The sequence below is a fragment of the Pseudomonas sp. BRG-100 genome, assembly GCF_000737955.1.
Lineage (GTDB): Bacteria > Pseudomonadota > Gammaproteobacteria > Pseudomonadales > Pseudomonadaceae > Aquipseudomonas > Aquipseudomonas synxantha_A.
Window position 1 is genome coordinate 3,944,312 of the sequence record NZ_JPRX01000001.1, and the last position, 40,817, is coordinate 3,985,128.

At 55.4% G+C, this 40,817-nt stretch carries 48 protein-coding genes, 4 tRNA genes and 1 rRNA gene; 52 read left to right on the forward strand and 1 reads right to left on the reverse strand.

Going from position 1 to position 40,817, the window contains the following annotated elements:
- The first annotated feature begins 74 nt into the window (after nucleotides 1-74).
- From rrf to bfr, 50 genes are all read left to right on the forward strand, one after another.
- Nucleotides 75-190 (forward strand): 5S ribosomal RNA (gene rrf / locus JH25_RS09910).
- 166 nt (nucleotides 191-356) lie between these two features.
- Nucleotides 357-1,316: a bifunctional biotin--[acetyl-CoA-carboxylase] ligase/biotin operon repressor BirA gene (gene birA, locus JH25_RS09905; RefSeq protein WP_032879211.1), complete on the forward strand. Its 960-nt coding sequence runs from the start codon at nucleotides 357-359 to the stop codon at nucleotides 1,314-1,316.
- A complete protein-coding gene (locus JH25_RS09900) occupies nucleotides 1,306-2,055 on the forward strand; it encodes a pantothenate kinase (protein ID WP_032879212.1) in 750 nt (249 codons plus the stop codon). Before birA ends, JH25_RS09900 begins: the two co-directional genes overlap by 11 nt.
- A gap of 7 nt (nucleotides 2,056-2,062) precedes the next feature.
- Nucleotides 2,063-2,509: a hypothetical protein gene (locus JH25_RS09895; RefSeq protein ID WP_005791992.1), complete on the forward strand. Its 447-nt coding sequence runs from the start codon at nucleotides 2,063-2,065 to the stop codon at nucleotides 2,507-2,509.
- 142 nt (nucleotides 2,510-2,651) lie between these two features.
- Nucleotides 2,652-2,736: transfer RNA gene (locus JH25_RS09890), tRNA-Tyr, on the forward strand.
- Nucleotides 2,737-2,760: 24 nt separating this feature from the next.
- A tRNA-Gly gene (locus JH25_RS09885) sits at nucleotides 2,761-2,834 on the forward strand.
- A 26-nt stretch (nucleotides 2,835-2,860) separates the two neighbouring features.
- Nucleotides 2,861-2,936: transfer RNA gene (locus tag JH25_RS09880), tRNA-Thr, on the forward strand.
- A gap of 163 nt (nucleotides 2,937-3,099) precedes the next feature.
- Nucleotides 3,100-3,175 (forward strand) — tRNA-Trp (locus JH25_RS09875).
- A 45-nt stretch (nucleotides 3,176-3,220) separates the two neighbouring features.
- A complete protein-coding gene (gene secE, locus JH25_RS09870) occupies nucleotides 3,221-3,589 on the forward strand; it encodes a preprotein translocase subunit SecE (protein WP_005791990.1) in 369 nt (122 codons plus the stop codon).
- A gap of 9 nt (nucleotides 3,590-3,598) precedes the next feature.
- Nucleotides 3,599-4,132 carry a transcription termination/antitermination protein NusG gene (nusG, locus tag JH25_RS09865; protein WP_003176436.1) on the forward strand — a complete coding sequence of 178 codons (534 nt, stop codon included), beginning with the start codon at nucleotides 3,599-3,601 and terminating at the stop codon, nucleotides 4,130-4,132.
- A 117-nt stretch (nucleotides 4,133-4,249) separates the two neighbouring features.
- Entirely contained in the window at nucleotides 4,250-4,681 is a 432-nt protein-coding gene (rplK, locus tag JH25_RS09860) for a 50S ribosomal protein L11 (protein ID WP_003176435.1), read from the forward strand.
- Nucleotides 4,681-5,376 (forward strand): 50S ribosomal protein L1, encoded by a 696-nt coding sequence (gene rplA, locus JH25_RS09855; protein ID WP_003176434.1) that lies wholly within the window; start codon nucleotides 4,681-4,683, stop codon nucleotides 5,374-5,376. Before rplK ends, rplA begins: the two co-directional genes overlap by 1 nt.
- A gap of 199 nt (nucleotides 5,377-5,575) precedes the next feature.
- On the forward strand, nucleotides 5,576-6,076 hold the full coding sequence (gene rplJ / locus JH25_RS09850) for a 50S ribosomal protein L10 (protein ID WP_003232405.1): 501 nt from the start codon (nucleotides 5,576-5,578) through the stop codon (nucleotides 6,074-6,076).
- A gap of 78 nt (nucleotides 6,077-6,154) precedes the next feature.
- On the forward strand, nucleotides 6,155-6,520 hold the full coding sequence (gene rplL, locus JH25_RS09845; RefSeq protein ID WP_005791984.1) for a 50S ribosomal protein L7/L12: 366 nt from the start codon (nucleotides 6,155-6,157) through the stop codon (nucleotides 6,518-6,520).
- 219 nt (nucleotides 6,521-6,739) lie between these two features.
- Entirely contained in the window at nucleotides 6,740-10,813 is a 4,074-nt protein-coding gene (gene rpoB / locus JH25_RS09840) for a DNA-directed RNA polymerase subunit beta (RefSeq protein WP_019819139.1), read from the forward strand.
- Between the two features lie 64 nt (nucleotides 10,814-10,877).
- A complete protein-coding gene (gene rpoC / locus JH25_RS09835) occupies nucleotides 10,878-15,077 on the forward strand; it encodes a DNA-directed RNA polymerase subunit beta' (RefSeq protein ID WP_005791982.1) in 4,200 nt (1,399 codons plus the stop codon).
- A gap of 216 nt (nucleotides 15,078-15,293) precedes the next feature.
- Nucleotides 15,294-15,665: a 30S ribosomal protein S12 gene (gene rpsL, locus JH25_RS09830; RefSeq protein WP_002555494.1), complete on the forward strand. Its 372-nt coding sequence runs from the start codon at nucleotides 15,294-15,296 to the stop codon at nucleotides 15,663-15,665.
- A 118-nt stretch (nucleotides 15,666-15,783) separates the two neighbouring features.
- Nucleotides 15,784-16,254 carry a 30S ribosomal protein S7 gene (rpsG, locus tag JH25_RS09825; RefSeq protein WP_002555493.1) on the forward strand — a complete coding sequence of 157 codons (471 nt, stop codon included), beginning with the start codon at nucleotides 15,784-15,786 and terminating at the stop codon, nucleotides 16,252-16,254.
- Between the two features lie 30 nt (nucleotides 16,255-16,284).
- Nucleotides 16,285-18,390: an elongation factor G gene (fusA, locus tag JH25_RS09820; protein ID WP_005791981.1), complete on the forward strand. Its 2,106-nt coding sequence runs from the start codon at nucleotides 16,285-16,287 to the stop codon at nucleotides 18,388-18,390.
- A gap of 30 nt (nucleotides 18,391-18,420) precedes the next feature.
- Nucleotides 18,421-19,614, forward strand: a complete 1,194-nt coding sequence (gene tuf / locus JH25_RS09815; RefSeq protein ID WP_005791980.1) for an elongation factor Tu — start codon at nucleotides 18,421-18,423, stop codon at nucleotides 19,612-19,614.
- Nucleotides 19,615-19,771: 157 nt separating this feature from the next.
- A complete protein-coding gene (gene rpsJ, locus JH25_RS09810) occupies nucleotides 19,772-20,083 on the forward strand; it encodes a 30S ribosomal protein S10 (RefSeq protein WP_003186070.1) in 312 nt (103 codons plus the stop codon).
- An 81-nt stretch (nucleotides 20,084-20,164) separates the two neighbouring features.
- Nucleotides 20,165-20,800: a 50S ribosomal protein L3 gene (gene rplC, locus JH25_RS09805; protein ID WP_003194649.1), complete on the forward strand. Its 636-nt coding sequence runs from the start codon at nucleotides 20,165-20,167 to the stop codon at nucleotides 20,798-20,800.
- Nucleotides 20,801-20,812: 12 nt separating this feature from the next.
- Complete coding sequence (gene rplD / locus JH25_RS09800; protein WP_003176424.1) at nucleotides 20,813-21,415, forward strand: 50S ribosomal protein L4; 603 nt, start codon at nucleotides 20,813-20,815, stop codon at nucleotides 21,413-21,415.
- Nucleotides 21,412-21,711 (forward strand): 50S ribosomal protein L23, encoded by a 300-nt coding sequence (gene rplW, locus JH25_RS09795; protein ID WP_002555488.1) that lies wholly within the window; start codon nucleotides 21,412-21,414, stop codon nucleotides 21,709-21,711. Before rplD ends, rplW begins: the two co-directional genes overlap by 4 nt.
- Before the next feature lie 14 nt (nucleotides 21,712-21,725).
- Nucleotides 21,726-22,550: a 50S ribosomal protein L2 gene (rplB, locus tag JH25_RS09790; RefSeq protein WP_003186055.1), complete on the forward strand. Its 825-nt coding sequence runs from the start codon at nucleotides 21,726-21,728 to the stop codon at nucleotides 22,548-22,550.
- A 16-nt stretch (nucleotides 22,551-22,566) separates the two neighbouring features.
- Nucleotides 22,567-22,842, forward strand: a complete 276-nt coding sequence (gene rpsS, locus JH25_RS09785) for a 30S ribosomal protein S19 (RefSeq protein WP_002555486.1) — start codon at nucleotides 22,567-22,569, stop codon at nucleotides 22,840-22,842.
- 11 nt (nucleotides 22,843-22,853) lie between these two features.
- Nucleotides 22,854-23,186: a 50S ribosomal protein L22 gene (rplV, locus tag JH25_RS09780; RefSeq protein WP_003103908.1), complete on the forward strand. Its 333-nt coding sequence runs from the start codon at nucleotides 22,854-22,856 to the stop codon at nucleotides 23,184-23,186.
- A 13-nt stretch (nucleotides 23,187-23,199) separates the two neighbouring features.
- A complete protein-coding gene (gene rpsC, locus JH25_RS09775; protein WP_003176422.1) occupies nucleotides 23,200-23,886 on the forward strand; it encodes a 30S ribosomal protein S3 in 687 nt (228 codons plus the stop codon).
- Between the two features lie 12 nt (nucleotides 23,887-23,898).
- Nucleotides 23,899-24,312 (forward strand): 50S ribosomal protein L16, encoded by a 414-nt coding sequence (gene rplP, locus JH25_RS09770; protein WP_003176421.1) that lies wholly within the window; start codon nucleotides 23,899-23,901, stop codon nucleotides 24,310-24,312.
- On the forward strand, nucleotides 24,312-24,503 hold the full coding sequence (gene rpmC / locus JH25_RS09765) for a 50S ribosomal protein L29 (protein ID WP_002555481.1): 192 nt from the start codon (nucleotides 24,312-24,314) through the stop codon (nucleotides 24,501-24,503). Before rplP ends, rpmC begins: the two co-directional genes overlap by 1 nt.
- A gap of 2 nt (nucleotides 24,504-24,505) precedes the next feature.
- The gene (gene rpsQ / locus JH25_RS09760; protein ID WP_003176419.1) at nucleotides 24,506-24,772 is read left to right on the forward strand and encodes a 30S ribosomal protein S17; all 267 of its coding nucleotides are present in this window, start codon (nucleotides 24,506-24,508) and stop codon (nucleotides 24,770-24,772) included.
- A 23-nt stretch (nucleotides 24,773-24,795) separates the two neighbouring features.
- Nucleotides 24,796-25,164, forward strand: a complete 369-nt coding sequence (rplN, locus tag JH25_RS09755; RefSeq protein WP_002555479.1) for a 50S ribosomal protein L14 — start codon at nucleotides 24,796-24,798, stop codon at nucleotides 25,162-25,164.
- Nucleotides 25,165-25,175: 11 nt separating this feature from the next.
- Nucleotides 25,176-25,490 (forward strand): 50S ribosomal protein L24, encoded by a 315-nt coding sequence (rplX, locus tag JH25_RS09750; RefSeq protein ID WP_003176416.1) that lies wholly within the window; start codon nucleotides 25,176-25,178, stop codon nucleotides 25,488-25,490.
- 22 nt (nucleotides 25,491-25,512) lie between these two features.
- Complete coding sequence (rplE, locus tag JH25_RS09745) at nucleotides 25,513-26,052, forward strand: 50S ribosomal protein L5 (protein ID WP_003194642.1); 540 nt, start codon at nucleotides 25,513-25,515, stop codon at nucleotides 26,050-26,052.
- Nucleotides 26,053-26,065: 13 nt separating this feature from the next.
- Nucleotides 26,066-26,371, forward strand: coding sequence for a 30S ribosomal protein S14 (gene rpsN, locus JH25_RS09740; protein ID WP_003176414.1), 306 nt, complete (start codon nucleotides 26,066-26,068; stop codon nucleotides 26,369-26,371).
- Between the two features lie 208 nt (nucleotides 26,372-26,579).
- Nucleotides 26,580-26,972 carry a 30S ribosomal protein S8 gene (rpsH, locus tag JH25_RS09735; RefSeq protein WP_003176413.1) on the forward strand — a complete coding sequence of 131 codons (393 nt, stop codon included), beginning with the start codon at nucleotides 26,580-26,582 and terminating at the stop codon, nucleotides 26,970-26,972.
- Nucleotides 26,973-26,984: 12 nt separating this feature from the next.
- The gene (rplF, locus tag JH25_RS09730) at nucleotides 26,985-27,518 is read left to right on the forward strand and encodes a 50S ribosomal protein L6 (RefSeq protein WP_003194640.1); all 534 of its coding nucleotides are present in this window, start codon (nucleotides 26,985-26,987) and stop codon (nucleotides 27,516-27,518) included.
- 10 nt (nucleotides 27,519-27,528) lie between these two features.
- The gene (rplR, locus tag JH25_RS09725; RefSeq protein WP_003186037.1) at nucleotides 27,529-27,879 is read left to right on the forward strand and encodes a 50S ribosomal protein L18; all 351 of its coding nucleotides are present in this window, start codon (nucleotides 27,529-27,531) and stop codon (nucleotides 27,877-27,879) included.
- A gap of 3 nt (nucleotides 27,880-27,882) precedes the next feature.
- The gene (gene rpsE / locus JH25_RS09720; protein ID WP_003176409.1) at nucleotides 27,883-28,383 is read left to right on the forward strand and encodes a 30S ribosomal protein S5; all 501 of its coding nucleotides are present in this window, start codon (nucleotides 27,883-27,885) and stop codon (nucleotides 28,381-28,383) included.
- A 2-nt stretch (nucleotides 28,384-28,385) separates the two neighbouring features.
- Nucleotides 28,386-28,562, forward strand: a complete 177-nt coding sequence (gene rpmD / locus JH25_RS09715; protein WP_003176408.1) for a 50S ribosomal protein L30 — start codon at nucleotides 28,386-28,388, stop codon at nucleotides 28,560-28,562.
- Nucleotides 28,563-28,565: 3 nt separating this feature from the next.
- Nucleotides 28,566-29,003 (forward strand): 50S ribosomal protein L15, encoded by a 438-nt coding sequence (rplO, locus tag JH25_RS09710; protein WP_003176407.1) that lies wholly within the window; start codon nucleotides 28,566-28,568, stop codon nucleotides 29,001-29,003.
- Nucleotides 29,004-30,332: a preprotein translocase subunit SecY gene (gene secY / locus JH25_RS09705; RefSeq protein WP_003194637.1), complete on the forward strand. Its 1,329-nt coding sequence runs from the start codon at nucleotides 29,004-29,006 to the stop codon at nucleotides 30,330-30,332. It abuts the gene before it with no gap.
- 28 nt (nucleotides 30,333-30,360) lie between these two features.
- Complete coding sequence (gene rpmJ / locus JH25_RS28190; protein WP_002555468.1) at nucleotides 30,361-30,477, forward strand: 50S ribosomal protein L36; 117 nt, start codon at nucleotides 30,361-30,363, stop codon at nucleotides 30,475-30,477.
- Between the two features lie 129 nt (nucleotides 30,478-30,606).
- Complete coding sequence (gene rpsM, locus JH25_RS09700; RefSeq protein WP_003194635.1) at nucleotides 30,607-30,963, forward strand: 30S ribosomal protein S13; 357 nt, start codon at nucleotides 30,607-30,609, stop codon at nucleotides 30,961-30,963.
- A gap of 30 nt (nucleotides 30,964-30,993) precedes the next feature.
- Nucleotides 30,994-31,383 (forward strand): 30S ribosomal protein S11, encoded by a 390-nt coding sequence (rpsK, locus tag JH25_RS09695; protein WP_002555466.1) that lies wholly within the window; start codon nucleotides 30,994-30,996, stop codon nucleotides 31,381-31,383.
- 18 nt (nucleotides 31,384-31,401) lie between these two features.
- The gene (gene rpsD, locus JH25_RS09690; protein ID WP_003176404.1) at nucleotides 31,402-32,022 is read left to right on the forward strand and encodes a 30S ribosomal protein S4; all 621 of its coding nucleotides are present in this window, start codon (nucleotides 31,402-31,404) and stop codon (nucleotides 32,020-32,022) included.
- Between the two features lie 22 nt (nucleotides 32,023-32,044).
- The gene (locus tag JH25_RS09685; protein ID WP_003176403.1) at nucleotides 32,045-33,046 is read left to right on the forward strand and encodes a DNA-directed RNA polymerase subunit alpha; all 1,002 of its coding nucleotides are present in this window, start codon (nucleotides 32,045-32,047) and stop codon (nucleotides 33,044-33,046) included.
- Nucleotides 33,047-33,087: 41 nt separating this feature from the next.
- Nucleotides 33,088-33,474 carry a 50S ribosomal protein L17 gene (rplQ, locus tag JH25_RS09680; RefSeq protein ID WP_003176402.1) on the forward strand — a complete coding sequence of 129 codons (387 nt, stop codon included), beginning with the start codon at nucleotides 33,088-33,090 and terminating at the stop codon, nucleotides 33,472-33,474.
- A gap of 237 nt (nucleotides 33,475-33,711) precedes the next feature.
- Nucleotides 33,712-35,160, forward strand: coding sequence for a catalase (locus JH25_RS09675; RefSeq protein WP_005791910.1), 1,449 nt, complete (start codon nucleotides 33,712-33,714; stop codon nucleotides 35,158-35,160).
- 155 nt (nucleotides 35,161-35,315) lie between these two features.
- On the forward strand, nucleotides 35,316-35,780 hold the full coding sequence (gene bfr, locus JH25_RS09670; RefSeq protein WP_032879213.1) for a bacterioferritin: 465 nt from the start codon (nucleotides 35,316-35,318) through the stop codon (nucleotides 35,778-35,780).
- Nucleotides 35,781-35,846: 66 nt separating this feature from the next.
- Here the strand turns inward: bfr and uvrA are convergent, their stop codons facing one another.
- Nucleotides 35,847-38,681 (reverse strand): excinuclease ABC subunit UvrA, encoded by a 2,835-nt coding sequence (gene uvrA / locus JH25_RS09665; RefSeq protein WP_032879214.1) that lies wholly within the window; start codon nucleotides 38,679-38,681, stop codon nucleotides 35,847-35,849.
- A gap of 178 nt (nucleotides 38,682-38,859) precedes the next feature.
- On the opposite strand from uvrA, the gene JH25_RS09660 reads away from it, so the two are divergent.
- Together JH25_RS09660 and JH25_RS09655 are read left to right on the forward strand one after the other, a co-directional pair.
- On the forward strand, nucleotides 38,860-40,254 hold the full coding sequence (locus JH25_RS09660) for an MFS transporter (protein WP_005791905.1): 1,395 nt from the start codon (nucleotides 38,860-38,862) through the stop codon (nucleotides 40,252-40,254).
- A 9-nt stretch (nucleotides 40,255-40,263) separates the two neighbouring features.
- Nucleotides 40,264-40,779, forward strand: coding sequence for a single-stranded DNA-binding protein (locus tag JH25_RS09655; protein WP_005791904.1), 516 nt, complete (start codon nucleotides 40,264-40,266; stop codon nucleotides 40,777-40,779).
- Nucleotides 40,780-40,817: the final 38 nt, after the last annotated feature.

Here is a 40,817-nt window from a genome sequence, read left to right on the forward strand (position 1 = left end):
AAAAACACCGAAAACTGTCACATACCCAATTTGCTGAAGCGAGACCAACTGGTCACGACTCAGTACCCGAATTTCTTGACGACCATAGAGCATTGGAACCACCTGATCCCATCCCGAACTCAGCAGTGAAACGATGCATCGCCGATGGTAGTGTGGGGTTTCCCCATGTGAGAGTAGGTCATCGTCAAGATTAAATTCCAGAACCCCTGTTTGCTAACGCAGACAGGGGTTTTGTTTTGGGCGGTCGAAAAAACTAAAAAACCATCGCTCATGTCCTGAGTGCAAACGCCCTGCGTTTCTATGCAATGACCTTACGCATGGCTATTATGCGTGCCTCATTGTGAGGCGATATTTGCATGCTGATGTTGTTGAAACTACTGAAAGACGGTCGATTCCATTCTGGAGAAGCGCTTGGCGCCGCCCTGGGCGTCAGTCGCAGCGCTGTGTGGAAGCAGCTTCAGCATCTTGAGGCAGAGTTAGGGCTGCCCATTCATAAGGTCCGAGGTCGTGGGTATCAATTGGCTGCGCCGTTGGTGTTCTTGAGTGCAGAGCAAATTTCCCTGAATGCGGCCTCTTTAACCTGGCCAGTTCATATTTTCGATTCCATCGACTCCACTAACGCCGAAGCTTTGCGTCTCGTTGACTCAGGGTGCGCAGCCCCCTTTGTCGTACTGTCGGAGCAGCAGACGGCTGGTAGGGGAAGGCGTGGTCGAAAATGGGTCAGTCCGTTTGCGCAAAATGTCTACTACAGCCTCGTGCTGCGCATTGAAGGTGGTCTGCGACAGTTGGAGGGGTTGAGTCTCGTAGTTGGCTTAGCCGTTATGCAGGCGTTGCGTGAGACCGGTGTACAGGGCGCGGCTTTGAAATGGCCAAACGACGTCTTGGTCGGGAGCAAGAAAATTTCTGGCATCTTGCTGGAGCTGGTGGGGGATCCTGCGGATATCTGTCACGTTGTCCTAGGGATAGGCATCAATGTGAATATGCAGAAAGCCGATGATGTGGATCAGCAATGGACTTCAATTCAGCTCGAGACCGGTTCTGCTATTGATCGCAACCAATTGGTGGCGCGTCTGGGGATGCAGTTGCAAGGCTATCTGGATCGACATAAGACTGCCGGTTTTGCCGGGCTGCAAGATGAGTGGGAGCGGCATCACTTGTGGCAGGGCAAGCCTGTGTCTCTCGTTGCTGGTGTTACCCAGATTGATGGGGTGGTGTTGGGCGTGGATCATCAGGGCGCGTTGCGCTTGAATGTCGATGGCGTCGAGAAAATATACAGCGGTGGTGAGTTAAGCCTGAGGTTGCGTGATGATTCTTGAGCTCGACTGTGGGAACAGCTTCATAAAGTGGCGCGTGCTTGAGGCGAGTGATGCAAGTGTCTCCGCCGAAGGCGTGGTGGGTTCGGATGATGCGTTGATTGAGAGCCTGATAGCGCTTCCTGGCCTTCTGCTCACGCGTTGTCGGTTAGTGAGTGTTCGAGCGCTTGAGGAAACCGACAAGCTGGTAGAGGCGTTGGTGAAGGCATTTGGCGTTACCGTTTCCTGTGCGGGTTCCGCGCGACAAATGGCCGGTGTGCACAATGGCTACGAAGAGTTCGAGCGGCTTGGGCTGGATCGTTGGTTGGCGATGCTGGGTGCATATAAGTTAGCGTCCGGCGCATGCGTAGTGCTCGATTTTGGTACGGCGGCGACCGCAGACTTTATTGATGTTGATGGTGAGCACTTGGGTGGGTTTATTTGCCCGGGCTTGCCACTTATGCGCAATCAGTTGCGAACCCATACGCGCAAGATACGTTATGACGATGCCGCGGCTGAGAGAGCTCTTGAGCGTCTCTCTCCTGGGCGGACGACCGTAGAGGCTGTCGAGCGCGGTTGTACGCTTATGCTAAGAGGGTTCGTGTTGACCCAGCTTGAATTGGCGAGAAGCTATTGGGGCGAGGATTTCACTGTCTTCCTGACGGGGGGGGATGCCGACCTGGTCAGGGATGCTGCACCTCAGGCTTGTTTGGTCCCGGACCTTGTGTTTGTTGGTTTGGCAATGGCGTGTCCTTTGTCTTGAGGTGATTATGCGCTGGCTGTTTTTGCTTTTACTTGTCCTCAATGTTTTCTACTACGTCTGGCATCAGCAAGAAGCTCCATTGCGTGCCAAGGACGTCACACCATTGAGTCTCTATCGTGGAACGCAGCAAGATATTCGGCTCCTGAGTGAGTCTGCCGACACGGTGGCGCGGCGTGATCGAGCAAGGGGGGCTGATGCACAAAGCACCTGTCTGTACATTGGTGGTTTCTCGGATCGTCACCAGGCGCTCTCTCTCGAGCAGCGGCTGACAAGCTTGGACATAAGGGTCAGGCTTCAATTGTTGAGCGCGCCTGAAGCCTCGGGTTACTGGTTGCGAGTAGCCCCTGAGAGTAGGCGCTTGGCTGACGATCTGCCCTTTGAAAGCCTTGCTAATGAATTCAATGAGTTAAAACATAAAATAATGCTGTGCGAAGGCATTGCAACTCTCGAATAGTTTGCATAGAATGGCGCCCGCTTCGCAGTGAAGACCTTTAAGGGCTTCAAGGTGAAACGAAGGTCAACGCAGCTAACCTCATATTTTTAATGAGAAAATGCTTGACAGAAGGCCGGCGTGATGTAGAATGCCGGCTCGCTTAGGAGGGGTTCCCGAGCGGCCAAAGGGATCAGACTGTAAATCTGACGTCTACGACTTCGAAGGTTCGAATCCTTCCCCCTCCACCATTTTTAGCGTGAGCTGCAAGCTCCGCGGGTATAGTTTAGTGGTAGAACCTCAGCCTTCCAAGCTGATGATGCGGGTTCGATTCCCGCTACCCGCTCCAAGTTTGCAGGTTGTGCAAGGTGTTTTGCTCTTGTAGCTCAGTTGGTAGAGCACACCCTTGGTAAGGGTGAGGTCAGCGGTTCAAATCCGCTCAAGAGCTCCATATAACAAGGCAGATATGAAAATATCTGCCTTTGTTTTAACAGCTGCCTCGGCTTGTATCGTGTTATGTCTGGCTGTGATTGTCAGGTGATTTCAAGTCTGTTGGGGTTGGTTGTTGTAAAGTCTTTTTCAGGCCTGCATAATGGTCGGCCTGATTTTGTTTTAGGTCAGTAGCTCAATTGGCAGAGCGACGGTCTCCAAAACCGTAGGTTGGGGGTTCGATTCCCTCCTGACCTGCCAGATTCACGTGGTGTGTCTGGCTTTCTTTTCACAGGATCTTCATAGATGACTCCTAAGGCTGAAGCTCAAAGCTCTCGTTTCGATCTGTTCAAGTGGCTCGCTGTAGTCGCCTTGGTGGTCGTAGGCGTTGTTGGCAATCAGTACTATTCTGCTTCGCCGATCCTGTACCGTGTCCTCGCATTGCTCGCCCTCGCTGCTGTAGCTGCCTTTGTAGGCCTGCAGACTGCTAAAGGCAAGTCTTTCGCGGTCCTGGTAAAGGAAGCTCGCACCGAAATTCGTAAAGTCGTTTGGCCGACTCGCCAAGAAACCACGCAGACCACATTGATTGTTGTGGCTGTTGTTCTGGTTATGGCGTTGCTGTTGTGGGGGCTCGATTCCCTGCTCGGCTGGCTTGTTTCCTTGATTGTTGGCTAAGGGTGTCCCGTGGCTAAGCGTTGGTACGTTGTGCATGCTTACTCGGGTTACGAGAAGCATGTTATGCGCTCTTTGCTGGAGCGCGTAAAGCTGGCAGGCATGGAAGATGGCTTCGGCGAAATTCTGGTTCCCACTGAAGAAGTGGTTGAAATGCGGAATGGCCAGAAGCGCAAGAGTGAGCGCAAGTTCTTCCCTGGCTACGTGCTGGTACAGATGGACATGAATGAAGGTACTTGGCACTTGGTCAAGGACACTCCTCGTGTCATGGGTTTCATTGGCGGTACTGCTGATAAGCCTGCTCCGATCACTGACAAGGAGGCAGAAGCAATTCTGCGTCGTGTTGCTGACGGTAGCGACAAGCCCAAGCCGAAGACATTGTTCGAGCCGGGTGAGGTTGTTCGTGTTACAGATGGTCCTTTCGCTGATTTCAATGGCACCGTCGAAGAAGTTAACTACGAAAAGAGCCGGATCCAAGTGGCAGTGCTCATTTTCGGTCGCTCTACTCCGGTAGAGTTGGAGTTCAGCCAGGTCGAGAAGGTCTAGCTGAAAAAGCATCCCAACCCCGCAGCCTTAGGCTGTGGGGTTTTGTCGTCACTGGGATAAACGCGCAAGTAACCGGGGAGCCTTTCTAGGCGTTTGAACCCGTAATTGGAGTGCCTCATGGCCAAGAAGATTACCGCTTACATCAAGCTGCAAGTGAAGGCCGCTCAGGCCAACCCTAGCCCACCCGTCGGTCCAGCTCTGGGTCAGCACGGCGTGAACATCATGGAATTCTGCAAGGCCTTCAACGCCCGTACTCAGGGTCTTGAGCCAGGTCTGCCGACTCCAGTGATCATCACTGTATACAGCGACCGTAGCTTTACTTTCGAAACCAAGTCGACCCCGGCTTCGGTTTTGTTGAAGAAAGCTGCTGGTCTGACTAGCGGTTCCGCTCGTCCGAACACCGTTAAGGTTGGCACCGTAACTCGTGCTCAGCTGGAAGAAATCGCGAAAACCAAAAACGCGGATCTGACTGCAGCTGATATGGATGCAGCCGTGCGTACCATCGCCGGTTCTGCTCGTAGCATGGGCCTTAACGTGGAGGGTGTGTAATGGCTAAGCTGACCAAGCGCCAAAAGGCTATCGCCGGCAAAATCGAAGCAGGCAAGTCCTACAACTTCGTAGACGCTGCTGCTCTGCTGACCGAGCTGTCGACTGTCAAGTTCAGCGAGTCTGTTGACGTTGCTGTGAACCTGGGTGTTGACCCGCGTAAATCCGACCAGGTCGTTCGTAGCGCTACTGTGCTGCCACACGGTACTGGCAAGACTGTACGTGTTGCTGTCTTCACTCAGGGCCCGGCGGCTGAAGCTGCTCTGGCTGCCGGCGCTGATCGCGTTGGTATGGACGATCTGGCTGCCGAAATGAAAGGCGGCGATCTGAACTATGACGTCGTTATTGCTTCCCCGGATGCAATGCGCGTTGTAGGTCAGTTGGGTCAGATCCTGGGTCCACGTGGCCTGATGCCTAACCCTAAAGTCGGTACCGTAACGCCAGACGTAGCTACTGCGGTTAAAAACGCCAAGGCTGGTCAGGTTCGTTATCGCACCGACAAAAACGGCATCATTCACACCTCCGTTGGCAAGGTCGGCTTCGACGCCGTCAAGCTGAAGGAAAACGTTGAAGCCCTGATCGCTGATCTGAAGCGTATCAAGCCAGCTTCCTCGAAAGGCATCTACGTCAAGCGCGTTACCCTGAGCACCACTATGGGCCCAGGTCTGGTCATCGACCAAGGCTCGCTGGACGTATAAGACACAAATTGGCGCAAGCGATTGCGCCAATTGAAAGATTGGGGTCCCTGCCTGGCGGGGGCTATCCAAGACCGTAGGCGACGCAAGTCTTAAACCAACAAGCCTACGCAGATGGTGCTCCCGGTTCCTTACCGAATCAGACACCAAAACGACATCCGGCCTCGGCCAGATGAAACGGTAACAAGCAGGAGTTAAACCCGTGGCAATTAATCTCGAAGACAAGAAGGCCATCGTCGCTGAAGTCAACGAGGCTGCCAAAGCTGCTCTGTCCGCTGTCGTGGCTGATGCCCGTGGTGTGACAGTAGGCGCTATGACCGGACTCCGTAAAGAGGCTCGTGAAGCTGGCGTATACGTACGTGTTGTACGTAACACCCTGCTCAAGCGCGCTGTTGCTGACACTGAATACAGTGTTCTCAACGACGTGTTCACTGGCCCGACTCTGATCGCGTTCTCCAAGGACCATCCAGGCGCTGCTGCCCGTTTGTTCAAAGAGTTCGCCAAGAGTCAGGATAAGTTCGAGATCAAGGCAGCTGCGTTCGAGGGCAAGTTCCTCGCAGCTAACCAAATCGACGTACTGGCAACACTGCCGACCCGCGACGAAGCCATTTCGCAGCTGATGAGCGTGATTCAAGGCGCTACCAGCAAGCTGGCTCGTACTCTGGCTGCAGTTCGCGAGCAAAAAGAAGCTGCCGCAGCCTAAGGCTGAGCAACTTCTCTCGCGTATTTTTGTTTATTTCGATGGCCGCGTAGGCCGTCCCCCAATTCAGGAAATACAGCAATGTCTATCTCCCAAGACGATATCCTCAACGCCGTAGCTGAAATGTCGGTTCTGCAGGTTGTTGAGCTGATCAAAGCTTTCGAAGAAAAATTCGGCGTTTCCGCTGCCGCTGCTTCCGCTGGCCCAGCTGCTGCTGCTGCCGTTGTTGAAGAGCAAACCGAATTCAACGTCATGCTGACCGAAGCTGGCGAGAAGAAAGTAAACGTGATCAAGGCAGTACGTGAACTGACCGGTCTGGGCCTGAAAGAAGCCAAGGCTGTAGTTGACGGCGCTCCTGCCATGGTTCTGGAAGCTGTTGCCAAAGACGCAGCTGACAAAGCCAAAGCTACTCTGGAAGAAGCAGGCGCTAAAGTCGAGCTGAAGTAAGCATCGACCTTGCGTCTCCAGCCCAAGCGTTAAGCTGAAGGCTGATGGCTGGTGGCTCTTGCCACCGGCCTTTTTCCGTTCTTGGCTGTCGACTCGGTCGCCGCCATTAACGCGCTGTAGCCACCCGAAGCGGTGGTGCAAACCATGGGGTTTGCAAGATTTTCTGGCTGCTCCCGTCGGAGGGGCCAAACAAGCAGGTGACCAAGCTGGGGAACGCTGATGGCTTACTCATATACTGAGAAAAAACGTATCCGCAAGGACTTTAGCAAGTTGCCGGACGTCATGGATGTCCCGTACCTTCTGGCTATCCAGCTGGATTCGTATCGTGAATTCTTGCAGGCGGGAGCGACCAAAGATCAGTTCCGCGACGTGGGCCTGCATGCGGCCTTCAAATCCGTTTTCCCGATCATCAGCTACTCCGGCAATGCTGCGCTGGAGTACGTCGGTTATCGCCTGGGCGAACCGGCATTTGATGTCAAAGAATGCGTGTTGCGTGGCGTTACGTACGCCGTACCTTTGCGGGTAAAAGTCCGTCTGATCATTTTCGACAAAGAATCGTCGAACAAAGCGATCAAGGACATCAAAGAGCAAGAAGTCTACATGGGCGAAATCCCATTGATGACTGAAAACGGTACCTTCGTTATCAACGGTACCGAGCGTGTAATCGTTTCCCAGCTGCACCGTTCCCCGGGCGTGTTCTTCGACCACGACCGCGGCAAGACGCACAGCTCCGGCAAACTCCTGTACTCCGCGCGGATCATTCCGTACCGCGGTTCGTGGTTGGACTTCGAGTTCGACCCGAAAGACTGCGTGTTCGTGCGTATCGACCGTCGTCGCAAGCTGCCGGCCTCGGTACTGCTGCGTGCGCTCGGCTATACTACTGAGCAAGTGCTGGACGCTTTCTATACCACCAACGTATTCAGCCTGAAGGATGAAACCCTCAAGCTGGAGCTGATCGCTTCGCGTCTGCGTGGTGAAATTGCTGTCCTGGACATCCAGGATGAGAAAGGCAAGGTCATCGTTGAGGCTGGCCGTCGTATCACTGCGCGCCACATCAACCAGATCGAAAAGGCTGGTATCAAAGAGCTGGAAGTGCCTCTGGACTACGTTCTGGGTCGCACGACCGCCAAGGTCATCGTTCACCCGGCTACAGGCGAAATCCTGGCTGAGTGCAATACCGAGCTGAACACCGAGATCCTGGCGAAAATCGCCAAGGCCCAGGTTGTTCGCATCGAGACCCTGTACACCAACGACATCGACTGCGGTCCGTTCATCTCCGACACTCTGAAGATCGACTCCACCAGCAACCAATTGGAAGCGCTGGTCGAGATCTATCGCATGATGCGTCCTGGTGAGCCACCAACCAAAGACGCTGCCGAAACCCTGTTCAACAACCTGTTCTTCAGCCCTGAGCGCTATGACCTGTCTGCGGTCGGCCGGATGAAGTTCAACCGTCGTATCGGTCGTACCGAGATCGAAGGTTCGGGCGTGCTGTGCAAGGAAGACATCGTCGCGGTACTGAAGACGCTGGTCGACATCCGTAACGGCAAAGGCATCGTCGATGACATCGACCACCTGGGTAACCGTCGTGTTCGCTGCGTAGGCGAAATGGCCGAGAACCAGTTCCGCGTTGGCCTGGTGCGTGTTGAGCGTGCGGTCAAAGAGCGTCTGTCGATGGCTGAAAGCGAAGGCCTGATGCCGCAAGACCTGATCAACGCCAAGCCAGTGGCTGCGGCGGTGAAAGAGTTCTTCGGTTCCAGCCAGCTTTCCCAGTTCATGGACCAGAACAACCCGCTGTCCGAGATCACCCACAAGCGCCGTGTATCCGCACTGGGCCCGGGCGGTCTGACCCGTGAGCGTGCTGGCTTCGAAGTTCGTGACGTACACCCGACGCACTACGGTCGTGTTTGCCCGATCGAAACGCCGGAAGGTCCGAACATCGGTCTGATCAACTCCCTGGCCGCTTATGCGCGTACCAACCAGTATGGCTTCCTCGAGAGCCCGTACCGTGTGGTGAAAGACGCTCTGGTCACCGACGAGATCGTGTTCCTGTCCGCCATCGAAGAAGCTGATCACGTGATCGCTCAGGCTTCGGCCACGATGAACGACAAGAAAGTCCTGATCGACGAGCTGGTAGCTGTTCGTCACTTGAACGAGTTCACCGTCAAGGCGCCGGAAGACGTCACCTTGATGGACGTTTCTCCGAAGCAGGTAGTTTCGGTTGCAGCGTCGCTGATCCCGTTCCTGGAGCACGATGACGCCAACCGTGCATTGATGGGTTCCAACATGCAGCGTCAAGCTGTACCGACCCTGCGTGCTGACAAGCCGCTGGTAGGTACCGGCATGGAGCGTAACGTAGCCCGTGACTCCGGCGTTTGCGTCGTGGCTCGTCGTGGCGGCGTTATCGACTCTGTTGATGCCAGCCGTATCGTGGTTCGTGTTGCCGATGACGAAGTAGAAACTGGCGAAGCCGGTGTCGACATCTACAACCTGACCAAATACACCCGCTCGAACCAGAACACATGCATCAACCAGCGTCCGCTGGTGAGCAAGGGTGATCGCGTTCAGCGTAGCGACATCATGGCCGATGGCCCGTCCACCGATATGGGTGAACTGGCTCTGGGTCAGAACATGCGCATCGCGTTCATGGCATGGAACGGCTTCAACTTCGAAGACTCCATCTGCCTGTCCGAGCGTGTGGTTCAAGAAGACCGCTTCACCACGATCCACATTCAGGAACTGACCTGTGTGGCACGTGACACCAAGCTTGGGCCTGAGGAAATCACTGCAGACATCCCGAACGTGGGTGAAGCTGCACTGAACAAGCTGGACGAAGCCGGTATCGTTTACGTAGGTGCTGAAGTTGGCGCAGGCGACATCCTGGTGGGTAAGGTCACTCCGAAAGGCGAGACCCAACTGACTCCGGAAGAGAAGCTGCTGCGTGCCATCTTCGGTGAAAAAGCCAGCGACGTTAAAGACACCTCCCTGCGTGTACCTACCGGTACCAAAGGTACTGTCATCGACGTACAAGTCTTCACCCGTGACGGCGTTGAGCGTGATGCTCGTGCACTGTCCATCGAGAAGACCCAGCTCGACGAGATCCGTAAGGATCTGAACGAAGAGTTCCGTATCGTTGAAGGCGCGACCTTCGAACGTCTGCGCTCCGCTCTGGTAGGCCACAAGGCCGAAGGCGGCGCAGGTCTGAAGAAAGGTCAGGACATCACCGACGAAATTCTCGACGGTCTTGAGCACGGCCAGTGGTTCAAACTGCGCATGGCTGAAGACGCTCTGAACGAGCAGCTCGAGAAGGCCCAGGCCTACATCGTTGATCGCCGCCGTCTGCTGGACGACAAGTTCGAAGACAAGAAGCGCAAACTGCAGCAGGGCGATGACCTGGCTCCAGGCGTGCTGAAAATCGTCAAGGTTTACCTGGCAATCCGTCGCCGCATCCAGCCGGGCGACAAGATGGCCGGTCGTCACGGTAACAAAGGTGTGGTCTCCGTGATCATGCCGGTTGAAGACATGCCGCACGATGCCAATGGCACCCCGGTCGACGTCGTCCTCAACCCGTTGGGCGTACCTTCGCGTATGAACGTTGGTCAGATCCTTGAAACCCACCTGGGCCTCGCGGCCAAAGGTCTGGGCGAGAAGATCAACCGTATGATCGAAGAGCAGCGCAAGGTCGCAGACCTGCGTAAGTTCCTGCACGAGATCTACAACGAGATCGGCGGTCGCAACGAAGAGCTGGATACCTTCTCCGACCAGGAAATCCTGGATCTGGCGAAGAACCTGCGCGGCGGCGTTCCAATGGCTACCCCGGTGTTCGACGGTGCCAAGGAAAGCGAAATCAAGGCCATGCTGAAACTGGCAGACCTGCCGGAAAGCGGCCAGATGCAGCTGTTCGACGGTCGTACCGGCAACAAGTTCGAGCGCCCGGTTACTGTTGGCTACATGTACATGCTGAAGCTGAACCACTTGGTAGACGACAAGATGCACGCTCGTTCTACTGGTTCGTACAGCCTGGTTACCCAGCAGCCGCTGGGTGGTAAGGCTCAGTTCGGTGGTCAGCGTTTCGGGGAGATGGAGGTCTGGGCACTGGAAGCATACGGTGCTGCATACACTCTGCAAGAAATGCTCACAGTGAAGTCGGACGATGTGAACGGTCGTACCAAGATGTACAAAAACATCGTGGACGGCGATCACCGTATGGAGCCGGGCATGCCCGAGTCCTTCAACGTGTTGATCAAAGAAATTCGTTCCCTCGGCATCGATATCGATCTGGAAACCGAATAACACGTGACGCGAATCGAGAGCGTGGCCGTTTGGTCCGCTCTCTGCTCCGCCAGGAGGAAAGGCCTTGAAAGACCTACTGAATTTGCTGAAAAACCAGGGTCAAGTCGAAGAGTTCGACGCCATCCGTATTGGATTGGCATCGCCTGAGATGATCCGTTCGTGGTCGTTCGGTGAAGTTAAAAAGCCGGAAACCATCAACTACCGTACGTTCAAACCTGAGCGTGACGGCCTGTTCTGCGCCAAGATCTTTGGCCCGGTAAAGGATTACGAGTGCCTGTGCGGTAAGTACAAGCGCTTGAAGCACCGTGGTGTGATCTGCGAGAAGTGCGGCGTTGAAGTCGCACTGGCCAAGGTTCGTCGTGAGCGTATGGCGCACATCGAACTGGCTTCGCCGGTTGCCCACATCTGGTTCCTGAAATCGCTGCCGTCCCGTATCGGCTTGCTGATGGACATGACTCTGCGTGATATCGAACGCGTTCTCTACTTCGAGAGCTATGTCGTTATCGATCCAGGCATGACCACCCTTGAAAAAGGTCAGCTGCTGAACGACGAGCAGTACTTCGAAGCGCTGGAAGAGTTCGGTGATGATTTCGATGCCCGTATGGGTGCCGAAGCTGTCCGCGAGCTGCTGCACGCTATCGACCTGGAGCACGAGATTGGCCGTCTGCGCGAAGAAATTCCGCAAACCAACTCCGAAACCAAGATCAAGAAGCTGTCCAAGCGTCTGAAGTTGATGGAAGCCTTCCAGGGTTCCGGCAACTTGCCAGAGTGGATGGTGCTGACCGTTCTGCCGGTTCTGCCGCCAGACCTGCGTCCGCTGGTACCGTTGGACGGTGGTCGTTTCGCGACGTCCGACCTCAACGACCTGTATCGCCGCGTGATCAACCGTAACAACCGCTTGAAGCGCCTGCTTGACCTGTCCGCTCCGGACATCATCGTGCGCAACGAAAAGCGTATGTTGCAGGAAGCTGTCGATGCCTTGCTCGACAACGGTCGTCGTGGCCGCGCTATCACCGGTTCCAACAAGCGTCCTCTGAAATCCTTGGCTGACATGATCAAGGGTAAGCAAGGTCGTTTCCGTCAGAACTTGCTCGGTAAGCGTGTTGACTACTCCGGTCGTTCGGTAATTACCGTAGGCCCGACCCTGCGTCTGCACCAGTGCGGTCTGCCCAAGAAGATGGCACTTGAGCTGTTCAAGCCATTCATCTTCGGCAAGCTGGAAATGCGCGGTCTCGCGACCACCATCAAAGCGGCCAAGAAAATGGTCGAGCGCGAACTGCCAGAGGTTTGGGACGTTCTCGCCGAGGTGATCCGCGAACACCCGGTTCTCCTCAACCGTGCACCGACCCTTCACCGTCTGGGTATCCAGGCGTTTGAACCAGTACTGATCGAAGGTAAGGCTATTCAGCTGCACCCTCTGGTCTGTGCCGCGTACAACGCCGACTTCGACGGCGACCAAATGGCCGTGCACGTACCGCTGACACTGGAAGCCCAGTTGGAAGCGCGCGCGTTGATGATGTCGACCAATAACATTCTGTCGCCAGCCAACGGTGAGCCAATCATCGTTCCGTCGCAGGACGTTGTATTGGGTCTGTACTACATGACCCGTGAAGCGATCAATGCCAAGGGCGAAGGTCGTGTGTTCGCTGACCTGCAGGAAGTTGACCGTGTGTTCCGTGCCGGCGAAGCCGCACTGCACGCCAAGGTCAAAGTGCGGATCAACGAAACCGTCAATGACCGTGACGGCGGCAGCGTGAGCAACACCCGTATCGTCGACACCACTGTCGGCCGTGCGCTGTTGTACCAGGTTGTGCCAAAAGGTCTGTCGTACGATGTCGTCAACCTGCCGATGAAGAAGAAGGCGATCTCCAAGCTGATCAACCAGTGCTACCGCGTGGTTGGTTTGAAAGAGACCGTTATCTTCGCTGACCAGTTGATGTACACAGGTTTCGCTTACTCCACTATCTCCGGCGTTTCCATCGGCGTTAACGACTTCGTTATCCCGGATGAAAAAGCTCGCATCATCAGTGCCGCCACTGACGAAGTGAAAGAGATCGAGAGCCAGTACGCCTCCGGCCTGGTAACCCAGGGCGAGAAGTACAACAAGGTGATCGACCTTTGGTCCAAGGCGAACGACGAAGTTTCCAAGGCGATGATGGCCAACCTCTCGAAAGAGAAAGTCATCGACCGTCACGGCGACGAAGTTGACCAGGAATCCTTCAACTCGATGTACATGATGGCCGACTCGGGCGCACGGGGTTCTGCTGCGCAGATCCGTCAGCTCGCCGGTATGCGTGGCCTGATGGCCAAGCCGGATGGCTCCATCATCGAAACGCCGATCACTGCGAACTTCCGTGAAGGTTTGAGCGTACTTCAGTACTTCATCTCCACTCACGGTGCTCGTAAGGGTCTTGCGGATACCGCGTTGAAAACCGCTAACTCCGGTTACCTGACTCGCCGTCTGGTAGACGTTGCACAAGATCTGGTTGTAACCGAGATCGATTGCGGCACCGAGCACGGCCTGCTGATGACTCCGCACATTGAAGGCGGTGACGTTGTAGAGCCGCTGGGTGAGCGCGTATTGGGTCGTGTAATTGCCCGTGACGTGTTCAAGCCAGGTACCGAGGAAGTTATCGTTCCTGCTGGCACCCTGGTTGACGAAAAGTGGGTCGAGTTCATCGAACTCAACAGCATCGACGAAGTGATCGTTCGCTCGCCGATCAGCTGCGAAACCCGCTATGGCATTTGCGCCAAGTGCTACGGCCGTGACTTGGCTCGTGGTCACCAGGTAAACATCGGTGAAGCGGTCGGCGTTATCGCTGCCCAGTCCATCGGTGAGCCGGGTACCCAGCTGACCATGCGTACGTTCCACATCGGTGGTGCGGCAAGCCGGACCTCCGCAGCCGACAGTGTTCAGGTGAAGAATGGCGGTACCGTCCGCCTGCACAACCTCAAGCACGTTGAGCGAGTGGATGGCCACCTGGTTGCTGTGTCCCGTTCCGGTGAGCTGGCAATCGCTGATGATTACGGTCGTGAGCGCGAGCGTTACAAGCTGCCGTACGGTGCTGTGATTTCGGTTAAAGAAGGTGACAAGGTCGACGCTGGCGCAATCGTGGCCAAGTGGGATCCGCACACTCACCCAATCGTTACCGAAATGAAAGGTACCGTGACCTACGTGGGCATGGAAGAAGGCATCACGATCAAGCGTCAGACTGACGAATTGACCGGTATGACCAACATTGAAGTACTCGACGCCAAAGATCGTCCAGCTGCCGGTAAAGACATCCGTCCTGCCGTGAAGATGGTTGATGACAACGGCAAGGATCTGTTGCTGCCAGGCACTGACGTAATCGCTCAGTACTTCCTGCCAGCCAACGCCCTGGTCGGTGTAGCGGATGGTGCGAAGATCGCGATCGGTGATGTTATCGCGCGTATCCCGCAAGAAACTTCGAAGACCCGTGACATCACCGGTGGTCTGCCGCGTGTTGCCGACTTGTTCGAAGCTCGTCGTCCGAAAGAAGCGTCGATTCTGGCTGAAGTCAGCGGCACCATCGCGTTCGGTAAAGAAACCAAAGGCAAGCGCCGTCTGGTCATTACTCCGAACGACGGTAGCGATCCGTATGAAGAGCTGATTCCGAAGTGGCGTCACCTGAACGTGTTCGAAGGCGAACAGGTAAACCGCGGCGAAGTTATCTCCGACGGCCCGAGCGATCCACACGACATCCTGCGTCTGCTGGGTGTGAGTGCTCTGGCCAAGTACATCGTTAACGAGATCCAGGACGTTTACCGTCTGCAAGGCGTGAAGATCAACGACAAGCACATCGAGACCATCCTGCGTCAGATGCTGCGTAAAGTTGAAATCGCTGAATCCGGCGATTCCAGTTTCATCAAGGGCGACCAGATGGAACTGACTCACGTACTGGTAGAAAACGAGCGCCTGGCGAACGAAGAGAAATTCGTTTCCAAGTTCACTCGCGTGCTGCTGGGTATCACCAAGGCGTCGTTGTCCACTGAGTCGTTCATCTCGGCGGCCTCCTTCCAGGAGACCACTCGCGTACTGACCGAAGCAGCGGTAACCGGCAAGCGCGATTACCTGCGCGGCCTGAAAGAAAACGTGGTCGTGGGTCGTCTGATCCCGGCGGGTACCGGTTTGGCTTACCACAGCGAGCGTAAGCGTCGCCGTGATGCTGACAAGCCGCTGCGCGTGAGCGCCAGTGAAGTGGAAGCTGCACTGACCGAAGCACTGAACTCAAGCGGTAACTGAGTTCTGCGATAGATGAGTCTGGGCCCTGACACTCCCGTTCGTCGGATCGAGGCATTTTTGCCCCGGTTCGGCGCGAGGGGAGGTCGGGGCCTTGCCTTGACTGGGGACAAGATCCTCTTTAGACTCTTGTACCCCTAAATTTGGCGGGAATTCGTTCCTGCCATTTTGCTTTTCTTGCAAGACAATAGCGTCGCAAGACAACAGTGGAGCTAGTAGATGGCAACTATCAACCAGCTGGTACGTCAGCCGCGTAAGCGTATCGTCGAGAAATCCGACGTACCTGCGCTGCAGAACTGCCCGCAACGTCGTGGCGTATGCACCCGTGTGTATACCACCACGCCGAAAAAACCTAACTCGGCACTGCGTAAAGTATGCCGTGTGCGTCTGACCAACGGTTTCGAGGTTTCCTCGTACATCGGCGGTGAAGGCCACAACCTGCAAGAGCACAGCGTGGTACTGATCCGCGGCGGTCGTGTAAAAGACTTGCCAGGTGTTCGTTATCACACCGTACGCGGCTCCTTGGATACTTCCGGCGTTAAAGGTCGTAACCAGGGTCGTTCGAAGTACGGTACCAAGAAGCCTAAGTAGTAGCGGCTTTTTGTAAACCTGAATCATCTTATTTTCTGAGTCGATAAGAGTAAGGTCGGAGGCGTCCCGAAAGGGCACCGATTCCGAGCGAACCTGAAGACCGTTTGAGGGCTTATCCATGCCAAGAAGACGCGTAGCAGCCAAGCGCGAAGTGCTTGACGATCCAAAATACGGAAGCCAAATTCTGGCCAAGTTCATGAACCACGTGATGGAAAGCGGCAAAAAAGCCGTTGCCGAGCGTATCGTTTATGGCGCGCTGGAAAAGGTTAAAGAACGCAAGAACAGCGACCCCCTGGAAATCTTCGAGAAAGCTCTCGACGCCATCGCTCCGCTGGTCGAAGTGAAGTCGCGCCGTGTAGGCGGTGCTACTTACCAGGTTCCGGTTGAAGTTCGCCCGTCCCGTCGTAACGCTCTGGCAATGCGCTGGTTGGTAGACTTCGCCCGTAAGCGCGGCGAGAAGTCTATGGCTCTGCGTTTGGCCGGCGAACTGTTGGACGCTGCTGAAGGTAAAGGTGCTGCTGTTAAGAAGCGTGAAGACGTGCACCGTATGGCTGAAGCTAACAAAGCTTTCTCGCACTACCGCTTCTAATTTTAGCTTCACTAATTTTGCGAGGGCTTTATGGCTCGTACTACTCCGATTAGCCGCTACCGTAACATCGGTATCGTCGCTCACGTGGATGCTGGTAAAACCACCACCACCGAGCGCGTACTGTTTTACACCGGCAAAAGTCACAAAATGGGCGAGGTGCATGACGGCGCCGCGACCACAGACTGGATGGTTCAGGAGCAGGAGCGTGGTATTACCATTACTTCTGCTGCTATTACCGCCTTCTGGAAAGGTTCCGAGAAGCAGTACAAAGACGAGCATCGCTTCAACGTAATCGATACCCCGGGCCACGTAGACTTCACTATTGAAGTTGAGCGTTCCCTGCGTGTACTCGACGGCGCTGTCGTTGTGTTCTGCGGCACCTCGGGTGTTGAGCCTCAGTCGGAAACCGTATGGCGTCAAGCCAACAAGTACGGTGTTCCACGTCTTGTTTATGTAAACAAGATGGACCGTGCTGGCGCCAACTTCCTGCGCGTGATCGGTCAGATCAAGCAGCGTCTGGGTCACACTCCGGTGCCTATCCAGTTGGCGATCGGTTCTGAAGATAACTTCCAGGGTCAGATTGATCTGATCAATATGGAAGCTGTCTACTGGAACGATTCCGATAAAGGTATGGTTCCTGTTCGCAAGCCTATCCCTGAAGAGCTTCAGGAGCTGGCTGACGAGTGGCGCAACAACATGGTTGAGGCTGCGGCTGAAGCCAGCGAAGAGCTGATGAACAAGTACCTCGAAGGTGAAGAGCTCACCAACGTGGAAATCAAGGCCGCTCTGCGTCAGCGTACTATCGCTGGTGAGATCGTCTTGGCTGTTTGCGGTTCTTCCTTCAAGAACAAGGGTGTTCCCCTGGTTCTCGACGCCGTTATCGACTACCTGCCTGCTCCAACCGACATTCCTGCTATCAAGGGTACCAACCCTGATAACGAGGAAGAAGAGATGGAGCGTCATGCTGACGACAACGAGCCGTTCTCGGCTCTGGCGTTCAAGATCGCTACAGACCCATTCGTGGGTACTTTGACCTTCGTTCGCGTTTACTCGGGCGTGTTGGCCTCCGGCGACGGCGTGATCAACTCGGTTAAAGGCAAGAAAGAGCGCGTGGGCCGTATGGTGCAAATGCACGCAAACGCTCGCGAAGAGATCAAGGAGGTACGCGCTGGTGACATCGCGGCCCTGATCGGCATGAAGGACGTCACCACTGGTGAGACTTTGTGCGACGCTGCCAAGCCAATCATCCTGGTTCGCATGGACTTCCCGGAGCCGGTTATCTCGGTTGCCGTAGAGCCTAAGACCAAGGATGACCAGGAAAAAATGGGTATCGCTCTGGGCAAGCTTGCTCAGGAAGATCCATCTTTCCGCGTCAAGACTGATGAAGAGACTGGTCAAACGATCATCTCTGGCATGGGCGAGCTGCACCTGGACATCCTGGTTGACCGGATGCGCCGTGAGTTCAACGTCGAAGCCAACATCGGTAAGCCTCAGGTTTCCTATCGTGAGCGCATCACGAAGAACTGTGAAATCGAAGGCAAGTTCGTTCGTCAATCCGGCGGTCGTGGTCAGTTCGGTCACTGCTGGATCCGTTTTGCTCCTGCTGACGAAGGTCAGGAAGGTCTGCAATTCGTGAACGAAGTAGTAGGTGGTGTGGTTCCTAAGGAATACATCCCTGCTATCCAGAAGGGTATCGAAGAGCAGATGAAGAACGGTGTTGTTGCCGGCTATCCGCTGATCGGCCTGAAAGCAACCGTTTTTGACGGTTCTTACCACGACGTCGACTCCAACGAGATGGCGTTTAAGGTGGCTGCTTCCATGGCAACCAAGCAACTGGCCCAGAAGGGCGGTGGTGAGTTGCTTGAGCCAATCATGGCGGTAGAAGTTGTTACACCTGAAGACTATATGGGTGATGTCATGGGCGACCTTAACCGTCGTCGCGGCATGATCTTGGGTATGGAAGACACGGTTTCCGGCAAAGTGATTCGCGCCGAGGTTCCGTTGGGTGAGATGTTCGGTTATGCGACCGACGTTCGCTCCATGTCCCAGGGTCGCGCAAGCTACTCTATGGAATTCAAAAAATACAACACAGCTCCGGCGCACATCGCTGAAACTGTATCCAAAAAACAAGGCTGATTCAGTCCTTTAGGCAAGGAGTTAATTGTCGTGGCTAAAGAAAAATTTGATCGTTCCCTACCGCACGTAAACGTTGGCACCATCGGCCACGTTGACCACGGTAAAACCACTCTGACCGCTGCTCTGACTCGCGTCTGCTCCGAAGTTTTCGGTTCGGCTCGTGTTGACTTCGACAAGATCGACAGCGCACCAGAAGAAAAAGCTCGTGGTATCACCATCAACACCGCGCACGTTGAGTACAACTCGACTATTCGTCACTACGCTCACGTTGACTGCCCAGGTCACGCTGACTATGTGAAGAACATGATCACTGGTGCTGCCCAGATGGACGGCGCGATCCTGGTTTGCTCGGCCGCTGATGGTCCGATGCCACAAACCCGTGAGCACATCCTGCTGTCCCGCCAGGTTGGCGTTCCGTACATCGTGGTTTTCCTGAACAAGGCTGACCTGGTAGACGACGCTGAGCTGCTGGAACTGGTTGAGATGGAAGTGCGCGATCTGCTGAGCACTTACGACTTCCCAGGTGACGACACTCCGATCATCATCGGTTCTGCTCGTATGGCTCTGGAAGGCAACGACGAAAACGAAATGGGCACCACTGCCGTTCGTAAACTGGTTGAAACTCTGGACAGCTACATCCCAGAACCAGTTCGTCTGACCGACAAGCCGTTCCTGATGCCAATCGAAGACGTATTCTCGATCTCCGGTCGCGGTACTGTTGTGACTGGTCGTATCGAGCGCGGTATCGTTCGCGTTCAGGATCCACTGGAAATCGTTGGTCTGCGTGACACTACCGTCACCACCTGCACCGGTGTTGAAATGTTCCGCAAGCTGCTCGACGAAGGTCGTGCTGGCGAGAACTGCGGCGTTCTGCTGCGTGGTACCAAGCGTGACGACGTTGAGCGTGGCCAGGTTCTGGTTAAGCCAGGTTCGGTCAAGCCGCACACCAAGTTCACCGCAGAAGTTTATGTTCTGAGCAAAGAAGAAGGCGGCCGTCATACTCCGTTCTTCAAAGGCTACCGTCCACAGTTCTACTTCCGTACTACTGACGTGACCGGTAACTGCGAATTGCCAGAAGGCGTTGAAATGGTAATGCCAGGTGACAACATTCAAATGACTGTTACCCTGATCAAAACCATCGCAATGGAAGACGGTCTGCGCTTCGCAATCCGTGAAGGCGGCCGTACCGTTGGTGCTGGCGTTGTAGCTAAAATCATCGAGTAATCTCTCTTTTGAGTGAGCTTTGATGTTTTGAGAAAGCCCCCGCTTAGCGGGGGCTTTTTTATTGGGTTGACACCTATCTAGGGCGTCTATAGAATTGCGCCTCCTTTTAACGGGCGTATTGCGCCCGGTGGGAATAGCAGCCGGAGTCTGAAATCCAATGCAAAATCAGCAAATCCGTATCAGGTTGAAGGCTTTTGACCATCGCCTGATCGACCAATCCACCCAGGAAATCGTGGAAACCGCGAAACGTACTGGTGCTCAAGTGCGTGGTCCAATTCCACTGCCTACCCGTAAAGAGCGGTTCACCGTTCTGGTCTCCCCGCACGTCAACAAAGACGCGCGTGACCAGTACGAGATCCGTACTCATAAGCGCGTACTGGACATCGTCCAGCCAACGGATAAAACCGTTGATGCACTTATGAAGCTCGATCTGGCGGCCGGTGTGGAAGTACAGATCAGCCTCGGCTAAGACTTGGGTCTTAGTCGTGTAACGCTCTGAAATGGGCGGCCATAGCGGGTGAAAGCCCCGTACACTCATGAGGTTTACAACATGACTATTGGTGTAGTCGGTCGTAAATGCGGTATGACCCGTATTTTCACCGAAGAAGGTGTCTCCATTCCGGTCACGGTCATTGAGATCGAACCGAATCGCGTCACCCAGTTCAAAACTGAAGAAACCGATGGCTATCGTGCAGTGCAAGTCACTGTCGGCGAGCGTCGTGCTTCGCGCGTGACTGCTGCTCAAGCAGGTCACTTCGCTAAAGCAAACGTTGCAGCTGGTCGTACTGTTATGGAGTTCCGTCTTGAAGACGGCGACTACCAGGCTGGCGATCTGATCAACGCTGAAATCTTCGCCGCTGGTCAACTGGTTGATGTGACCGGTCAGTCCAAAGGTAAAGGCTTCCAGGGTACGATCAAGCGTTGGAATTTCCGTGGTCAAGACAACACTCACGGTAACTCCGTTTCCCACCGCGTCCCGGGCTCTATTGGCCAGTGCCAGACTCCTGGTCGTGTATTCAAGGGCAAAAAAATGTCCGGTCATATGGGCGCTGAGCGCGTGACCGTGCAGTCCCTCGAAGTAGTGCGCGTCGACGCTGAACGCAATCTGTTGTTGGTCAAGGGTGCTGTTCCTGGCGCTACTGGCGGCAACCTGGTTGTACGTCCAGCGGCCAAGGCTCGCGGTTAAGGGGAAGCTGACATGCAATTAAATGTAAATGACGCTCAAGCGATCGAAGTTTCCGAACTGACATTTGGCGGCGAATTCAACGAGACGCTCGTTCACCAAGCAGTCGTGGCCTACATGGCCGGCGGCCGTCAAGGTAGCAAGCAGCAAAAGACCCGTTCCGACGTACGTGGTGGCGGTAAGCGCCCTTGGCGTCAGAAAGGCACTGGCCGTGCTCGTGCCGGTACTATCCGTAGCCCAATCTGGCGTGGCGGCGGTACCACTTTCGCAGCTCGTCCACAGGATCACTCTCAGAAGCTCAACAAGAAGATGTACCGCGCAGCTCTGCGCTCCATCCTTGCTGAACTCGTGCGTACTGATCGTCTGGTCGTGGTTCAGGACTTCGCTGTCGAAAGTCCAAAAACCAAAGATCTGCTGGGCAAACTGAACAACATGAGCCTGACCGACGTTTTGATCGTGTCCGAAGCTGTTGATCAGAACCTGTACCTGGCTGCTCGCAACCTGCCACACGTTGATGTACGTGACGTGCAAGGTTCCGATCCAGTTAGTCTGATCGCATACGACAAGGTGTTGATCACCGTGTCGGCCGTGAAGAAATTCGAGGAGCTGCTGGGATGAACCAGGAACGCGTATTTAAAGTTCTGCTTGGCCCGCACGTTTCCGAAAAGGCTACGGTTCTGGCTGACAAGAAAGGCCAGTTCGTTTTCAAGGTTGCAACTGACGCAACCAAGCTGGAAATCAAGAAGGCCGTCGAAAGCCTGTTCAGCGTGAAAGTAGAGCGTGTTACTACCCTGAATGTTCTGGGTAAGAGCAAGCGCACTGCTCGCGGTCTGGGCAAGCGTAATGACTGGAAGAAGGCAGTTATCTCCCTTCAGCCAGGCCAAGATCTCGATTTCAGCAGCAGTGCTGAGTAAGGAAGGGGTGCATCATGGCAATCGTTAAATGCAAACCGACTTCCCCTGGCCGCCGTTTTGTGGTCAAGGTGGTCAACCAGGAGCTGCATAAAGGCGCTCCTCACGCACCGCTGCTCGAGAAAAAATCGAAGTCTGGTGGTCGTAACAACAATGGTCGCATTACCACTCGTCACATCGGTGGTGGCCATAAGCAGCATTATCGTCTGGTCGATTTCCGTCGCAACGACAAAGATGGCATCGCTGCCACTGTCGAGCGTATTGAATACGATCCAAACCGTACTGCTCACATCGCTCTGCTGCTGTACGCAGATGGCGAGCGTCGCTACATCATCGCCCCTAAAGGCGTGAGTGCTGGTGACCAGCTGATCGCAGGTGCTCTGGCGCCGATCAAGCCGGGCAACGCTCTGCAACTGCGTAACATTCCAGTTGGTAGCACCGTACACGGCATCGAATTGAAGCCAGGTAAAGGCGCGCAAATCGCTCGTTCCGCTGGTGCTTCGGCTCAGCTGATCGCTCGTGAAGGTGTCTACGTGACCCTGCGTCTGCGTTCTGGTGAGATGCGTAAAGTACTGGCTGAATGCCGTGCGACCCTGGGCGAAGTCTCGAACTCCGAGCACAGCCTGCGTTCGTTGGGTAAAGCTGGTGCCAAACGCTGGCGTGGCGTTCGCCCAACCGTTCGTGGTGTTGCCATGAACCCGGTTGACCACCCACACGGTGGTGGTGAAGGTCGTACCTCTGGTGGTCGTCATCCGGTATCGCCATGGGGCTTCCCGACTAAGGGCGCGAAGACTCGTGGTAATAAGCGTACCGACAAAATGATCGTCCGTCGTCGCAAGTAAATAGAGGGATACGACAGTGCCACGTTCTCTGAAAAAAGGTCCTTTTATTGATCTTCACCTACTGAAGAAGATCGAAGTGGCGGCGGAAAAGAACGATCGCAAACCAGTTAAGACCTGGTCGCGTCGTTCGATGATCCTGCCACAAATGGTCGGTCTGACCATCGCAGTACACAACGGTCGTCAACACGTCCCAGTTCTCGTTAACGAAGACATGGTCGGCCACAAACTGGGCGAGTTTGCCGGTACCCGCACTTATCGTGGGCACGTGGCAGACAAGAAAGCCAAGCGTTAAGGGGTTAGGAAATGGAAGTAGCCGCTAAGTTGTCGGGCGCTCGAATCTCCGCCCAGAAAGCCCGCTTGGTCGCCGACCAGATCCGCGGGAAGAAGGTGGGCGAAGCGCTCAACCTGTTGGCTTTCAGCAGTAAGAAAGCCGCCGAGATCATGAAGAAAGTGCTGGAGTCGGCCGTAGCCAACGCCGAGCATAACGAAGGCGCAGACGTTGATGACCTGAAGGTCAGCACCGTTTTCGTCAACGAAGGGCGTTCGCTGAAGCGCATCATGCCACGTGCCAAAGGCCGTGCTGATCGCATCGTCAAGCGGTCTTGCCATATCACTGTCAAGGTTGCTGACAAGTAACGGAGTCGAAGAGATGGGTCAGAAAGTACATCCCATTGGCATTCGCCTGGGAATCGTCAAGGAGCACACCTCCGTCTGGTACGCAGACGGTCGGACTTATGCGGACTATTTGTTCGCTGATCTGAAGGTGCGTGAGTATCTCCAAGACAAACTAAAAAGCGCGTCCGTAAGCCGTATCGATATCCATCGTCCGGCCCAAACTGCACGTATCACCATCCACACCGCTCGTCCAGGTATCGTTATCGGGAAGAAAGGTGAAGATGTTGAGAAACTGCGTCAGGACCTGACCAAGCAAATGGGTGTGCCTGTGCACATCAATATCGAAGAGATCCGCAAGCCGGAGCTCGACGGTATGCTGGTTGCGCAGAGCGTAGCTCAGCAGCTGGAGCGTCGCGTAATGTTCCGTCGCGCTATGAAGCGCGCCGTACAGAACGCCATGCGCATTGGTGCCAAAGGCATCAAAATCCAAGTGAGCGGTCGTCTCGGCGGTGCTGAAATCGCACGTACTGAATGGTATCGCGAAGGTCGTGTGCCACTGCACACCCTGCGTGCCGACATCGACTATGCCAACTACGAAGCTCACACCACTTACGGTGTGATCGGTGTAAAGGTTTGGATCTTCAAAGGCGAAGTAATTGGTGGTCGCCAAGAAGAACTGAAACCACAAGCACCAGCGCCTCGTAAAAAAGCTGCTAAGTAAGGGGTACGCCAAATGTTGCAACCTAAGCGTACGAAGTTCCGCAAGCAGATGACAGGCCACAACCGTGGTCTGGCTCAGCGCGGTAGCAAAGTCAGCTTCGGCGAGTTCGCGCTGAAGTCTGTAGCTCGTGGTCGTCTCACCGCTCGTCAGATCGAGTCAGCGCGTCGTGCTCTGACCCGTCACGTAAAACGTGGCGGCAAGATCTGGATCCGTGTATTCCCGGACAAGCCGATCTCCAAAAAACCTCTCGAGGTTCGGATGGGTAAAGGTAAGGGTAACGTGGAATACTGGGTTGCCCAGATTCAGCCAGGCAAAGTCCTGTATGAAATCGAGGGTGTTTCTGAAGAGCTGGCGCGTGAGGCTTTCGCCCTGGCTGCTGCAAAGCTGCCGCTCGCCACCTCCTTTGTTAAACGGACGGTGATGTGATGAAAGCGAATGAACTTCGTGAAAAATCCGCACAGCAGCTGAACGAGCAACTGCTCGGCCTGCTGCGCGACCAGTTCAATCTGCGTATGCAGAAAGCAACTGGCCAGTTGGGGCAGTCTCATCTGCTCTCGCAAGTTAAGCGTGACATCGCTCGCGTGAAGACTGTGCTCAACCAGCAGGCAGGTAAGTGATCATGGCTGAAGCCGAAAAGACTGTCCGTACGCTGACTGGCCGTGTTGTCAGCGACAAGATGGACAAAACCATCACCGTTTTGATCGAGCGTCGCGTTAAGCACCCGATCTACGGTAAATATGTTAAGCGTTCGACTAAGCTGCACGCGCACGACGAAACCAATCAGTGCCACATCGGCGACAAAGTCACTATTCGTGAAACTCGTCCGCTGGCCAAGACCAAGTCTTGGGCGCTGGTTGATGTTCTCGAACGCGCTGTGGAAGTCTAAGGACTAGGGGTCGGAGAAATTATATGATTCAGACTCAATCCATGCTCGATGTGGCCGATAACAGCGGCGCTCGCCGTGTTATGTGCATCAAGGTGCTGGGTGGCTCCCATCGTCGTTACGCTGGTATCGGTGACATCATCAAAGTTACCGTCAAGGAAGCAATTCCTCGCGGTAAGGTGAAAAAAGGCCAAGTGATGACTGCTGTTGTAGTCCGCACTCGTCACGGCGTACGTCGTGCTGATGGCTCCATTATCCGCTTTGATGGCAACGCTGCTGTTCTTCTGAACAACAAGCAAGAGCCGATCGGCACCCGTATCTTTGGGCCAGTGACCCGTGAACTTCGTACTGAGAAGTTCATGAAGATCGTCTCGCTCGCCCCAGAAGTGCTGTAAGGAGATCCGACATGCAAAAGATTCGTCGTGACGACGAGATCATCGTGATCGCCGGCAAAGACAAAGGTAAGCGCGGTAAGGTGCTTAAGGTTCTCGCTAATAACCGTCTGGTTATCGGTGGTCTGAACCTGGTCAAGCGTCATACCAAGCCTAACCCGATGTCGGGCGTGCAGGGCGGTATCGTCGAGAAAGAAGCTCCGCTGGACGCTTCTAACGTCGCCATCTTCAATGGCGAAACCAACAAGGCTGACCGCGTTGGTTTCAAAGTAGAAGACGGTAAGAAAATTCGTGTCTTCAAGTCGACCCAAAAAGCGGTTGATGCTTGAACACTGCTAGGTAGATTAGACCATGGCACGACTACAAGAGATTTACCGGAAGGAAATCGCCCCTAAGCTTAAGGAAGAACTTAAGCTCGGGAACGTGATGGAAGTTCCGCGCGTCACCAAAATCACCCTGAACATGGGTCTTGGCGAAGCGATCGGCGACAAAAAAGTCATCGAGCACGCTGTTGCCGACCTGGAAAAGATCACCGGTCAAAAAGTCGTTGTGACTTACGCTCGGAAATCCATCGCTGGCTTTAAAGTCCGTGAAGGTTGGCCGATCGGCGTCAAAGTGACTCTGCGCCGTGAGCGTATGTACGAATTCCTGGATCGTCTGCTGTCGATCTCCCTGCCTCGGGTCCGCGACTTCCGCGGCCTGAATGCCAAGTCCTTCGATGGTCGTGGTAACTACAGCATGGGCGTGAAAGAGCAGATCATCTTCCCGGAAATCGACTACGACAAGATCGATGCTCTCCGCGGTCTGGACATCACCCTGACCACCACTGCCAAGAACGATGATGAAGGTCGCGCCCTGTTGCGTGCTTTCAAATTCCCGTTCCGCAACTGATTGGAGTAGGACCATGGCCAAGATGAGCATGAAAAACCGCGAGCTGAAGCGTCAGCTCACGGTTGCCAAGTACGCCAAGAAGCGTGCAGCACTGAAAGCAATCATCGTTGATCTGAACGCAAGTCCAGAAGCGCGTTGGGAAGCTACAGTTGCTCTGCAGAAGCAGCCACGTGACGCAAGCGCTTCGCGCATGCGTAACCGCTGCCGCCTGACCGGTCGTCCACACGGCGTTTACCGCAAGTTCGGCCTCGGCCGTAACAAACTGCGTGAAGCGGCAATGCGTGGTGACGTACCAGGTCTGGTTAAAGCCAGCTGGTAAGTACTTTCAACGTCCAGGTGGTCGGAATCGCAAGATACTGACCGCCGGTGACCTTGAATCTGGATCAAGCCCCTTTTGGGGCTTGTTTCATTTCTGGAGTGTGTCTAAAATACGCGGCTCGCCTGAGCCCGTGTTTTTTGTGCTCGGAGATTCTCGGCGACATATGTAGCCGCAAGGCTAATTTTTTTGTATTAGGAGCGTCTAGCCCATGAGTATGCAGGACCCGTTAGCGGACATGCTAACTCGTATCCGTAATGCCCAGATGGCTGAAAAGTCCGTCGTAAGCATGCCATCTTCCAAGTTGAAGGTAGCTGTTGCCAAAGTCCTGAAAGACGAAGGCTACATTGCGGGTTATCAGATCAGCAGCGAAATCAAACCACTGCTGTCCATCGAGCTGAAGTACTTCGAAGGCCGTTCGGTCATCGAGGAAGTGAAGCGCGTTAGCCGTCCAGGCCTGCGTCAGTACAAGTCCGCTGAAGATCTGCCGAAAGTTCGTGGCGGTCTGGGCGTGTCTATCGTCTCCACCAACAAAGGTGTGATGACGGATCGTGCTGCGCGCGCTGCCGGTGTCGGCGGCGAAGTTCTTTGCACTGTGTTCTAAGGGGGGATAAGCATGTCTCGCGTCGCTAAGAACCCCGTTAAGCTGCCAGCCGGTGTCGAAGTCAAATTCGCAGGCCAACAGCTTTCGGTGAAGGGTGCCAAGGGTACTCTTGAACTGAACATCCATTCGTCCGTTGAGATCGTTGAAGAAGCTGGTGAGCTGCGTTTCGCTGCTCGCAATGGCGATCAACAAACTCGCGCAATGGCCGGTACCACGCGTGCGTTGGTAAACAACATGGTCCAAGGCGTAAGCCAAGGCTTCGAGCGCAAGCTCCAGCTGGTCGGTGTTGGTTACAAAGCGCAAGCAAAAGGCACGGTTTTGAACCTTGCCCTTGGCTTCTCGCACCCAGTGGATTACGAACTGCCAGCGGGCATCACTGCTGAGACTCCTAGCCAGACCGATATCCTGATCAAGGGCATCGACAAGCAGCTGGTAGGTCAAGTGGCCGCTGAGATCCGCGACTTCCGTCCACCAGAGCCGTACAAAGGCAAAGGTGTGCGCTACGCGGACGAAGTCGTCCGTCGTAAAGAAGCCAAGAAGAAGTAGGGCATAGCAAATGACCGACAAAAAAGTTACTCGACTGCGTCGCGCTCGCAAAGCACGCCTGAAAATGCACGAACTCGAAGTCGTGCGTCTCTGCGTGTTCCGCTCGTCGCAGCACATCTACGCCCAGGTCATCTCGGCCGACGGCAACAAAGTCCTGGCAAGCGCCTCGACTTTGGATAAAGAACTGCGTGATGGTGCCACTGGCAACATCGACGCGGCCACAAAGGTTGGCCAGCTGGTCGCTACGCGTGCTAAGGCCGCTGGCGTCTCGCAAGTGGCTTTCGACCGCTCTGGCTTCAAGTACCACGGTCGCGTGAAAGCGCTGGCTGATGCTGCTCGTGAAGCTGGGCTGGAGTTCTAAGTTATGTCAAATAACGACCAAAAGCGCGACGAAGGCTACATTGAGAAGCTGGTTCAAGTTAACCGCGTAGCCAAAACCGTTAAAGGCGGCCGTATCTTCACTTTCACCGCGTTGACCGTGGTGGGTGATGGTAAAGGGCGTGTTGGCTTCGGCCGTGGCAAGTCACGTGAAGTGCCTGCCGCGATCCAGAAGGCAATGGAAGCTGCTCGTCGCAACATGATCCAAGTTGATCTGAACGGCACCACTCTGCAGTACGCAATGAAGTCCGCTCACGGCGCTTCGAAGGTGTACATGCAGCCTGCTTCTGAAGGTACCGGTATCATCGCTGGCGGCGCTATGCGTGCTGTCCTCGAAGTTGCTGGCGTTCAGAACGTTCTGGCCAAGTGCTACGGCTCGACTAACCCGGTAAACGTGGTTCACGCCACTTTCAAGGGTCTGAAAGCTATGCAATCTCCTGAGTCCATCGCTGCCAAGCGTGGTCTGACTGTCAAGGAGATCTTCTGATCATGGCTACCGTTAAAGTAACGCTGATCAAAAGCATGACCGGCCGCATCCCTAACCACAAACTGTGTGTTAAAGGTTTGGGTCTGCGTCGCATCGGTCACACTGTAGAAGTCCAGGATACTCCCGAGAATCGCGGGATGATCAACAAGGCTTACTACATGCTGCGTGTAGAGGGTTAATCGATGAAACTCAATGATCTGAGTCCAGCGCCGGGTTCCCGTCGCGAAAAGCATCGTCCGGGCCGTGGTATCGGTAGCGGTTTGGGTAAGACTGGTGGCCGTGGCCACAAAGGTCAAACCTCCCGCTCCGGTGGCACCATCGCTCCAGGCTTTGAAGGCGGTCAACAGCCGCTGCATCGTCGCCTGCCTAAGTTCGGTTTCGTATCCCTGAAAGCCATGGACCGCGCAGAAGTGCGTCTGTCCGAGCTGGCTAAAGTGGAAGGCGACATCGTTACTGTGCAGACCCTGAAAGATGCCAACGTGATCAACGTCAACGTACAGCGTGTGAAAATCATGCTGTCCGGTGAAGTGACTCGCGCTGTCACTATCGGCAAGGGAATCGGCGCCACCAAAGGTGCGCGTTCGGCTATCGAAGCAGCTGGCGGCAAGTTCGAGGAATAAATGGCTAAGCAAGGTGCTCTCTCAGCGCTCGGCAAAGGCGGTATGTCTGAACTTTGGGCTCGTCTGCGTTTTCTGTTCCTGGCGATTATCGTCTACCGAATAGGCGCACACATCCCGGTTCCAGGTATCAACCCGGACCGACTCGCAGACCTGTTTCGACAGAATGAGGGGACCATTCTTAGCTTGTTCAACATGTTTTCCGGCGGTGCGCTGGAGCGGATGAGCATCTTTGCACTGGGGATCATGCCGTACATTTCGGCGTCGATCATCATGCAACTGATGACAGCCGTCAGCCCGCAGCTGGAGCAGTTGAAGAAGGAAGGTGAAGCTGGCCGTCGCAAGATTAGCCAGTACACCCGCTACGGCACTGTAGTCCTCGCCCTGGTTCAAGCTATCGGCATGTCCGTTGGCCTGGCAGGGCAGGGCGTTGCGTTCACTGGTGACTTTGGCTTCCATTTCGTCGCGGTATCCACGTTTGTGGCTGGTGCGATGTTCATGATGTGGCTGGGTGAGCAGATTACTGAGCGTGGTGTTGGTAACGGTATCTCGATGTTGATTTTCGCAGGTATCGTCGCCGGTCTTCCGAGAGCAATCGGGCAGTCTTTCGAGTCTGCGCGTCAGGGTGATATCAATATCTTCGCCCTGGTTGCTATCGGTTTGCTGGCAGTAGCGATTATCGGTTTTGTGGTGTTCATTGAGCGTGGCCAGCGTCGTATTGCTGTTCACTACGCCAAGCGTCAGCAGGGCCGTAAGGTTTTTGCTGCGCAGACCAGCCACTTGCCGCTGAAAGTGAATATGGCCGGTGTTATTCCGGCAATTTTCGCGAGCAGCATCTTGCTGTTTCCGGCTTCGTTGGGTACCTGGTTTGGTCAGTCTGAAAATATGGGCTGGCTGCAGGACCTCTCTCAGTCGATCGCTCCTGGTCAGCCGTTGAATATTCTGCTGTTTAGTGCAGGGATTATTTTCTTCTGCTTCTTCTATACGGCGTTGATGTTCAATCCGAAAGACGTAGCGGAAAACCTGAAGAAGTCCGGTGCCTTTATTCCGGGTATCCGTCCAGGTGAGCAGTCGGCACGCTACATTGATGGCGTTCTGACTCGTTTGACCCTGTTCGGTGCTCTATATATGACGGCCGTGTGTCTGTTGCCCCAGTTCCTGGTGGTTGCAGCAAACGTTCCGTTCTACCTTGGCGGGACCTCGTTGCTGATCGTGGTCGTGGTTGTGATGGACTTCATGTCCCAAGTACAATCGCACCTCGTTTCGCACCAGTACGAATCCCTGATGAAGAAAGCCAACCTGAAGGGCTACGGCAGCGGCATGTTGCGCTGAGTACCCCATAAGGTTCGAGGAGTTGGTGATGAAAGTTCGTGCATCGGTGAAAAAGCTGTGCCGTAACTGCAAGATTATTCGCCGCGAAGGTGTTGTTCGAGTAATTTGCAGCGCGGAACCGCGTCACAAACAGCGCCAAGGCTGAGTGTGATCCGCTTGAAGCCCGGCAGCTAGTGCGCTGCCGGGTTGATTATTTGTTATTACAGCGATATTATCTCGCGCCCTATTTCTTGGCTTCCGGGGCGTAGGTAGCTGTCAATTGGAGTCCCACTGAATGGCCCGTATTGCAGGCGTTAACATTCCAGATAACAAGCACACTGTTATCTCGCTGACCTACATCTATGGTGTTGGTCGCACTACTGCGCAGAAAATTTGCGCAGTTGCTGGGGTAAACCCAGCCGCTAAGATCAAGGATCTGAGCGACGAGCAGATTGAACAGCTGCGTGGCGAAGTGGCGAAGTTCACCACTGAAGGTGACCTGCGTCGCGAAATCAACATGAAAATCAAGCGTTTGATGGACCTCGGTTGCTATCGCGGTCTGCGTCATCGTCGTGGTCTTCCAGTACGCGGTCAGCGTACCAAGACTAACGCGCGTACCCGTAAAGGTCCGCGTAAGCCGATCCGCAAGTAATCGCCCCAGCGAATCGACAGGAAAATTATCATGGCAAAACCTGCTGCTCGTCCTCGTAAAAAAGTTAAAAAGACAGTGGTTGATGGCATCGCCCACATCCATGCATCTTTTAACAACACAATCGTGACCATCACCGACCGTCAAGGTAACGCGCTTTCTTGGGCTACCTCCGGTGGTTCGGGTTTCCGCGGTTCCCGCAAGTCCACCCCGTTTGCCGCTCAAGTAGCTGCTGAACGTGCTGGTCAAGCTGCGCTGGAATACGGCCTGAAAAACCTCGACGTTAACGTCAAAGGTCCAGGTCCAGGTCGTGAGTCTGCTGTCCGTGCTTTGAACGGCTGTGGCTATAAGATCGCCAGCATCACCGACGTGACGCCAATCCCGCACAACGGGTGCCGTCCGCCGAAGAAGCGCCGCGTGTAATCCAGGAGATTGTAAAGAATGGCTCGTTACATTGGTCCAAAATGCAAACTCGCTCGTCGCGAAGGCACCGATCTCTTCCTGAAGAGCGGCGTGCGCGCGATCGAATCGAAGTGCAACATTGAAGCAGCACCTGGTATCCACGGCCAACGCCGCGGTCGCCAGTCCGATTACGGCACCCAACTGCGTGAAAAGCAGAAGGTCCGTCGTATTTACGGCGTTCTCGAGCGTCAGTTCAGCGGCTACTACAAAGAAGCTGCTGGCAAGAAAGGTGCAACCGGTGAAAACCTGCTGCAACTGCTCGAATGCCGTCTGGACAACGTTGTATACCGTATGGGCTTTGGTTCGACTCGTGCCGAATCCCGTCAGCTGGTATCGCACAAGTCGATCAGCGTTAACGGTCAGACCGTAAACGTTCCGTCTTACCAGGTTCGTGCTGGTGACGTGGTCGCAGTTCGCGAGAAAGCTAAAAATCAACTTCGCATTGTCCAAGCTCTCGATCTGTGTGCCCAACGTGGCCGCGTAGAATGGGTAGAAGTAGACACTGAGAAGAAGTCGGGCGTTTTCAAGAACGTTCCTGCTCGCAGTGATCTGTCCGCCGACATCAACGAAAGCCTGATTGTCGAGCTCTACTCCAAGTAAGGGCTAGAAAATAGGTGCATCCATGCAGATTTCGGTAAATGAGTTCCTGACACCCCGCCACATTGATGTGCAGGTTGTCAGTCCAACCCGCGCCAAAATTACTCTCGAGCCTCTCGAGCGTGGTTTTGGCCACACCCTGGGCAACGCGCTGCGCCGCATCCTGTTGTCCTCAATGCCCGGCTGTGCAGTAGTCGAGGCCGAGATTGACGGTGTGCTCCACGAGTACAGCGCCATCGAAGGTGTACAGGAAGACGTAATTGAAATCCTGTTGAACCTTAAAGGTCTGGCTATCAAGCTGCACGGCCGTGACGAAGTTACGCTGACCTTGTCGAAGAAGGGTTCGGGGGTGGTTACCGCTGCCGATATTCAGCTGGATCATGATGTCGAGATCGTTAACCCCGATCACGTAATCGCTAACCTGGCGTCTAACGGCGCCCTGAACATGAAGCTCACTGTAGCTCGTGGTCGTGGTTATGAACCGGCCGACTCGCGTCAGAGCGATGAAGACGAAAGCCGCAGCATTGGTCGCTTGCAGCTTGACTCTTCGTTCAGCCCGGTTCGCCGTATCGCATACGTGGTGGAAAACGCCCGTGTCGAGCAGCGTACTAACCTGGACAAGCTGGTTATTGATCTGGAAACCAACGGTACCCTGGATCCTGAAGAGGCTATCCGCCGCGCTGCAACCATTCTGCAACAGCAGTTGGCTGCGTTCGTCGACCTCAAAGGTGACAGCGAACCAGTGGTAATCGAGCAGGAAGACGAGATCGATCCGATCCTGCTTCGCCCGGTTGACGATCTGGAACTGACTGTACGTTCGGCTAACTGCCTTAAGGCGGAAAACATTTACTACATCGGCGACCTGATTCAGCGTACCGAAGTAGAACTGTTGAAGACTCCGAACCTGGGCAAGAAATCCTTGACTGAAATCAAGGACGTTCTGGCCTCCCGCGGTCTGTCCCTCGGCATGCGCCTCGACAACTGGCCGCCTGCAAGTCTTAAGAAGGACGACAAGGCGACTGCCTGATCGTCGTAATCACCGAACGTGAGTTTGGTAAGGAATGAACCATGCGTCATCGTAAAAGTGGTCGTCACCTGAGCCGTACCAGCTCGCACCGCAAGGCCATGTTCCAAAACATGGCGGTGTCGCTGTTCGAGCACGAGCTGATCAAAACTACACTGCCGAAAGCTAAAGAACTGCGTCGCGTTGCTGAGCCGCTGATCACTTTGGCCAAGACAGACAGCCTGGCTAACCGCCGTCTGGCTTTCGACCGTACTCGTTCGAAAGCTATCGTTGGTAAGCTCTTCAACGACCTGGGCAAGCGTTACGCTACCCGTGAGGGTGGCTACCTGCGCATCCTCAAGTGCGGTTTCCGCGCTGGCGACAACGCGCCTATGGCGTACGTCGAGTTGGTTGATCGTGCTACTGCCGGCGAAGCTGTAAGCGCCGAGTAAGACGACAAGCTGCAACAAAAAACCGGGCCTCGCGCCCGGTTTTTTGTGCGCGTAACAAAAGCGCAACTTATACAAGCTTCCATAGACAGTGCGCTGCACTATAGCGAGCGGAGTCTTGTTAGTTATTTTCTATCGACGCATACGATTTAATGAATTTGTAGGCGTAGTGTTGATGATCAATACTCCCTCCAAGCCGCTTAGCCGGCAGTTCAAAGTCCGACCTGAGGAAGATTGCGCATGAGCCAGAATAAAGTCCTTACCACCGCCAGCGGGGCTCCTGTTGCGGATAACCAGAACTCCCGTTCCGCAGGCCCTCGTGGCCCGTTGTTGCTCGACGATTTCCATCTGATCGAGAAGCTCGCTCACTTCAACCGTGAAAACATTCCTGAGCGGCGCGTGCATGCCAAAGGATCGGGTGCCTACGGTACGTTCACCGTTACCCAAGACATCACCCAGTACACCAGTGCCAAGCTGTTCGAATCTGTTGGCAAGCAAACGCCTACATTCCTGCGATTCTCCACTGTGGGTGGTGAGCGCGGGTCTGCTGACACTGAGCGTGATCCACGTGGTTTTGCCCTGAAGTTCTATACCGAAGAGGGCAACTGGGACATCGTGGGCAACAACACCCCTGTGTTCTTCATCCGGGATCCGCTGAAATTCCCGGACTTTATCCACACCCAGAAACGCCTGCCGCAGAGCAACCTGAAAAGCGCGCAGATGATGTGGGACTTCTGGTCGCACTCTCCAGAGGCGCTGCATCAGGTCACCATTCTGTTTTCGGACCGTGGCATTCCAGACGGCTATCGCCACATGCACGGCTTCGGCAGTCACACGTACAGTCTGATCAACGCCAAGGGCGAACGCCACTGGGTGAAGTGGCACTACAAGACCAAGCAAGGCATTAAGAACCTGGCCCCGGCCGAGGCTGCACGCCTGGCGGGTACCGACCCTGACTATGCCCAGCGTGATCTGTTTGGTGCTATCGAGCGCGGTGATTTTCCGAAATGGCGCGTCTGCATCCAGATCATGACTGAGGCTCAAGCAAACGCTCATTATGAGAACCCGTTTGACGTGACCAAGACCTGGTCGCAAAAAGAGTTCCCGCTGATCGAAGTGGGCGAGCTTGAGCTCAACCGTAATCCGCAGAACTACTTCGCTGAAGTGGAGCAGGCTGCATTTGGTCCGAGCAACATGGTTCCAGGCGTTGGCCTGTCACCCGATCGTATGTTGCAAGGTCGAGTGTTTGCCTACGCAGATGCCCACCGCTACCGTGTCGGCACTAACCACCAGCAACTGCCCGTAAACGCGCCGCGCAACCCGGTTAACAGTTACCAGCGTGACGGTTCTATGGCCTTCGGCAGTAATGGCGGTGCGGCTCCCAACTACGAGCCAAACAGCTATGCCGATGCGCCCAAGCAAGCCCCGCAGTACGCAGAGCCGGCACTGGCCCTGAGCGGCGCTGCTGATCGTTACGATCACCGCGAAGATACGGACTACTACAGCCATGCGGGCGCGCTGTTCCGCTTGATGAATGATGAGCAGAAAGCCCTGCTGACCAATAACATTGCCGGTGCGATGGCTGGCGTTTCCAGCGATGTGGTCCAGCGTCAATTGCAGCACTTCTACAAGGCCGACCCGGCTTATGGAGAAGCAATCGCAAAAGCACTGGGTGTATCGCTTAACTGACTCTAAACGATAAGCAGAACCGCCCTCATTTGGGCGGTTTTTGCGTTATTTCAGCTACTTTTCTACGGAAATCTTCACTTTTCTGCCGTTGATCCCGTGACCTTCAAGTCATCATGGTTCAAACTACAGTCTTTCAAGCAGGGAGATGTAGGGCGATGCAAGGTCACCCCGACGTAATCGATTACCTCAACACGTTGCTGACGGGCGAACTGGCAGCTCGTGACCAATATTTCATCCATTCGCGCATGTACGAAGACTGGGGCTTTACCGAGCTCTACGAGCGTATCAACCATGAGATGGAAGAAGAGGCACAGCACGCCGACGCACTGATGCGCCGTATCCTGATGCTCGAAGGCACGCCGCGTATGCGTCCTGATGATCTCGATGTGGGGACCACGGTACCGGACATGCTCGCTGCCGACCTTCGCCTCGAGTACAAAGTTCGTGCTGCGCTCTGCAAGGGCATCGAACTTTGCGAGCTGCACAACGACTACGTCACCCGGGAAATTCTGCGCGTGCAGTTGGCCGACACCGAAGAAGATCACACCTATTGGTTGGAAAAACAGTTGGGCCTGATCAAGTTGATTGGCCTGGAGAATTACCTGCAATCGCAGTTCTGATTCCCAGCTGTAAAAAAGCCCCCGTCACCGCAAAGTGACAGGGGCTTTTTATTGGGCTAGAAAAAGTCAGGCCCGGTCGCGCGCCAGCAACGGTTTCAAGTAGTAACCGGTGTGCGACTGTGGCATTTCGCAAACTTGCTCCGGCGTACCCACTGCGATGATCTGGCCACCCTTGGAACCACCTTCCGGCCCAAGGTCCACCAGCCAGTCAGCGGTCTTGATCACATCAAGGTTGTGCTCGATTACCACCACGGTATTGCCGTGGTCTCGCAGGCGGTGCAGCACGTCCAGCAATTGCTGGATATCCGCGAAGTGCAGACCGGTGGTCGGTTCATCGAGGATGTACAAGGTTTTGCCGGTATCGCGCTTGGACAGCTCGCGAGACAGCTTGACCCGTTGTGCCTCGCCACCTGACAGCGTAGTCGCCGATTGCCCCAGCTTGATGTACGACAAGCCCACATCCATCAGCGTTTGCAGCTTGCGCGCCAACGCCGGCACCGCGTCGAAGAACTCGCGAGCTTCCTCGATGGTCATCTCCAGGGTTTCATGGATGCTCTTGCCCTTGTACTTGATCTCAAGGGTTTCGCGGTTGTAGCGCTTGCTTTTGCACACGTCGCACGGCACGTAGATGTCCGGCAGAAAATGCATCTCCACCTTGATCAAGCCATCGCCCTGGCAGGCCTCACAGCGCCCGCCCTTGACGTTGAACGAGAACCGCCCAGGTCCATAGCCGCGCGAGCGGGACTCGGGTACACCCGCGAACAGCTCGCGGATCGGCGTAAACAGCCCAGTGTAGGTGGCCGGGTTGGAGCGTGGGGTACGCCCAATCGGGCTTTGGTCGATATCGACCACCTTGTCCAGGTGCTCCAGGCCCTTGATGCTGTCGTGCGCCGCCGCTTCCAGGGTGGTCGCGCCGTTCAGCGCGGTGGCACTGAGTGGGAACAGCGTGTTGTTGATCAGCGTCGACTTGCCCGAACCGGAAACACCGGTCACACAGGTCAGCAGGCCCAGCGGAATCTCCAGGTCGACATTGCGCAGGTTGTTGCCGCGCGCGCCCTTGAGATGCAGTGCCATCTTTTTGTTACGCGGCGTACGCTTGGCGGGCACTTCGATCTTCACCCGGCCAGACAGGTACTTGCCGGTCAACGAATCAGGATGCGCCATCACTTCGGCAGGCGTGCCCTCGGCAACGATATGTCCGCCATGCACACCTGCACCCGGGCCGATATCGACCACGTAGTCCGCCAGGCGGATGGCATCTTCATCGTGCTCGACCACAATCACGGTATTGCCGATGTCCCGCAGGTGTTTCAACGTGCCGAGCAGGCGATCGTTATCCCGTTGGTGCAAGCCAATCGACGGTTCGTCGAGGATATACAGCACGCCAACAAGGCCCGCACCGATCTGGCTGGCCAGCCGGATCCGCTGTGCTTCACCGCCCGACAAGGTATCGGCGCTGCGGTCCAGTGACAGATAGTCCAGGCCAACGTTGACCAGGAACTGCAGGCGCTCGCGAATTTCCTTGAGGATCTTGTCGGCAATTTCCCCACGACGCCCGGTGAGCTTGAGGACACCAAAATATTCACACGCATCGCCGATTGGCAGGTTAGTCACTGCCGGCAACGTTTTTTCGCCCACCCACACATGCCGCGCTTCACGGCGCAGGCGTGTGCCACGGCAATCCGGGCAAGGCTGTGTGCTGAGGAATTTTGCCAGTTCTTCACGCACACTTGCCGATTCGGTCTCGCGGTAGCGACGTTCCAGGTTCGGCACGATGCCTTCGAACGGGTGGGAGCGCTTGACGATGTCGCCACGGTCGTTCAGGTACTTGAAGTCGACATTCTGCGAGCCGCTGCCATGCAGAATGACCTTCTGCTGGTCTGCCGGCAGCTGGTTGAACGGCACTTCCAGGCTGAACTTGTAGTGCGAGGCCAATGACCCGAGCATCTGGAAATAGTAGACGTTACGCCGGTCCCAGCCGCGTATCGCCCCCTCGGCCAGGGTCAGGTCGCCATTGACCAGGCGCTTGATATCGAAGAACTGCTTCACGCCCAGGCCATCGCACGTCGGGCAGGCGCCGGCTGGGTTGTTGAAGGAAAACAGCTTGGGCTCCAGTTCGCTGATGGCGTGCCCACAGATTGGGCAGGCGAAGCGCGCGGAGAAGATGATCTCTTCGCCCGGCTCGTCATCCATCGGCGCCACCAGGGCAATGCCGTCGGCCAGCTTCAGCGCGGTCTCGAACGATTCCGCCAAACGCTGCTGCAGGTCGGCGCGTACCTTGAAGCGGTCGACCACCACATCAATGGAATGCTTTTTCTGCTTGTCGAGTTTGGGCGCTTCATCCAGCTCATAGAGCTTGCCGTTGATGCGCGCACGTACAAAACCCTGGGCGCGCAGCTCTTCGAAGACCGAAAGGTGCTCGCCCTTGCGCTCGCGGATGACGGGCGCCAGCAGCATCAGCTTGGCGCCTTCCGGCTGGGCCAGTACCAGGTCGACCATCTGGCTGACGGTCTGGGCTTCCAGGGGAATATCGTGGTCCGGGCAGCGCGGAATACCCACGCGCGCATACAGCAGGCGCAGGTAGTCGTAGATTTCGGTAATGGTGCCCACGGTGGAACGCGGGTTGTGGGAGGTCGACTTCTGCTCGATGGAAATGGCCGGCGACAAGCCTTCGATGGTGTCGACGTCGGGCTTTTCCATCATCGACAGGAATTGCCGGGCATAGGCCGACAGGGATTCCACATAGCGACGCTGACCTTCGGCATACAGCGTGTCGAACGCCAGGGACGACTTGCCGGAGCCGGACAAGCCGGTGATGACGATCAGTTTGTCCCGGGGCAGGGTCAGGTCGATGTTCTTCAGGTTGTGGGTTCTAGCCCCACGAATCAGGATCTTGTCCAAGATGGCCTCGCACGGCGGGCGTAAATAATGCCGGAGTATACGGCTAAAGACTGGATGAATATACACTGTCAAAAGGCCGCTTGCAGCCTTAGATGAAAGCTGCGCGGCAAAGCGCCGCATATACCCTCTCAATCGATGGGACTGGTAGAATCGCCGCCGGTTCACACGAGGTTTTTCCATGCACGATCCCCACAGCGAACGCATGAGTAGCGGCGAGACCCGAGCGGCAAGCGGTCTGGCCCTGGTGTTCGCCTTCCGTATGCTGGGCATGTTTATGGTGTTGCCGGTGCTGGCGACCTATGGAATGGATCTCGCAGGCGCTACCCCCGCGTTGATCGGCCTGGCGATTGGCGCCTATGGCCTGACCCAGGCGATTTTTCAGATCCCGTTCGGGATTATTTCCGACCGCATTGGCCGTCGCCCGGTGATTTATCTTGGCTTGATCGTGTTCGCCCTTGGCAGTGTGCTTGCGGCCCAGTCCGATTCAATCTGGGGCGTGATTGCCGGACGCATCCTGCAAGGCGCCGGGGCGATTTCCGCCGCGGTCATGGCCTTACTGTCGGACCTGACCCGAGAACAGCACCGCACCAAGGCCATGGCCATGATCGGCATGACCATCGGTCTGTCGTTCGCCGTGGCCATGGTGGTCGGCCCGTTGCTGACGAGCGCTTTTGGTCTGCACGGGTTGTTTCTGGCCACTGGCGGCCTGGCCCTGGTCGGGATTGTGATCGTAGCCTTTATGGTGCCGCGCTCTACCGGCACGCTGCAGCACCGAGAATCGGGCGTCGCGCGTCAGGCGCTGCTGCCGACGCTCAAGCACCCGGACCTGCTGCGCCTGGATTTAGGTATCTTCGTATTACACGCAATGCTGATGTGCAGCTTCGTCGCCTTGCCCCTGGCCCTGGTGGAAAAAGCCGGCCTGCCCAAGGAGCAGCATTGGTGGGTCTACCTCACCGCGCTGCTGATTTCGTTCTTCGCCATGATCCCGTTCATCATCTATGGCGAGAAGAAACGCAAAATGAAACGAGTTTTACTCGGCGCCGTCGCGACATTGATGCTCACTGAACTATTCTTCTGGCAGTTCGGCGATAGCCTGCGGGCACTGGTCATCGGTACGGTGGTGTTTTTCACCGCGTTCAACCTGCTGGAAGCTTCGCTGCCGTCGCTGATCAGTAAAGTTTCACCGGCTGGCGGCAAGGGCACGGCGATGGGGGTGTACTCCACCAGCCAGTTCCTTGGCTCGGCGTTGGGCGGCATCATGGGTGGCTGGATGTTCCAGCATGGCGGTTTGTCGGTTGTCTTCCTCGGATGCGCCGGGCTGGCTGCACTTTGGCTGGTCTTTGCTGTTACCATGCGCGAACCTCCCTACGTCACAAGTCTGCGTTTGCCGCTATCGCCCGAGGCGATCCGCGAGGCTGGTCTGGTAGAGCGCCTGAAGGCCGTCGTAGGGGTAACGGATGCAGTCGTGGTCGCTGAAGAGGCGGCCATTTACATCAAATTGGACACCGAATTATTGGATCGCGCGACGCTCGAGCAACTGGTCAACCCAGTGCCGACAGCGCGCCCAGCCTAGGAGAACGTTATGGCCCGTGGGGTTAACAAAGTCATATTGGTCGGTACTTGCGGCCAGGATCCCGAAGTTCGCTACTTGCCTAACGGTAATGCCGTGACCAACCTGAGTCTGGCGACCAGCGAACAGTGGACCGACAAGCAGACCGGCCAGAAGGTCGAGAAAACCGAATGGCACCGCGTGTCGATGTTCGGCAAGGTCGCTGAGATTGCCGGCGAATATCTGCGCAAAGGTTCGCAGGTCTACATCGAAGGCAAACTGCAAACCCGCGAGTGGGAAAAAGACGGCATCAAGCGTTACACCACCGAAATCGTGGTCGACATGCAAGGCACCATGCAATTGCTGGGCGGCCGTCCACAGGGCGACCAACAGGGCCAGGGCGGCATGTCCAACTCGGCACCGCGTCCACAGCAGTCGCGTCCACAGCCAACCCAGCAGCCACAGCGTGAGTCGCGTCCAGCGCCACAACAGGCTGCGCCGCAACCGGCTCAGGATTTCGACAGCTTTGATGACGATATTCCGTTCTGATACTCAGCTTTTCAGAACGTAATCCAAAAAAAGCGAAG

What these genes read in the sequence shown, in the direction of transcription:
- birA (WP_032879211.1), top strand. Translation starts at nt 357, where the DNA reads ATGCTGATGTTGTTGAAACTACTGAAAGACGGTCGATTCCATTCTGGA.
- JH25_RS09900 (WP_032879212.1), top strand. Translation starts at nt 1,306, where the DNA reads ATGATTCTTGAGCTCGACTGTGGGAACAGCTTCATAAAGTGGCGCGTG.
- JH25_RS09895 (WP_005791992.1), top strand. Translation starts at nt 2,063, where the DNA reads ATGCGCTGGCTGTTTTTGCTTTTACTTGTCCTCAATGTTTTCTACTAC.
- secE (WP_005791990.1), top strand. Translation starts at nt 3,221, where the DNA reads ATGACTCCTAAGGCTGAAGCTCAAAGCTCTCGTTTCGATCTGTTCAAG.
- rplK (WP_003176435.1), top strand. Translation starts at nt 4,250, where the DNA reads ATGGCCAAGAAGATTACCGCTTACATCAAGCTGCAAGTGAAGGCCGCT.
- rplA (WP_003176434.1), top strand. Translation starts at nt 4,681, where the DNA reads ATGGCTAAGCTGACCAAGCGCCAAAAGGCTATCGCCGGCAAAATCGAA.
- rplL (WP_005791984.1), top strand. Translation starts at nt 6,155, where the DNA reads ATGTCTATCTCCCAAGACGATATCCTCAACGCCGTAGCTGAAATGTCG.
- rpoB (WP_019819139.1), top strand. Translation starts at nt 6,740, where the DNA reads ATGGCTTACTCATATACTGAGAAAAAACGTATCCGCAAGGACTTTAGC.
- rpsL (WP_002555494.1), top strand. Translation starts at nt 15,294, where the DNA reads ATGGCAACTATCAACCAGCTGGTACGTCAGCCGCGTAAGCGTATCGTC.
- rpsG (WP_002555493.1), top strand. Translation starts at nt 15,784, where the DNA reads ATGCCAAGAAGACGCGTAGCAGCCAAGCGCGAAGTGCTTGACGATCCA.
- fusA (WP_005791981.1), top strand. Translation starts at nt 16,285, where the DNA reads ATGGCTCGTACTACTCCGATTAGCCGCTACCGTAACATCGGTATCGTC.
- rpsJ (WP_003186070.1), top strand. Translation starts at nt 19,772, where the DNA reads ATGCAAAATCAGCAAATCCGTATCAGGTTGAAGGCTTTTGACCATCGC.
- rplC (WP_003194649.1), top strand. Translation starts at nt 20,165, where the DNA reads ATGACTATTGGTGTAGTCGGTCGTAAATGCGGTATGACCCGTATTTTC.
- rplD (WP_003176424.1), top strand. Translation starts at nt 20,813, where the DNA reads ATGCAATTAAATGTAAATGACGCTCAAGCGATCGAAGTTTCCGAACTG.
- rplW (WP_002555488.1), top strand. Translation starts at nt 21,412, where the DNA reads ATGAACCAGGAACGCGTATTTAAAGTTCTGCTTGGCCCGCACGTTTCC.
- rplB (WP_003186055.1), top strand. Translation starts at nt 21,726, where the DNA reads ATGGCAATCGTTAAATGCAAACCGACTTCCCCTGGCCGCCGTTTTGTG.
- rplV (WP_003103908.1), top strand. Translation starts at nt 22,854, where the DNA reads ATGGAAGTAGCCGCTAAGTTGTCGGGCGCTCGAATCTCCGCCCAGAAA.
- rpsC (WP_003176422.1), top strand. Translation starts at nt 23,200, where the DNA reads ATGGGTCAGAAAGTACATCCCATTGGCATTCGCCTGGGAATCGTCAAG.
- rplP (WP_003176421.1), top strand. Translation starts at nt 23,899, where the DNA reads ATGTTGCAACCTAAGCGTACGAAGTTCCGCAAGCAGATGACAGGCCAC.
- rpmC (WP_002555481.1), top strand. Translation starts at nt 24,312, where the DNA reads ATGAAAGCGAATGAACTTCGTGAAAAATCCGCACAGCAGCTGAACGAG.
- rpsQ (WP_003176419.1), top strand. Translation starts at nt 24,506, where the DNA reads ATGGCTGAAGCCGAAAAGACTGTCCGTACGCTGACTGGCCGTGTTGTC.
- rplN (WP_002555479.1), top strand. Translation starts at nt 24,796, where the DNA reads ATGATTCAGACTCAATCCATGCTCGATGTGGCCGATAACAGCGGCGCT.
- rplX (WP_003176416.1), top strand. Translation starts at nt 25,176, where the DNA reads ATGCAAAAGATTCGTCGTGACGACGAGATCATCGTGATCGCCGGCAAA.
- rplE (WP_003194642.1), top strand. Translation starts at nt 25,513, where the DNA reads ATGGCACGACTACAAGAGATTTACCGGAAGGAAATCGCCCCTAAGCTT.
- rpsN (WP_003176414.1), top strand. Translation starts at nt 26,066, where the DNA reads ATGGCCAAGATGAGCATGAAAAACCGCGAGCTGAAGCGTCAGCTCACG.
- rpsH (WP_003176413.1), top strand. Translation starts at nt 26,580, where the DNA reads ATGAGTATGCAGGACCCGTTAGCGGACATGCTAACTCGTATCCGTAAT.
- rplF (WP_003194640.1), top strand. Translation starts at nt 26,985, where the DNA reads ATGTCTCGCGTCGCTAAGAACCCCGTTAAGCTGCCAGCCGGTGTCGAA.
- rplR (WP_003186037.1), top strand. Translation starts at nt 27,529, where the DNA reads ATGACCGACAAAAAAGTTACTCGACTGCGTCGCGCTCGCAAAGCACGC.
- rpsE (WP_003176409.1), top strand. Translation starts at nt 27,883, where the DNA reads ATGTCAAATAACGACCAAAAGCGCGACGAAGGCTACATTGAGAAGCTG.
- rpmD (WP_003176408.1), top strand. Translation starts at nt 28,386, where the DNA reads ATGGCTACCGTTAAAGTAACGCTGATCAAAAGCATGACCGGCCGCATC.
- rplO (WP_003176407.1), top strand. Translation starts at nt 28,566, where the DNA reads ATGAAACTCAATGATCTGAGTCCAGCGCCGGGTTCCCGTCGCGAAAAG.
- secY (WP_003194637.1), top strand. Translation starts at nt 29,004, where the DNA reads ATGGCTAAGCAAGGTGCTCTCTCAGCGCTCGGCAAAGGCGGTATGTCT.
- rpmJ (WP_002555468.1), top strand. Translation starts at nt 30,361, where the DNA reads ATGAAAGTTCGTGCATCGGTGAAAAAGCTGTGCCGTAACTGCAAGATT.
- rpsM (WP_003194635.1), top strand. Translation starts at nt 30,607, where the DNA reads ATGGCCCGTATTGCAGGCGTTAACATTCCAGATAACAAGCACACTGTT.
- rpsK (WP_002555466.1), top strand. Translation starts at nt 30,994, where the DNA reads ATGGCAAAACCTGCTGCTCGTCCTCGTAAAAAAGTTAAAAAGACAGTG.
- rpsD (WP_003176404.1), top strand. Translation starts at nt 31,402, where the DNA reads ATGGCTCGTTACATTGGTCCAAAATGCAAACTCGCTCGTCGCGAAGGC.
- JH25_RS09685 (WP_003176403.1), top strand. Translation starts at nt 32,045, where the DNA reads ATGCAGATTTCGGTAAATGAGTTCCTGACACCCCGCCACATTGATGTG.
- rplQ (WP_003176402.1), top strand. Translation starts at nt 33,088, where the DNA reads ATGCGTCATCGTAAAAGTGGTCGTCACCTGAGCCGTACCAGCTCGCAC.
- JH25_RS09675 (WP_005791910.1), top strand. Translation starts at nt 33,712, where the DNA reads ATGAGCCAGAATAAAGTCCTTACCACCGCCAGCGGGGCTCCTGTTGCG.
- bfr (WP_032879213.1), top strand. Translation starts at nt 35,316, where the DNA reads ATGCAAGGTCACCCCGACGTAATCGATTACCTCAACACGTTGCTGACG.
- JH25_RS09660 (WP_005791905.1), top strand. Translation starts at nt 38,860, where the DNA reads ATGCACGATCCCCACAGCGAACGCATGAGTAGCGGCGAGACCCGAGCG.
- JH25_RS09655 (WP_005791904.1), top strand. Translation starts at nt 40,264, where the DNA reads ATGGCCCGTGGGGTTAACAAAGTCATATTGGTCGGTACTTGCGGCCAG.